The 56205-nt window shown below is 68.4% G+C and carries 50 protein-coding genes and 1 pseudogene (2 of these 51 cut by a window edge); 29 read left to right on the top strand and 22 right to left on the bottom strand.

The window, feature by feature from the left end:
- Together ACFCQI_RS09500 and ACFCQI_RS09505 are read right to left on the bottom strand one after the other, a co-directional pair.
- A protein-coding gene (locus ACFCQI_RS09500; RefSeq protein WP_395116074.1) for a hypothetical protein crosses the window boundary here: on the bottom strand, positions 1-455 show its start. The gene continues 862 nt to the left of window position 1, outside the view; 455 of the gene's 1317 nt are visible here — the first part of the coding sequence; it begins with the start codon at positions 453-455; its stop codon lies beyond the left edge, outside the window.
- Between the two features lie 25 nt (positions 456-480).
- On the bottom strand, positions 481-1395 hold the full coding sequence (locus ACFCQI_RS09505) for a RimK family alpha-L-glutamate ligase (protein WP_395116076.1): 915 nt from the start codon (positions 1393-1395) through the stop codon (positions 481-483).
- A 93-nt stretch (positions 1396-1488) separates the two neighbouring features.
- On the opposite strand from ACFCQI_RS09505, the gene ACFCQI_RS09510 reads away from it, so the two are divergent.
- The 10 genes from ACFCQI_RS09510 to ACFCQI_RS09555 all read left to right on the top strand — a co-directional run bounded on the left by ACFCQI_RS09510 (position 1489) and on the right by ACFCQI_RS09555 (position 14770).
- Positions 1489-2826 (top strand): APC family permease, encoded by a 1338-nt coding sequence (locus tag ACFCQI_RS09510; protein WP_395116078.1) that lies wholly within the window; start codon positions 1489-1491, stop codon positions 2824-2826.
- 33 nt (positions 2827-2859) lie between these two features.
- A complete protein-coding gene (locus ACFCQI_RS09515; RefSeq protein ID WP_395116080.1) occupies positions 2860-4995 on the top strand; it encodes a beta-galactosidase in 2136 nt (711 codons plus the stop codon).
- A 95-nt stretch (positions 4996-5090) separates the two neighbouring features.
- The gene (locus ACFCQI_RS09520; protein ID WP_395116082.1) at positions 5091-5717 is read left to right on the top strand and encodes an OmpH family outer membrane protein; all 627 of its coding nucleotides are present in this window, start codon (positions 5091-5093) and stop codon (positions 5715-5717) included.
- Between the two features lie 67 nt (positions 5718-5784).
- Positions 5785-6711, top strand: coding sequence for a M14 family metallocarboxypeptidase (locus tag ACFCQI_RS09525; protein ID WP_395116084.1), 927 nt, complete (start codon positions 5785-5787; stop codon positions 6709-6711).
- A 328-nt stretch (positions 6712-7039) separates the two neighbouring features.
- Positions 7040-7807 carry a TerC family protein gene (locus tag ACFCQI_RS09530; RefSeq protein WP_395116086.1) on the top strand — a complete coding sequence of 256 codons (768 nt, stop codon included), beginning with the start codon at positions 7040-7042 and terminating at the stop codon, positions 7805-7807.
- 367 nt (positions 7808-8174) lie between these two features.
- Positions 8175-8375, top strand: coding sequence for a hypothetical protein (locus ACFCQI_RS09535; RefSeq protein ID WP_395116088.1), 201 nt, complete (start codon positions 8175-8177; stop codon positions 8373-8375).
- A 73-nt stretch (positions 8376-8448) separates the two neighbouring features.
- On the top strand, positions 8449-10080 hold the full coding sequence (locus ACFCQI_RS09540; RefSeq protein WP_395116090.1) for a carboxylesterase/lipase family protein: 1632 nt from the start codon (positions 8449-8451) through the stop codon (positions 10078-10080).
- A gap of 93 nt (positions 10081-10173) precedes the next feature.
- Positions 10174-12363, top strand: coding sequence for a M3 family metallopeptidase (locus ACFCQI_RS09545; protein ID WP_395116092.1), 2190 nt, complete (start codon positions 10174-10176; stop codon positions 12361-12363).
- Between the two features lie 164 nt (positions 12364-12527).
- Positions 12528-14294 carry a diguanylate cyclase gene (locus tag ACFCQI_RS09550; RefSeq protein WP_395116094.1) on the top strand — a complete coding sequence of 589 codons (1767 nt, stop codon included), beginning with the start codon at positions 12528-12530 and terminating at the stop codon, positions 14292-14294.
- Complete coding sequence (locus ACFCQI_RS09555) at positions 14291-14770, top strand: YbaN family protein (RefSeq protein ID WP_395116096.1); 480 nt, start codon at positions 14291-14293, stop codon at positions 14768-14770. The genes ACFCQI_RS09550 and ACFCQI_RS09555 overlap by 4 nt, the downstream gene beginning before the upstream one ends.
- A 47-nt stretch (positions 14771-14817) precedes the next feature.
- Here ACFCQI_RS09555 and ACFCQI_RS09560 read toward each other — a convergent pair whose 3' ends face one another.
- Positions 14818-15507, bottom strand: a complete 690-nt coding sequence (locus ACFCQI_RS09560) for a murein L,D-transpeptidase catalytic domain family protein (RefSeq protein WP_395116098.1) — start codon at positions 15505-15507, stop codon at positions 14818-14820.
- Positions 15508-15655: 148 nt separating this feature from the next.
- On the opposite strand from ACFCQI_RS09560, the gene ACFCQI_RS09565 reads away from it, so the two are divergent.
- The gene (locus ACFCQI_RS09565; RefSeq protein WP_395116100.1) at positions 15656-17350 is read left to right on the top strand and encodes a murein L,D-transpeptidase; all 1695 of its coding nucleotides are present in this window, start codon (positions 15656-15658) and stop codon (positions 17348-17350) included.
- 318 nt (positions 17351-17668) lie between these two features.
- Complete coding sequence (locus ACFCQI_RS09570; protein WP_395116102.1) at positions 17669-17914, top strand: hypothetical protein; 246 nt, start codon at positions 17669-17671, stop codon at positions 17912-17914.
- On the opposite strand, the gene tsaA is transcribed toward ACFCQI_RS09570, so the two are convergent.
- Positions 17909-18472, bottom strand: a complete 564-nt coding sequence (gene tsaA / locus ACFCQI_RS09575) for a tRNA (N6-threonylcarbamoyladenosine(37)-N6)-methyltransferase TrmO (RefSeq protein WP_395116104.1) — start codon at positions 18470-18472, stop codon at positions 17909-17911. The genes ACFCQI_RS09570 and tsaA overlap by 6 nt on opposite strands.
- Before the next feature lie 45 nt (positions 18473-18517).
- Here tsaA and ACFCQI_RS09580 point away from each other — a divergent pair, with 45 nt between their 5' ends.
- A complete protein-coding gene (locus ACFCQI_RS09580; RefSeq protein ID WP_395116106.1) occupies positions 18518-18892 on the top strand; it encodes a YciI family protein in 375 nt (124 codons plus the stop codon).
- Positions 18892-19611, top strand: a complete 720-nt coding sequence (locus ACFCQI_RS09585; protein WP_395116108.1) for an HAD family hydrolase — start codon at positions 18892-18894, stop codon at positions 19609-19611. Before ACFCQI_RS09580 ends, ACFCQI_RS09585 begins: the two co-directional genes overlap by 1 nt.
- Before the next feature lie 46 nt (positions 19612-19657).
- Here the strand turns inward: ACFCQI_RS09585 and ACFCQI_RS09590 are convergent, their stop codons facing one another.
- Positions 19658-19912 carry a hypothetical protein gene (locus tag ACFCQI_RS09590; RefSeq protein ID WP_395116110.1) on the bottom strand — a complete coding sequence of 85 codons (255 nt, stop codon included), beginning with the start codon at positions 19910-19912 and terminating at the stop codon, positions 19658-19660.
- A 79-nt stretch (positions 19913-19991) separates the two neighbouring features.
- Positions 19992-21980, bottom strand: a complete 1989-nt coding sequence (locus ACFCQI_RS09595) for a winged helix-turn-helix domain-containing protein (protein ID WP_395116112.1) — start codon at positions 21978-21980, stop codon at positions 19992-19994.
- 286 nt (positions 21981-22266) lie between these two features.
- Between ACFCQI_RS09595 and ACFCQI_RS09600 the strand changes: the two genes are divergently transcribed.
- From ACFCQI_RS09600 to ACFCQI_RS09610, 3 genes are all read left to right on the top strand, one after another.
- Positions 22267-23316, top strand: coding sequence for a hypothetical protein (locus tag ACFCQI_RS09600; RefSeq protein WP_395116114.1), 1050 nt, complete (start codon positions 22267-22269; stop codon positions 23314-23316).
- A gap of 139 nt (positions 23317-23455) precedes the next feature.
- Positions 23456-23914, top strand: a complete 459-nt coding sequence (locus ACFCQI_RS09605) for a putative toxin-antitoxin system toxin component, PIN family (RefSeq protein WP_395121324.1) — start codon at positions 23456-23458, stop codon at positions 23912-23914.
- Between the two features lie 56 nt (positions 23915-23970).
- Positions 23971-24159, top strand: a complete 189-nt coding sequence (locus ACFCQI_RS09610; protein WP_395116116.1) for a CPXCG motif-containing cysteine-rich protein — start codon at positions 23971-23973, stop codon at positions 24157-24159.
- An 85-nt stretch (positions 24160-24244) separates the two neighbouring features.
- Here the strand turns inward: ACFCQI_RS09610 and pncA are convergent, their stop codons facing one another.
- Positions 24245-24874 (bottom strand): bifunctional nicotinamidase/pyrazinamidase, encoded by a 630-nt coding sequence (gene pncA / locus ACFCQI_RS09615; protein ID WP_395116118.1) that lies wholly within the window; start codon positions 24872-24874, stop codon positions 24245-24247.
- A gap of 108 nt (positions 24875-24982) precedes the next feature.
- Here pncA and ACFCQI_RS09620 point away from each other — a divergent pair, with 108 nt between their 5' ends.
- The 6 genes and pseudogenes from ACFCQI_RS09620 to ACFCQI_RS09645 form a co-directional block, all read left to right on the top strand.
- Entirely contained in the window at positions 24983-25354 is a 372-nt protein-coding gene (locus tag ACFCQI_RS09620) for a hypothetical protein (protein WP_395116120.1), read from the top strand.
- A gap of 337 nt (positions 25355-25691) precedes the next feature.
- Positions 25692-26597, top strand: a complete 906-nt coding sequence (locus tag ACFCQI_RS09625; protein ID WP_395116122.1) for a M9 family metallopeptidase N-terminal domain-containing protein — start codon at positions 25692-25694, stop codon at positions 26595-26597.
- Positions 26598-26692: 95 nt separating this feature from the next.
- Positions 26693-29575 (top strand): collagenase, encoded by a 2883-nt coding sequence (locus ACFCQI_RS09630; RefSeq protein WP_395116124.1) that lies wholly within the window; start codon positions 26693-26695, stop codon positions 29573-29575.
- Between the two features lie 124 nt (positions 29576-29699).
- Positions 29700-29984: a hypothetical protein gene (locus ACFCQI_RS09635; protein ID WP_395116126.1), complete on the top strand. Its 285-nt coding sequence runs from the start codon at positions 29700-29702 to the stop codon at positions 29982-29984.
- Between the two features lie 107 nt (positions 29985-30091).
- On the top strand, positions 30092-30844 hold the full coding sequence (locus tag ACFCQI_RS09640) for a helix-turn-helix domain-containing protein (protein WP_395116128.1): 753 nt from the start codon (positions 30092-30094) through the stop codon (positions 30842-30844).
- Positions 30845-30873: 29 nt separating this feature from the next.
- Positions 30874-31155, top strand: a pseudogene (locus tag ACFCQI_RS09645) (IS3 family transposase); the annotation flags it as partial.
- Positions 31156-31404: 249 nt separating this feature from the next.
- On the opposite strand, the gene ACFCQI_RS09650 reads toward ACFCQI_RS09645, so the two are convergent.
- The 9 genes from ACFCQI_RS09650 to ACFCQI_RS09690 form a co-directional block, all read right to left on the bottom strand.
- Positions 31405-32973 (bottom strand): APC family permease, encoded by a 1569-nt coding sequence (locus ACFCQI_RS09650; RefSeq protein ID WP_395116130.1) that lies wholly within the window; start codon positions 32971-32973, stop codon positions 31405-31407.
- Between the two features lie 115 nt (positions 32974-33088).
- Positions 33089-34843 carry a DUF885 domain-containing protein gene (locus ACFCQI_RS09655; protein WP_395116132.1) on the bottom strand — a complete coding sequence of 585 codons (1755 nt, stop codon included), beginning with the start codon at positions 34841-34843 and terminating at the stop codon, positions 33089-33091.
- A gap of 36 nt (positions 34844-34879) precedes the next feature.
- Complete coding sequence (locus tag ACFCQI_RS09660) at positions 34880-36097, bottom strand: M24 family metallopeptidase (protein ID WP_395116134.1); 1218 nt, start codon at positions 36095-36097, stop codon at positions 34880-34882.
- On the bottom strand, positions 36094-37689 hold the full coding sequence (locus ACFCQI_RS09665) for an aldehyde dehydrogenase (NADP(+)) (protein ID WP_395116136.1): 1596 nt from the start codon (positions 37687-37689) through the stop codon (positions 36094-36096). The genes ACFCQI_RS09660 and ACFCQI_RS09665 overlap by 4 nt, the downstream gene beginning before the upstream one ends.
- Position 37690: 1 nt before the next feature.
- On the bottom strand, positions 37691-38596 hold the full coding sequence (locus ACFCQI_RS09670) for a dihydrodipicolinate synthase family protein (RefSeq protein WP_395116138.1): 906 nt from the start codon (positions 38594-38596) through the stop codon (positions 37691-37693).
- A gap of 21 nt (positions 38597-38617) precedes the next feature.
- Positions 38618-39895 carry an FAD-dependent oxidoreductase gene (locus ACFCQI_RS09675; protein ID WP_395116140.1) on the bottom strand — a complete coding sequence of 426 codons (1278 nt, stop codon included), beginning with the start codon at positions 39893-39895 and terminating at the stop codon, positions 38618-38620.
- Positions 39888-40142 carry a (2Fe-2S)-binding protein gene (locus ACFCQI_RS09680; RefSeq protein WP_395116142.1) on the bottom strand — a complete coding sequence of 85 codons (255 nt, stop codon included), beginning with the start codon at positions 40140-40142 and terminating at the stop codon, positions 39888-39890. The genes ACFCQI_RS09675 and ACFCQI_RS09680 overlap by 8 nt, the downstream gene beginning before the upstream one ends.
- Positions 40139-41239 carry an NAD(P)/FAD-dependent oxidoreductase gene (locus ACFCQI_RS09685; protein WP_395116144.1) on the bottom strand — a complete coding sequence of 367 codons (1101 nt, stop codon included), beginning with the start codon at positions 41237-41239 and terminating at the stop codon, positions 40139-40141. The genes ACFCQI_RS09680 and ACFCQI_RS09685 overlap by 4 nt, the downstream gene beginning before the upstream one ends.
- A complete protein-coding gene (locus ACFCQI_RS09690) occupies positions 41239-42177 on the bottom strand; it encodes a proline racemase family protein (RefSeq protein ID WP_395116146.1) in 939 nt (312 codons plus the stop codon). The genes ACFCQI_RS09685 and ACFCQI_RS09690 overlap by 1 nt, the downstream gene beginning before the upstream one ends.
- A 155-nt stretch (positions 42178-42332) precedes the next feature.
- Between ACFCQI_RS09690 and ACFCQI_RS09695 the strand changes: the two genes are divergently transcribed.
- Both ACFCQI_RS09695 and ACFCQI_RS09700 read left to right on the top strand, forming a co-directional pair.
- On the top strand, positions 42333-43046 hold the full coding sequence (locus ACFCQI_RS09695; RefSeq protein WP_395121326.1) for a helix-turn-helix domain-containing protein: 714 nt from the start codon (positions 42333-42335) through the stop codon (positions 43044-43046).
- 344 nt (positions 43047-43390) lie between these two features.
- Positions 43391-46438, top strand: coding sequence for a carboxypeptidase regulatory-like domain-containing protein (locus ACFCQI_RS09700; protein WP_395116148.1), 3048 nt, complete (start codon positions 43391-43393; stop codon positions 46436-46438).
- A 223-nt stretch (positions 46439-46661) separates the two neighbouring features.
- Here the strand turns inward: ACFCQI_RS09700 and cls are convergent, their stop codons facing one another.
- From cls to ACFCQI_RS09720, 4 genes are all read right to left on the bottom strand, one after another.
- A complete protein-coding gene (gene cls / locus ACFCQI_RS09705; protein WP_395116150.1) occupies positions 46662-48053 on the bottom strand; it encodes a cardiolipin synthase in 1392 nt (463 codons plus the stop codon).
- Positions 48054-48071: 18 nt separating this feature from the next.
- Positions 48072-49439, bottom strand: a complete 1368-nt coding sequence (locus ACFCQI_RS09710) for an FAD/NAD(P)-binding protein (RefSeq protein ID WP_395116152.1) — start codon at positions 49437-49439, stop codon at positions 48072-48074.
- Positions 49440-49471: 32 nt separating this feature from the next.
- A complete protein-coding gene (locus ACFCQI_RS09715) occupies positions 49472-50050 on the bottom strand; it encodes a cysteine dioxygenase (protein ID WP_395116154.1) in 579 nt (192 codons plus the stop codon).
- 243 nt (positions 50051-50293) lie between these two features.
- The gene (locus tag ACFCQI_RS09720) at positions 50294-50950 is read right to left on the bottom strand and encodes an energy transducer TonB (protein WP_395116156.1); all 657 of its coding nucleotides are present in this window, start codon (positions 50948-50950) and stop codon (positions 50294-50296) included.
- A 239-nt stretch (positions 50951-51189) separates the two neighbouring features.
- Between ACFCQI_RS09720 and ACFCQI_RS09725 the strand changes: the two genes are divergently transcribed.
- Positions 51190-51618: a hypothetical protein gene (locus ACFCQI_RS09725; RefSeq protein ID WP_395121327.1), complete on the top strand. Its 429-nt coding sequence runs from the start codon at positions 51190-51192 to the stop codon at positions 51616-51618.
- Between the two features lie 94 nt (positions 51619-51712).
- Positions 51713-52381, top strand: a complete 669-nt coding sequence (locus tag ACFCQI_RS09730) for a hemolysin III family protein (RefSeq protein WP_395116158.1) — start codon at positions 51713-51715, stop codon at positions 52379-52381.
- 9 nt (positions 52382-52390) lie between these two features.
- On the opposite strand, the gene ACFCQI_RS09735 is transcribed toward ACFCQI_RS09730, so the two are convergent.
- Complete coding sequence (locus ACFCQI_RS09735; RefSeq protein WP_395116160.1) at positions 52391-52873, bottom strand: DUF456 domain-containing protein; 483 nt, start codon at positions 52871-52873, stop codon at positions 52391-52393.
- A gap of 198 nt (positions 52874-53071) precedes the next feature.
- Entirely contained in the window at positions 53072-53848 is a 777-nt protein-coding gene (locus ACFCQI_RS09740) for a ferredoxin--NADP reductase (RefSeq protein WP_395116162.1), read from the bottom strand.
- Positions 53849-54257: 409 nt separating this feature from the next.
- On the opposite strand from ACFCQI_RS09740, the gene ACFCQI_RS09745 reads away from it, so the two are divergent.
- Both ACFCQI_RS09745 and ACFCQI_RS09750 read left to right on the top strand, forming a co-directional pair.
- Positions 54258-55238 carry a sigma 54-interacting transcriptional regulator gene (locus ACFCQI_RS09745; RefSeq protein WP_395116164.1) on the top strand — a complete coding sequence of 327 codons (981 nt, stop codon included), beginning with the start codon at positions 54258-54260 and terminating at the stop codon, positions 55236-55238.
- A gap of 263 nt (positions 55239-55501) precedes the next feature.
- Positions 55502-56205, top strand: the 5' end (the start) of a protein-coding gene (locus ACFCQI_RS09750) for a C2 family cysteine protease (RefSeq protein WP_395116166.1). 742 nt of this gene lie beyond the right edge of the window; the window shows 704 of its 1446 coding nt (coding positions 1-704); it begins with the start codon at positions 55502-55504; the stop codon falls past the right edge of the window.

Genomic DNA, 56205 nt, shown 5'->3' on the forward strand with positions numbered 1-56205 from the left:
ATGCCAAGCATCACGCCCAGCGCGAATACCACCGTGGCGCGATTGTCCGCGCGCTCGATGCCGATGCCGGCCGGCGCCAGGCGCTGCTGTTCCAGGGCGCGTCGCACCGGGCCCATGCGCAGGCGTTCCCAGTGCACGCCTTCGGGGAACACCGAGTGCAGGCCGACCAGGGCGATCCACTGCGCGCGCAGGATCAGGTGCAGGGTGAAGGTGATCGCCAGGATCAGCGCCGCCGATTTCAGGTAGACGAACACGGTGATGAGCGCCGCCACCGTGGCCTCGTTGAAGCGCGGAATCAGCGCATACATGCGATCGTCCAGCCAGCCCGGCAGCTGCAGCATGGCGAATACCGCCACGCCGGAGATCAGCAGTTCGACCTCCCAGGTCGGCGTGGTGTGGCGAGGCAGCGCATCGGCTTCCTGCACGGACTCGGTGGACGGATCGTTGACGGTCATGCAGCAAGGTTTCCGGTGGTTGGCCTCAATGGCTGGGCGAAGATAGCGCGGCACGCCGAAGCGCAGGATGGTTGGCCAGCAGGTGCGCGAAGCGCTCGGCCGCCTGCGGTTGCCCGGCGAGGAACAGCGACGGTTCGATCAGCTCCAGTTCCATCAGCACGAAACGCCCGCCGCTGACCACGCCATCCACCCGCGCATACGCCGGCACGTCGTGGCCCGCGACAGCGAGCGCGGCCAGGGCGCGCCCGGCCGCGGCGCGCGTCGCGGCATCGGGCACCGCCGGTTCGCTGCGGCCGCCGTGTTCGTCCTGCACGCGGTAGTCGCCCGCGGCGGGGCGCTTGATGACGGCGTGGCTGTACTCGCCGCCGAAATACAGCAACGACCACTCGCCGGCGCCGGCGATTTCGGAAAGGTACGGCTGCACCAGGTAATCCAGCACCGTCGGCAACTGCGCCACGGCCGCGGCGAACGCATCGTCGCCGACCTCGCCACGCAGGGTCTGCCACGCGCCGCCGCTGATCGTCGGCTTGACCACCACCGACGCGCCGGGCATCGACGCCAGCACGCGCGCCAGTTCGCCGCCGTGCGCCAGCCGGGTCGGGATGGTCGCCACGCCCAGGCGCGCGAGTTCGAACAGGTAGCGCTTGTCGCTGTTCCAGCGCAGCAGGCGGCTGTCGTTCAACGTGGCGACGCCGAGCCGGTCGAGGCGATCCAGCCATTGCCCGAACGCCGCGGGGTGCTTGTGGTAGTCCCAGATCGTGCGGATCAGCACCAGGTCGAATGCCGACCAGTCGACCTGCGCGTCGTTCCACACGCACACCGTCGGCGGTACGCCGAGTTGCGCCAGCGTGGCGGCGAGGTGCGCGTCGTCCGGGTCGATCCAGGGGCGCGCGGCACAGGTGGCGAGGGCGAGTCGGGCGGGGTGATCGGGCAACGGCATCGGCGCAATCTAGCAGCGCTGGCCGGCGTTGCGCGCGGTCCCGTGCCAGACGGGACTGGTGAAAGCGTCCCCGACAATGGCAAGGTAGCCGGCGTGCTGACCGAACCCGCCAATGCCTACGCCCGCCGCCTGAACACCTGGGACGCCGCGATGATCGTCATCGGCGGCGTCATCGGTGCGGGCATTTTCCTCACCCCGTCGACGGTGGCGCGGCATACGTCATCGGGCGTTGAACTGCTGATCCTGTGGGCGATCGGCGGCGGACTGACCCTGGCCGGCGTGCTGTGCTACGCCGAACTGGGCGCGCGGCGGCCGCAGGCGGGCGGCATCTACGTCTACTTGCGCGAGGCGTTCGGCCTGATGCCGGCGTTCCTGTTCGGCTGGACGATGGCGCTGATCAACTATCCCGGCAGCGTGGCGGCAGTGGCGACGATGTTCGCCGAATACCTGTGCAGCGCGCTGGGGCTTGGCGGGCAGGGTTACGTGAAGCCGGTGGCGGTGGGCGCGATCGTGTTCATCGTGGGCATCAACCTGTTCGGCATTCGCGCCGGCGCCTGGCTGCAGAACGTGTTCACCGTGCTCAAGCTGCTGGCGATCGCGCTGCTGGTGATCACCGGCCTGGTGCTGGCGCACGAACACCTGGGCGTGGCGCTGATCGGCCAGCCGGCCACGCCAGCCTCGCCGTGGGCGTTCGCCGGTGCGCTGCTGCCGGTGCTGTTTTCCTATGGCGGATTCCACTACCTCAACGACCTGGCCGGGGAGGTGCGCAATCCGCAGCGCACCCTGCCGCGCGCGTTGGGCATGGGCATGACCGGCGTGGTGATCTGCTACCTGCTGGCCAACTGCGCCTATCTCTCCGGCCTGGGGCATGCCGGCCTCGCCGCCAGCGACGCGCCGGCGGCGGACCTGCTGCGCCGCCTGTTCGGCGAGCGCGGCGCCACCGTGATCGCGGTCGGCATCGCCTGCTCCACGTTCGGTTATTGCGCGATCGCGGTGGCCGGTGGTGCGCGCGTGCTGCAGACGATGGGTGCCGACGGGGTGTTCTTCCGCGCCGCGGGGCGGGTCGACCCGCGCACCCGTGCACCACAGGTGGCGCTGGCCGTGCTCGGGGCGTGGGCGGTGGTGCTGGCGCTGTCCGGCACCTTCGGCCAACTGCTCAACTACACCACGGTCGGCGAGTGGCTGGGCCACGTGTTCGGCATCGGCACGCTGTTCTGGTACCGCAAGCATTTCATCGACGAGCCGGCGCCATACCGGGTGCCGTTCTACCCGCTGCTGCCGCTGATCTTCGTCGTCACCGTGTTCGGCGTGATCGTCGCCAGCGCGATCCACGCGCCGCGCGATGCCGGCATGAGCCTGGTCATCATCGCGCTGGGCGTGCCGGTGTACTACGGCTGGCAGCGCTGGGTGCGCCGGCATCCGCTGGCGTAGGCTGGCGGCGGGTTGCTGCCGGCGGGGACGCCGATGAACGTGCGTGTGTGGATGGCTTGCTTCGGCCTGGCCCTGCTGGGCGCCGGCCATGCCGCGGGCATGGATGCGGCGCGCCGCGAGGTCGTCGGCACCCTCCAGCTGGAGCAGGTTCGACAGGTAGGCGGTGTCGAGCACGCCGCTGACGGCGTGGCCCAGCGCCGCTACACCTTCGCACCGGCGGCGCAGCCGTCGATCGTGCTCGTGCCGCGCAGCGGGACGTGGGACTGGTCGGACCAGGGCGAGCTGCACCTGCGCGTGCAGAACGCGATGCCGTGGGCGGTCACGCTCGATGTGGAGATCGACAGCGCCGGCCGGCGCCTGCAGGCGCGCGTGGGCTTGCCGCCGGGACCGGCGCAGACGCTGGTGGTGCCGCTGCGCGCCAGCTCGCCGCGCGCGCAGGGCATGCAGGTCGGCCCGCCGATGCCGTTCGATGATGGTGGTCACAAGGTGTTGCTGGCGACCACCGTGCGTGGCGCGCTGGACCGGCGCCGCGTGCAAGCCATCCGCCTCGGCATCCCCTCGCCGCAAGCGGAACAGACACTGCTGCTCGGCGGCATCAGCACGCGGCCGGGTGAGCCGACCGTGCACGCGGCCTACGCCGGCATCGTCGATCGTTACGGGCAATCCACCCGCGCGCAGTGGCCGGAGAAGATCGGCTCCGATGCCGCCTTGCGCGCGGCGGTGCACGCGGATGCGGGCAGCGCGGCCCCGGCCGCCGATGCCTACGGTGGACAGCCAGGCCAGGCGCTGGATCGCACGGGCTGGTTCCACGTGCAAAAGCGGGGCGGTCGCTGGTGGCTGGTGACGCCCGACGGCCACGCGTTCTTCTCGCTGGGCGTCAATGCGGTCAACGCCGGCGGCGGGCGCAGCTACGTGGAGAGTCGCGAGTTCATGTTCGACGACCTGCCGCCCGATCGCGGCGAATGGGCGGCCTTTTACGGACGCAGCGACAGCCGGCGCCCGGGCGAGGGCGCCAGCCAGGGCATCGCGTACAACCACGGCCGCTGGTTCGATTTCTACGCAGCCAATCTCCACCGGATCGACGGCAGCGACTGGCTGGCCGCCTGGCGCAAGCGCACGCTGGATCGGTTGCAGGCCTGGGGCTTCAACACCCTCGGCAACTGGAGCGATGCCGCGCTGGGTGCCGCGCATCGCCTGCCGTATACGCGTTCGATCAACATCGCCGGCGACTATGCCGACGTCGCCAGCGGCTACGACTACTGGGGCCGCATGCCCGATCCGTTCGATCCGCGCTTTGCCGTCGCCACCGAGGCGGCGGTGACGAAGGCCAGCGCGGGGGTGACCGACGATCCGTGGCTGCTCGGCTACTTCGCCGACAACGAGCTGGCGTGGGCCGGCGAAGGACCGCAAGGGCGTTGGGGATTGGCGCGGGGCACGCTCGCCGGCGACGCGCGCAGCCCGGCCAAGCAGGCTTTCGTCGCGATGCTGCGCCAGCAGTACGCCACGCCGCAGGCGCTGGGTGAAGCCTGGGGCATCGAGCTGCGTTCATGGGATGCGCTGCAGGCCACCGGCTATGCGGCGCCGGCGCCGAACGAGGCGCATCCGGCACTCGCCCGCGACTACAGCCACTGGCTGCGCCGCTACGCCGACGCCTATTTCCGCATCGTGGCCGCGGCGCTCCGCCGCCACGATCCGCATCACCTGTTTCTGGGCGGACGCTTCGCGGTGTACACGCCCGAGGCCGTCGCCGCCTGCGCGCGGTATTGCGACGTGGTCAGCTTCAACGCCTATGCCGACCTGCCGCAGCATCACGTCGACATGGCGTTGATGCGGACGCTGGATCGGCCGGTGCTGCTCGGCGAATTCCATTTCGGATCGAACGACCGCGGCCCGTTCGGTGCGGGCGTGGTGCCGGTGGCCGACGAGGCCGCACGCGGCGCGGCCTACGCGCGCTATCTAGCCGCCGCCACGACGAACCCGCTGGTGGTTGGCGCGCACTGGTTCGAGTACGCCGATCAGCCGCTCGCCGGTCGTCTGCTCGACGGCGAGAACAGCCACATCGGCCTGGTCGGCATCACCGACATTCCGTTCGGCGGCTTCGTGCAGGCGGTGCGTGCAGCCAACCGGAGCGTGGCGGCGCCGCCGCGGGGTGCCCCGAACGGGCGCTGAATCGCGACGCGCGCGCGATCGGCTATGCTGGGGAACCACGCAGCCGGCATGTGGTCGGCTGAACTCGTGACCTCAATTCATCCGGAACCGCCACCATGAACCTGCCTCGTCTCACGCTCGCTGCCGCGCTCGCCCTCGCCACCGGTTTGTCCGTCGTTCCCGTCCAGGGGGCGCACGCCCAGAGCGCGCAAGCCGCCGACGAGCTCGGCGGCAACGCGGTGGCCGGCGTGTGCATGCTCTCGCGCGAGGCCGTGTTCGCGCAGTCCAAGGTCGGCAAGGCCGCCAGCGAGCGGCTGGGCCAGTTGGCCGAGCAGGCGAACAGCCAGTTGTCGAACCAGCGCAAGCCGCTGGATGCGGACATCCAGGCCTTCCAGCAAAAGGCCGCCTCGCTCACCGAGGACCAGCGCAAGCAGCAGGGCGCGGCGCTGCAGCAGCGCATGCAGACCTTCCAGTCGCAGGCCGGCGAGCAGAACGAGCGCATCCAGCTCACCCGCGCCAAGGTGATGCAGCGGATCGGCCAGGAAGCGCAGCCGGTGGTTGCCGCCAGCTACAAGAAGCACCAGTGCGGCCTGTTGCTCAACCGCGACGCGGTGCTCGGCGGCAACACCAGCAACGACCTGACCAGCGACGTCGTGCAGGGTCTGGACGCCAAGCTCACCACGATCAGCTTCAACCTCGAACCGCTGCCGGCCAAGGGTGCCGCGAACGGCGGCGCGAAGTAAGCGTCCCCAGGTCATCGGGACCGGCGGCGCGGCCGCCGGCTTCCCGTCGCCCACGCACGGAACCACGATGAACCAGTCCAGCTTCTATCCCGTAGGCACGGCGCTCCAGCCCTGGGGCGAGGCCGAACGCGAGGCATGGCGCTCGCGCCAGCGTGTGCAGCGCAGCTACGCGGATGACGTGTTGCGCCGGATCGACGCGCTGCGCGCGCACTGGGCGGTGGCACCGTACGGTGAGCTGGCCTATCCCGACGCACGCCATCCGCTGTACGCCCTGCGCAGTGCATCCTGGCGCGACGAGCTGCCGGTAATGCTGGTCACCGGCGGCGTCCACGGCTACGAAACCAGTGGCGTGCACGGTGCGCTGCAATTCGCCGAGCAGCACGCGGCAGACCTCGCCGGCCGGGCCAACCTGCTGGTGGTGCCGTGCGTGAGCCCGTGGGGCTACGAACGCATCCAGCGCTGGAATGCTGCTGCGCTCGATCCCAACCGCTCGTTCCATGCGCACAGCCCGGCACAGGAATCGGCTGCGCTGATGGCGCTGGTGGCGCCGCTGCGCGAGCGCGTGCTGATGCACATCGATCTGCACGAAACCACCGACAGCGACGAGGCCGAGTTCCGCCCGGCCCTGGCGGCCCGCGACGGCAAGCCGTTCGAACCCGGCACGATTCCCGATGGCTTCTACCTGTGCGCCGACAGCGCGCAGCCGCAGCCCGCGTTCCAGCAGGCGATCATTGCCGCGGTGGCCAAGGTCACCCATATCGCGCCGGCCGACCCCGACGGCACCATCATCGGCTCGCCGGTGGTGGCGCATGGCGTGATCGAATACGACTACGGCCGGCTCGGCCTGTGCGCCGGCATCACCGCCGCGCCGTTCAAGACCACCACCGAGGTCTACCCCGACAGCCCGCGCGCCACGCCCGCGCAATGCAACGACGCCCAGGTGGCGGCGGTGGTGGCAGCGATCGACTTTGCGCTGGCGCATCCGGCCGGCTGACGCCGACCGCCCGGCGTGGTCACGCGCCGAGGCTGTGCTAGCATCGACCGCTGAAGGGGAGTAGCTCCCGATCGCTGTCGCCGTCATGACGGGCCTTGCGCCCCGGTGCAGCAGCAAATGGCACAGCCATTTGCGAGCAAGACCTTCGCCGTCCCACGGCGAAGGTGCGTCCTGCAAAGATGCCTTTCCGCCGTGGCCCCAAAGCCTCACCGGAGCATCAACCCGCCCTTTGGCGTCCAGAACCCATCGTGAAGCGCGCTTGCGCGCCTTCGCCGTTTCCGCGGGCCAGGATGCTTTCCGGCCGGCGCCCCTTCGATAGAGACCACCCATGGAACAACTGGCCAACCCCGAAATCTGGATCGCCCTCGCCACGCTGACCGCGCTCGAGCTGGTGCTGGGCATCGACAACATCATTTTCATCTCGATCCTGGCCGGCAAGCTGCCGCCGGAACGACGCGACAAGGCGCGGCGCCTGGGCATCATGCTGGCGGCCGTGTCGCGGCTGGGCCTGTTGCTGGCGATTGCCTGGATCGTCGGACTCACCGCGCCGCTGTTCGAGCTGTTCGGCCACGCTTTCTCGTGGCGCGACCTGATCCTGATCGGCGGCGGCCTGTTCCTGATCGGCAAGGCGACCCACGAGATCCACCAGAAGCTGGAGGGCGCCACCGAGCACGTCAGCATCGGCGGCGCGGCCGCGGCGACGGCCACCTTCGGCGGCGTGATCGTGCAGATCATGCTGCTGGACATCGTGTTCTCGCTGGACTCGATCATCACCGCCGTGGGCATGGTCGATCAGCGCTGGGTGATGGTCACCGCGATCCTGGCCTCGATCGTGTTCATGCTGATGTTCGCCAGGCCGCTGGGCGAGTTCGTCGAGCGCCACCCCACGGTCAAGGTGCTGGCGTTGAGCTTCCTGATCATGATCGGCCTGGTGCTGATGGCGGACGGCTTCGGCCAGCACATCCCGAAGGGCTACGTGTACGCGGCGATGGCGTTCTCGGTGTTCGTGGAGCTGATCAACCTGGCGATCCGCCGGCGCACGCAGCGCCCGGTGGCGCCGGTGGCGCTGCACGAAAAGTACGCACCGGGCGAGTAGCGGCACAGGCACGAAAAAAAACCCGCAGAGGGGAGTCTGCGGGTTGGGGGTCCATCTGTGTCGGGTGCGGAGGAGGAGGGGGAGCCTCGCCGCACGGTGGGAAGCGTGTCTCACGACATGGGGATAATGTACTAAGCGGTATGTTAATGGAGTGTGACTGGCCGGTGCGCCCGTGTGCAACCTCGCGGACGCAGCGGGCTGAACCGTTGTCCGGCCGCACGGGCGACGCTGTCCGCGGACAGCCGTCCGCAGCGGCAATCGACATCAAACATAAAGTAAATCAAAAGCTTGGAACAAATTTTCGGGTTGGCACGGCGATTGCTCCATGGACAGCACAGGGACTTTCTGTTCAATCGGAGAACGCGTCATGAAATTCGAATCCATCTTTCTGACCATGCTGTTCGTTGCCTGCTCCAGCGTCTGCGTGCTGGTGATGGGGGCAATGCTGGCCGCCAGCCCGTCGTCGTCGCAGCAGGCCAGCGCGCGCCGTGCCGCACCCGCGGTCGCCGTGCAGGCCGATTGCGCCAAGCCGGTTGCGATGGATGTGTGCGGCGCGGACGAGGTCTGAGGCGCTGCGCCCAGGGATGACATCGACCAGGCCGGCGCCTAGGCTGCAAGGCAGGTATTCACGGGCCGCCACGATGTTCGATCCGACTGCATCACCCGCGCCGCGGAAGGCGCGCCTGCTCGCCAGCATCCTCGCCGGGGTGATCGGCCTCGCCGCCTTCGCGGCTCACGCCGCTGCCCCGCTGCCTCCGCCTCGCGTGTCACTGGCCGATGGCAGGATCGAAGGCAAGCTTGCGAAGGCGAACGGCATGGCGCTGGAAGAGTTCCAGGGTATTCCGTACGCCGCGCCGCCGATCGGTGCGCTGCGCTGGAAACCGCCGCAACCCGCTCCGGCCTGGAGCGGCGTGCGCCAGGCGACGCGCTTCGGCCCGCGCTGCATGCAGCTGCCGCTGTTCGGCGACATGCGGTTCCGCTCCGCCGGGATGGGCGAGGACTGTCTCTACCTCAACGTGTGGAAGCCTGCAGGCGCAACCGCCAGGTTGCCGGTGCTGGTGTATTTCTTCGGCGGCGGGTTCGTTGCCGGCGACGGCTCGGAGCCGCGCTACGACGGCGCCAGCCTGGCCAGCCGCGGCATCGTCACGGTGACGGTGAACTATCGCCTGGGCGTATTCGGCTTCTTCGCCACGCCGGCCCTCGCTGCCGAATCGCCGCAGCACGCGGCGGGCAACTACGGCTTGCTCGACCAGGTCGCCGCGCTGCGCTGGGTGCGCGACAACATCGCCGCTTTCGGCGGCGACCCGGCGCAGGTGACGATCGCCGGCGAGTCGGCCGGTTCGATCGCGGTGAGCGCGCTGATGACCTCGCCGCTGTCGCGCGGGCTGTTTGCCCGCGCGATCGGCGAAAGCGGCGCCCTGATCGCGCCGATCGCGCCGGTGCCGCTGGCGACGATGGAGCGCCGCGGCGAGGCGTTCGCGCAGCGTCTCGGCGCCGACTCGCTGACCGCGCTGCGTGCGTTGCCGGCCGATCGCCTGCTGCAGGCCACGCGCGAGCAGCACGGCGACGCCGACGCGAATCTCGACGGCTGGTTCCTGCGCGAGCCGCCCGCGGCCACCATGGCCCGCGGCGGGCAGGCGCCGGTGCCGCTGCTGCTGGGGAGCAATTCGCAGGAGGACCATTACACCGCGATCCTGAAAGATCAGCCGCCGACCCCTGCCAATTACCGCGCAGCGCTGAGGCGGCTGTTCGGCACGCAGGCGGCGCACGCACTGGCGCTGTACCCCGGCGACGACGCGACGCAGGTGAAATCCTCCGCCACCGCGCTGGCCGGCGACATGTTCATCGCGCACACCACCTGGCGCTGGATGGACCTGCAGCGCCGCCACGGCGGCGCGCCGGTGTATTTCTATTATTTCGACCAGCCGCGCCCGGCCAAGCTGGCGCCGGCGCCGGGTGAAACGCCCGATCCCGGCGCCGTGCACAGCGGCGAGATCGAGTACGCGCTGGGCAACCTGGCGGGCAATCCGGTCTACGCGTGGACGGCTGCCGACCGCGCCGCGTCCGCCACGATGGAAGGCTACTTTGCACAGTTCATCAAGACCGGCGATCCCAACGGCGCGGACCTGCCGCCCTGGCCCGCGGTGCGCGAATCCGCTGGCGGACTGCTGCGCCAGGTGATTGCGGCGCATTGCCGTACCGAGGTCGACCACGGGGCGGCGCGGCAAGCGTTCCTGCAGGCTTTCTTCGCCACGCATGCGGACCCGTTGTAGCGGATCTCGCGGTGTTCACCCATGGCTTTAGTCATGGGTGCGTGGCACAGGCTTTGGGTAGGATCGGGGTTCCCCCACGTCGAGCAGACCTTGATGAAGCCCACCCTTTCCCTGGCGATGACGATCGCGTTGACCAGCTCCATGGCGGCCTATGCCGACACCGCGGCGGACAAGCAGCACGCCGGCGCACACGCCTCCCACGCGGCGGCTGCCGACGTCCGCGCCAATCCGTTCTTCGCCGAAAGCACGCTGCCGCTGCACTACCCCGCGTTCGACAGGATCAAGGACAGCGACTACGCGCCCGCGTTCGACCGCGGCATGGCTGAGCAGCTGCGTGAAGTGGCGGCGATCAGCGCCAACCCCGCTGCGCCGACCTTCGACAACACCATCATCGCGCTGGAGAAATCCGGCGACGTGCTGCAGCGCACCTCGACCGTGTTCTTCAGCCTGTCCGGGGTCGAGAACAACGATGCGCTGAAGAAGCTGCAGGCCGAGTACGCGCCGAAGCTGGCCGCGCACCGCGACGCGATCACGCTGGACCCGGCGCTCTTCGCGCGTATCCAGAAGCTGTACGACGCGCGCGCCAGCCTGGGCCTGGATGCGCAGGGCGTGCGGCTGATCGAGCGCTACCACACCGATTTCGTGCGGGCCGGCGCCAGGCTGTCCGACGCCGACAAGGCGCACCTGAAGCAGATCAACGGCGAGCTGGCCAGGCTCGGCACCAAGTTCACCCAGAACGTGCTGGCCGAGGTCAACGACTCGGCGCTGGTGGTGGACAGCCGCGCCGAACTGGCCGGCCTCACCGACGCCCAGATCGACGCCGCGGCCGCCGCCGCCAAGGCGAAGGGGCTCGATGGCAAGTACGTGATCGCCCTGCTCAACACCACCGGCCAGCCGCCGCTGGCGCAGTTGGAGAACCGCGCGCTGCGCGAGCGCCTGTACAAGGCCTCGATTACCCGCGGCAGCCGCGGCAACGCGTACGACAACACCGCGATCGTGTCGCAGGTGATGAAGCTGCGTGCGGAGAAGGCGGGCATGCTCGGCTACCCGACCTGGGCTGCCTACGTGCTGGCCGACCAGACCGCGAAAACGCCGGAAGCGGTCAACGCCATGCTCGGCAAGCTGGCGCCGGCGGCAGTCGCCAACGCCAGGCGCGAAGGCGTCGCGTTGCAGGCGATGATCGACAAGGAACAGGCGGCGAAGGGCCAGCCCACGTTCGCGCTGCAGCCGTGGGATTGGGCCTACTACACGGAGAAGGTCCGCGCCGACAAATACAATTTCGACGAGAGCCAGCTCAAGCCCTACTTCGAGATGAAGAACGTGCTGGAGAACGGCGTGTTCTACGCCGCCGGCCAGCTCTACGGACTCAAGTTCAAGCAGCGCACCGACCTGCCGGTCTACAACCCCGACGTGCTGGTGTACGACGTCTACAATGAAGACGGCAGCCAGCTGGCGATCTTCCTGGCCGACATGTACGCGCGCCCGTCCAAGCGCGGCGGTGCCTGGATGAACTCCTACGTGGACCAGTCCGGGCTCACCGGCAACCTGCCGGTGGTGGCCAACCACCTCAACATCACCAAGCCGACCAGCGGCCCGACCCTGCTGACCTGGGACGAGGTGACCACGGCGTTCCACGAGTTCGGCCACGCATTGCACGGCATGTTCTCCAACGTGAAGTACCCGCGCTTCAGCGGTACCAGCGTGCCGCGCGACTTCGTCGAGTTCCCCTCGCAGGTGAACGAGATGTGGGCCGACTGGTCCAGCGTGCTGGCCAACTACGCCAGGCACTACCAGACCGGCGCGCCGATGCCCAAGGCGCTGCTGGACAAGGTGCTGGCCACCTCGAAGTTCAACCAGGGCTTTGCCACCACCGAGTATCTGGGCGCGGCGATGCTCGACCAGAGCTGGCACCAGCTCGGCGCGGACAAGATCCCCGACGCCGGCGGCGTGATGGCGTTCGAGGCGGCCGCGCTGAAGGCCAACGGCACCGATTACGCGCCGGTGCCGCCGCGCTACCGCACGCCGTACTTCAGCCACATCATGGGCGGCTATGCGGCCGGCTACTACGCCTACATCTGGTCCGAGGTGCTGGATGCGAACACGGTCGAGTGGATCAAGAGCCACGGCGGCCTGACCCGGGCCAACGGCGACCGCTTCCGCGCGACCCTGCTGTCGCAGGGCGGCAGCAAGGATGCACTGCAGCTGTTCCGCGATTTCGCCGGCCACGAGCCGCGGATCGAACCGCTGCTGGAGCGTCGCGGACTGGACGGCAGCGCCGAGTGACCCGCGTCGCCTGAGGGCGGCATGACGAAGCCGCCCGGAGCGATCCGGGCGGCTTTTTCGTGGCGGCAGCCGCCGAAACTGCGGTCGCGTGCGTGGCCGATTCAGATGCGGACTGCTACGGTGGCCACACGATGTGCCGACCCGCGAGCCGATTGCCGCCCCGTATGTCCGCTGCCTCCCACCACGCTGACGAAACGCTGCGCCTGGCGACGCTGCGCGCCATGGGTGCGCTGGATACTCGCGCCGAGCCGCTGTTCGATGCGCTCGTACGCAGCGCCGCGGCGGCGAGCGGGCGGGCGCTGGCGCTGATCGTGCTGGTCGATGCCGACGGCCGCGGGCTCGCCGTGCATGGGCCGGCGGCGGATATCGACGAGCCGAGCGTGCTGCGGGTGCTGGCCAAGGCGAGTTCCGGCGTGCTGGCGATTCCCGACGCACGGCTCGATCCGCGCTGTGCCGACGATCCTCTGGTTGCCGGCGCGGCGGGCATCCGTTGCTTCGTCGCCGTGCCGATCAGACCGGGCGAGAGCGCGAAGGCGGGCGCATTGTGCGTGCTCGATCGCGTGCCGGGTACGCTCGACGAGCGGCAACACGAGACGCTGCGGCAACTGGCCCGCGCGGTGGCACAGGTGCTGGAAACGCGTCCGGTCGCGCACCGGAACAAGCCCGCACCGGTCGGCGCGGCACCGTCGCTGCGGCAGCCGCCGGAGTCGGCCCGCGAGACGGAACCGAAGCGGCGCACCCACGCAGCGCTGCTCGAACGCACCGGATGCCTGCTCGGCGCCGGCGGCTGGGAGCTGGACCTGGCCACCAAGGCGATCACCTGGTCGGACCAGACCTGCCGCCTGCACGACGTGCCGCCGGGTTTCCACCCGAGCCTGGAAGAAGCGGTGAGCTTCTACGATGCGGGGGCGCGGCCGGTGATCGACGCGGCCGTGCGCAAGAGCATCGACACCGGCGAGGGATGGGATCTGCAACTGCCACTGACCACCGCCACTGGCCGGAGGATCTGGGTGCGCGCGGTCGGCATCGTGGAACGCGCCGAGGATGGCACCCCGCTGCGGCTGGCCGGCGCTTTCCAGGACATCACCCTGCAGCGGCGCGCGATCGCGGCGTTGGAGGCCAGCGACCGCCGCTACCGCAAGCTGTTCCAGTACAGCCCCGGCCTGATCTGCACGCACGACCACGAGGGCGTGCTGCTGTCGGTGAACCCGGCGGCGGCCAAGTCGCTGGGCTATTCGGTGGGCGAGATGATCGGCCGCCCGCTGACCGATTTCATGCGCGCCGAACAGCGCCCGCGGTTCGCCGAATATCTGCTGCGCATCATGCGCAAGGACAGCGACACGGGCATGCTGCAGGTGATCGCCAAGGACGGCAGCGAACACGTGTGGCAGTACCACAACGTGCTGGACGACGACGTCGAAGGCGACGATCCCTACGTGCTGGGCCATGCGCTGGACGTCACCGAGCGCTTCCGCCAGGAGAGCCAGTTGCGCGAGTGGTCGATCCACGACGCACTGACCGGTTGCTTCAATCGCCGCTACCTGGCCGAGCTGACGGCCGGCCCGGCCGCGGGCTGGGGCTGCATCGTGTTCGACCTGGACCATTTCAAGCAGGTCAACGACACCCATGGCCACGCGCGCGGCGATGAGGTGCTGGTGGCCATGGCGACGTTCCTGCGCAACCATGTGCGGCCGCAGGATGCAGTGATCCGCCTCGGCGGCGACGAGTTCCTGGTGTTGCTGCGCGGTGCCGGCGAGGAGCTGACGCAAGGCGTGGTCGACCGGCTCGATGCCGATCGCGCCGCTGCGCCGATCGGCTTCACCATGGGCGCGACCACGGTGGTGCCGGGCGCCTCGCTGGAAGCCGCGCTGGGCGAAGCCGACCGGCGTCTGTACAAGGCCCGCGAAGGCCGGCCGAAGCGCGCAACGTGAAGTCGTCCGATCGCGGGCAGCCGGCGGAACAGGGCGGTGGACACGACCCGCACCCCGCGCATCCCCGCCACACCGGTCTGGTGCGCTGGCTGCTGCTCATCGCCGGCGGAGTGGCGTTGTTGCTGGGGCTGATCGGCCTGATGCTGCCGGTGATGCCGACCGTGCCGTTCCTGCTGCTGACGGCCGCGTGCTGGTCGCGCGCCTCGCCGCGCTGGCATCGCTGGCTGCTCTCGCTGCCCCGGTTGGGTCCGGCGATCGCGCGGTGGGAGCGCGATCGCAGCATTTCGCGGCGCGCGCGCTGGATGGCGCTGGGCCTGGTCACGCTGTCGATGGCCGGCACGATCTGGTGGTTCCGCGGGCACGCCTGGTTGCCGTGGCTGCTGGCCGCGCTGGTGGTGCTGCTGTGGCTGCTGATCCTGCGCCTGCCGGTGACGCCGGACGAGGGTGGCGCGAGCCTGCGGCAGACTCGCGAGTGAGAGTTTCCCGCCGCGCGCTCCGCGGGGAGGGCAATCGTGCGGATGGATCAAGGCGCGCCGAGCGCGGGCGTCATCGCCAGTCCGCCGCTGCACTTGAGGTAGGGCGAGGCGCCCAGCCACCTGGCATCGGGATAATAGGAGAACACGTACTGGCCGCCCTTGAGCGCGTCGATCAGCGGTCGCGCGATCGCGCTGCGCACCGCCGGGCAACCGTAGCTGCGACCGATGCGGCCTTGCTCGCGGGCCAGTGCCGGGTTGACGTAAGCCGCACCGTGGATCACCAGCGCGCGCGCCAGTGCGCGGTCGTTGGTACCCGGCTCCAGCCCTTGCAGGCGCAGCGAGTAGCCGTTGCGGCCGGCGTAGGTGTCCAGCGTGCGGAACAGGCCCAGGCTGGATTGCCGGCTTTCCGGCGCGTTGGAGAACCTGCTCGCCAGGTTCTCGCCGGTGTTGCGCCCGTGCGCCACCAGTTCCTGATACAGCAGCTTGCGCCGGGCCAGGTCGAACACCCACAGCCGCGGCTCGGTGGATGGCCGGGAATAGTCGATCACCGCCAGTCGCGCGGGCGGCGGCTGGCCTTGCGCCGCGGCGCAGTCGGTGGCCGCCAGCGCCAGCGCGATCACCTGCGGATTCGCCTGCGGCGCGAGTTTGCTGAGCGTGTCGCGCAGTGTCGGCGCGGTCGCGTGCGCCGTACCACAGAGCGGCAGCAGCAGGATGGCAAGGAGGCGCAGTCGACTCATCGGGACGGCTTGGGCTTGGGGCGCGAACAGGCGTCGATGCTAGCAGTCGATCGTTAAGAACCTGTCCCGTGCGACCGGTCGCCGCGCCCGCCTGCGCCGGCCGGCGGTTGTGCTATGACTGGTCGCATCCTCCCGCACAGGACTTTCCATGTCGTCCGGCTTTTCCCGCGCCGTTTGCGCTGCCGCCTTGCTGGGCTGGCTGGCGGTCGCCGCGGCGCCTGCACAGCCGGCCGCAGTCGAGTCGGTCGGCATGGAACAAGCCGTGGCCCCGCTGCCGGGCCCGGTGGCCGAGCAGATCCGCGAACGGATCGAGCAATGGCGCGTCGCGCAGGCCGATGGCGCGACGGCCGCGGCGCCGGTCGCCGCGGTGGCGGCGTTCTACGAGCAGAACCGGTTCGCGCCGGCATGGACGCGACCGGACGACCTCGACCAGTTGCTGGCCGCGCTGCGCGGCATGGCCGCCGACGGCCTCGACCCGCAGGACTACGCGCTGGACGAACTGCAACGTCGGCGCCACGTGCTGGACGACCCGCAGGCCACCGCGCAGCAACGCGCGCAGTTCGACCTGCTGGCCACCGACGCCTGTTTCACCGCGTTGCTGCACCTGTATCGCGGCAAGGTCGATCCGGCCACGCTGGACACGCACTGGAACTTCGACCCGCGCCAGCTCGATCGGGCGCGGGGCCTGCAGGCGGTGCGCGAGGCGCTGGCGCAGGGCACGATCGGCGAGCTGTTCGCGCGGGCGCGGCCGCAGCACCCGTACTACGCCCAGCTGCGTGCGGCGCTGGCGAAGTTGCGCGGGGTGGCGGCGCAGGGCGGCTGGCCCGTGATCGCCGACGGCCCCACGCTGAAACCGGGCAGCCACGATCCGCGCGTGCCGACGCTGCGCGAGCGCCTGCAACGGGTCGGCTTTGCGGTGGGCGAGGGCATGGATGACCTGTACGCCCCGGCGCTGGAAGCTGCGCTGAAACAATTCCAGCGCGAACATTACCTCGCCGCGGACGGCCACCTGGGCAAGGCCACCCTGGCCGCGTTGAACGTGCCGGTCACCACGCGCATCGAGCAGCTGCGCGCGAACCTGGAGCGCGCGCGCTGGCTGCTGCACCAGCTGCAGGGCGAGTTCGTGGTGGTCGACATCGCCGGCTACCAGGTCGCCTACTACAAGGACGGCAAGCCGGTATGGCGTTCGCGCGTGCAGGTGGGCAAGCCGTATCGCAGCACGCCGGTGTTCAAGTCGAAGATCACCTACCTCACGCTCAACCCGACCTGGACGGTGCCGCCGACCATCCTGAAGAACGACATCCTGCCGAAGCTGCGCAGGAACCCGGGCTACCTCGCCGCCAACCGCATCCGCGTGCTGGACAGCCAGGGCCGCGAGCTGTCGCCGGCCAGCGTGAACTGGGCCAACCCGCGCGGCATCGTGCTGCGCCAGGACGCCGGTCCGGGCAATTCGCTGGGCCGGCTGGTGATCCGCTTCCCCAACGACTACGCGGTGTACATGCACGACACGCCGCACCAGGAACTGTTCGCCAGCGAGCAGCGCACGTACAGCTCCGGCTGCATCCGGGTGGAACATCCGCGCGAACTGGCCGAGCTGCTGCTGGACGATCCGGTGCAGTGGAATCGCGCGGGCATCGACCGCGCGATCGACACGCTGAAGACGCAGACCGTGATGCTGCCCAGGCCGGTGCCGCTGCTGCTGGCGTACTGGACGGTGGACCTGCGCGAGGACGGCCGGGTCGGCTTCCGCCCCGACGTGTACCGGCGCGACCCGCCACTGCTCGCCGCGCTGGCGCGCCCGCGCGTGTCGCCGTGGTTGCCGGCGGCCGCGACGCCGCCTTGAGGCACCTCGAGATCCCTCGAACGTCCGTCATCCCGGCTTTCGCTGGAGTGACGGGCAAAAGCCGAGCTGTTCGAGGCTCCCCGGAACGAAAAAAAAGCCGCGCCGACGGGGGTGCCGGGCGCGGCCAAGGTCTGAACCGATCCACTGCCAATGCATCGGGCGCCGGCGACGGAGCGAGCCGCGCCGGCCCGGGCAGTTTGCCGGGCGCAGGTCTCACCGGCTGGGATTGCCCTGATCCCGGTCAGGGCGCCGGGCCGTGCCGGCCGCCATCATCGCCACCGGCGGATGTGCCGCCTCTCAACCCTGGAGACCGTACCGATGCTGTTTCAAGTGAAGGATCTTGCCGGTGATACCGGCGCCATCGCCGCCATCCTGCGTGCCCATGACGCCAACGCACAGGTCACCGGCGATCCCGTCGCGGGACAGATCGATGTGGCGGCGCAGTTGACCTCCGGTCAGGTCATCACCGCCCTGCAGGAGGCCGGTTACGAGGCCAGCCGCGTGTCCGAGCCGCGGCAGATCCACGTCAGCGGCGGCAGCACCTGCTGCGGCAGCTGCTCATGAGCCGCTGACGTCCCCGCCGCGCGGCCGCGTGCGCGGCTTGCGCGGCCCCGGCGCAGAATGCCGGCCCTGCGCCGCGTCGATCGCGTCGATCCAGCCCGCGCGTGAACCCGGAAACGCATCCGCGTACGGCACGTACGGCTTGATGTCGAGGATCGGCGTGCCGTCCAGCAGGTCGACGCCGCGCACGCGCAACCCGCCTTCCTCCACCGCCACCAGCTCCACTGCCGACAGCCCGATCGCATTCGGTCGGTGTGGCGAGCGCGTGGCCAGCACGCTGCGCTTGCCGCCGCCGCGCGGCGGGCGCACCTCGGCCTTCCAGCCCTCGCTGCGGTGGAACGCGAACAGCAGCCAGATCCGCTCGAAGCCGGCCAGGTCGCGCCAGGCCGCCGCCGGAAAATCCGCCACGAACGCGATCACCGCGTCGACTGCGGCCCCGCTTTCGGTACCGGCCACCACGGTGGGCTGGTGCGGCGCGTCGATGCGCTGCGCGTAGGGCGAACGCACGAAGGCGATCGGCCGGCAGGACAATTCGCTGAAGGTATCGGCGCGGGTGTTCATTGCGGCATTATCCCTCTTCGCCCCGCCTTCCCCGCCGAGGACGCCATGAAATATCTCGTGATGATCTATTGCGACGACCAGCTGCTGGACGCGCTGCCCGAGGGCGAGTTCGACAGCCGCATGAAAAGCTGTTTCGGCAAGGCCGACGCGTTGCGCGCGCAGGGGCAGTTGCTCGATTCGCAGCAGCTGGAAGCGCCGGGGACCGCGCGCACCGTGCGCGTGCGCGACGGTCGCACCAGCGTGGTCGATGGTCCGTATGCGGAGACCAAGGAATACCTGGGCGGCTTCAACCTGATCGAGGCGGCCGACATGGACGAGGCGGTGCGCATCGCGCAGTCGTTCCCGTGGTCGCAAACCGGCGCCATCGAGATCCGCCCGGTGCGCGACATGGATGCGGTACGCGCACGGGTGGGCGCCTGATGCTGCAACTGGTCGGCTTCGACGGCGACGACACGCTGTGGCACAGCGAGGGCTACTACCACCAGGCTGGCGAGGCGTTCGCGGCGATCATGGCGCGCTACGTGGACGTGGCCGATCGCGATGTGCACGAGCGCATGCTGGCTACCGAGCAGCGCAACCTCAAGCTGTTCGGCTACGGCGCCAAGGGCATGGCGCTGTCGATGGTGGAAACCGCCATTGCGGTCTCGGACGGGCGCATCGGCGCGGCCGACATCCACGCCTTGATCGAGCTGGGCAAGACCGTGCTGCAGCATCCGGTGGAACTGCTGCCGGGCATCCGCGCCGCGGTCGAGGCGGTGGCGCAGCAGTACGAGGTGGTGCTGATCACCAAGGGCGACCTGTTCCACCAGGAGAAGAAGGTGGCGCAATCGGGCCTGGCCGACCTGTTTCGCCGCATCGAGATCGTCTCGGAGAAGGACGCCGCCGCCTACCGCCGCGTGCTCGGCGAGTTCGACCTGCAGCCGGCGCAGTTCGCGATGGTCGGCAACTCGCTGCGCTCGGACATCGAGCCGGTATTGCGCCTGGGCGGCTGGGGCGTGCACATGCCCTACCACGTGACCTGGGCGCACGAACTGGAAAACGGCCTGGCTGCCGACGAGCCGCGCATGCTCACCGTCGATGCGCCCGCGGCCATCCCCGCCGCGGTGGAACGGCTGCGCGCCCTGGCCGCCGCGGCGTAGGGCGGGCACCACCCGCCGTCCATCGCCACGAGCCGGTCCGGCCCGCCTAATCGTCGAAGCCGGTGTAGTCCTCGGGAAAGATCGGCGTGCCGTCCGCCTCCAGCCCGGTCATGTCGGCCAGCGCCTTCGCCGCGGCGGCTTCGGCCACGTCCTTGTCGCGGAAGCTGCGGTTCTCGCAGATCGCGTAATACACCGGAAAGCCGTGGCGGCGCGGCGTGATCGCCAGCCACGCCGCGTAGCGCGAGCCTTCCAGGGTGGCGCCGGAGCGGGCCAGGTAGTCGTCGAACGCGCGCTCGGCCATGGTCGTCGGTTCCGCTCGGAAAGCCCGCATTGTATCGGCTGGGTCCGGGTTTGCCGCCGATCCCGGCGCTTCCCGCGCCTCAGCGGTTGCGCGTGCCGTTCGCGGCGCGGATCTGGTCGATGCTCAACGCTTCGCTTTCGCCCGGGGGCGGCAGGCCGATCCTTTCGCAGAAGGCGATGAAGCGCGGATCGTCGCGCAGGTTCAGGATGAACGGATCGGTCGGCAGGAACAGCAGATCGGCGGCCGAAGCATGCTGCAACCATTCCACGGCGTGGCCGGCATCGCCGCGCAAGGCGTAGATCTGCGCGATCAGATGCGGATCGGCGTTCGCCTCGGCCTTGCCGGCGAGGGCGTTCGCCAGCGCGGTGTCCGCGGCGGCGCGATCCGGCCCGATCTGGGCCGCCAGCGCCGTGTACGGGTCGCGGTACTTCGCGGGCATTTGCAGCGCGCTGCCCATGGCCTTGACCGCGTCGCCACGCGCCAGGGCAACCGCCATGCGCAGGAACAAGGATGAGTAGCGCCAGTGCGCGTTCGTCTGCGGCAGGCTTTCGGCGGTGCCAAGGTATTTCTCCGCTTCGTCCAGCCGGCCGGACGCCAGCAACAGCTTCGCGTACTGCTGGTAATTGATGATGTACAGCGGCTCGATTGAAAGCAGATGCTGCCTCGACCGGATTGCCTCGCGCAGTTTCCCGACCTGGGCAAACACATAACCGCAGCCATTGAGGACGGTCCCGTCCTCCGGCGCCAGTTGCACGGCGCGACGGCATTCGGCCAGGGCGCCGCGATGGTCGAAGCTGTAGACCATCAGGTAGGCGCGGGCCGCGTGGGCCGCCCCCAGCCCGGGCGCCAATTGCAACGCCTGGTCCGCTGCGCGCCTTGCCTCGTTCATGTGCTGGCGGGTGGCCTCGGCGGGCTCGTTCGAGAACGTGGCGACGGTGCTCAGCGATCCCGACAGGTGTGCCCATGCCATCGCATAGCCGGGGTCGAGTTGCACGGCCTTGGCCATGTATTCGGATGCCCGGCGGAAATCCTCGTCGTGCCAATGCTTCAGGCCCTGCAGATAGGCGTTGTAGGCATCGATGCTGCCGCTGGGCGGCCGGTCGTCATGCCTGACGGATTCGCCGGGCGACAGCAGCTTCACCTGCAACGCACCGATGACCGCGGACGCGATTTCGTCCTGCAGGGCAAACAGGTTCCGGTACGGGCGATCGTAGTGCTCGGCCCACAGCGTGCTGCCGTCGGCGGCCCTGGTCAGCGCGGCGTTGATGCGCACGACGTCGCCCACGTGCTGCACGCTGCCGCTGAGCAGGTAGGACACACCCAGCTTGCGGCCGATGGTGCGGCTGTCGTCCCTGCTGCCGCGGAACTGGAAAGCGGAATCGCGACCGATCACTTTCAGCCCGCTGAAGCGGGAAAGGGAGTTGATCAGGCTTTCCGACAAGCCGTCGGAAAAGAACTGCTGTCCCTTGTCGTTGCTCGCGTTGACCAGCGGCAGCACCGCGATACTGCGCTCCGGCGCCGGCTTCGGCGCGCTCGGCGCATGCGGCCACCACTGCCAGCCGGCCACCGCGAGCAGCGCCAGCAGCGGCAGCAGCCACCACATGGCGCGCGCCATGCCGTGCCGGTCGCCGGCGCGCCGCCGGGCCATCGGAGGATGTGACGCGGCAGGCTGCACCGGCACCGGCACCGGCATCGTCGGCGCTTGCGACGCGGGGACCGGGACGGCCCGTGACGGCGCGTCGGGCGTGGCTTCCGGAAGGTCGAAGCGGTAGCCCACGCCATGCACGGTGTGCAGGTAGCGCGCCACTTTCGCGTCCTCGCCAAGCGCATGCCGCAGCAGGGTCATCAGCCGGTTCAGCACCCCGGGGGTGACGTGGCGGTGGCCCCAGACCGCGTCGAGTATCTCGTCGCGGGTGAAGACGCGGCCGGGCGTGCCGGCGAGCAGCGCGAGCACGGCGAAGGCCTTCGGTTCCAGCGGCTGTCCGATGCCCCCGCGCAACAGACGCCGGCCGGCGAAGTCGATCGTGCAGTCGTCGAAGGCGAGCGGGGCGGGCGTTGACGGGTCCATGGCGTCCTGTGGCGGGTAGCGCACGAGAGTGGACGAAAACCGGTGCTGCGGGCGACCCCAATGTTTTCCCAAGGAATCCAAGCAAAGTCCAGTCTTTCCCGAGCGGCCGCCTCAAGACCCGCCGCGCCACACCCCCGAAGCTGGGCGCGCCGGCCCTCGCCGGCACGCTCGCGTGCAGTCGCGATGCCCGCGCCTGCACAGGGTGAGCGACGCGTCGCCATGGCGCAACCAGTCCGCGGGGAAGGGTTTTCTCCGCGGTCGTCCACACCCATGCAAGGAGAGACCCATGAACCGCAAGTACCCACAGTGCGCACTGGCCATCGCCGCCATCCTGTCCGCCAATGTCTACGCGCAGCACTACGGCGCGTGGAGCAACGCGCAGCTTGCGCCCGGCGTCAACACCGCGGCCGCCGAAGGCTGTCCGATCGAGTCGCCGGACGGGGACAACCTGTACTTCATGTCCACCCGCAATGGCGGCCTGGACAACTGGCGCGCCACGCGGAATGTCGCGATGCGCAGCTGGGACCACGTCACCAACCTCGGCGCACCGGCGAATTCGCCCACGGCCGCCGACTACTGTCCCACGCCGTTGCCCGGCAAGTGGCTGCTGTTCGTCAGCTCGCGGCAGAACGCCGAGGATTGCACCGGCTGCAAGGCGATGCCGCCGCCGCCGCCCGGCAGCCCGCCGGCCGGCGACATCTTTCTGACCCGCGAGAATCCCGCGCACGGCTGGGCGACGCCGGTGGATCTGGGCGGCTATGCGGACGGTGGCCCGAACACCAAGGGTTCGGAATACAGCCCGTCGGTAGTGAAAACCGCCCAGGGTACCTTCCTGTACTTCTCCAGCGATGGTTATCCGGACAGCAAGGGCCATGACATCTACATGAGCCGCCAGCGTGCCGACGGCAGCTTCGGGCCCGGCGTGCGCGTGGCCGAGCTGAGTACCGATGCCGCCGACCTGATGCCCAACGTGCGCAGGGACGGGCTGGAAATCGTGTTCAGCAGCAACCGGGCCAGCGCCGATCCGCGCAACCAGGACATCTGGTACGCCACGCGCCCGAACACCGCTTCGCCATGGACGGTGCGCGGCCGGATCGAGAATCCCGCGGTCAACACGGCGGACGGCGCGGAAACCCGCGCCACGCTGTCCAGCGACGGCACCCGCCTGTACTTCGGCCGCAAGCACTTCGCCCAGGTGCCGGCCGACCCGGGCGATGTCTACGTCAGCACGCGCGTCAGGTTGACGTGGGGACGCGGCCACGACGAGCACCACGGGCACGACGATCGCCACGGGCGCGGCCGGTCCCACGATCACCACGGACACGGCACGCACTGAACCCTGCGTCGGCGGGACGGAACATGCGGTCGCGGCGGTGGTCGTCGCCGCGACCGCATGCGCAGCCGGAGCCCGCTCGTCCGTGCCGCGGGGGAGGCATCACGTGCATCGCGTGACCCGCTTGCCGCATCATGTGCCGATGATCGCCGCATTCCCGAATGTGCCCCGTGTGGTGCTCGACACCAACGTGTGCCTGGACATCTTCCTGTTCCACGATGCGCAGTCCGCCGCGCTGCACGTGGCGATGCACGAGGGCCGCATCCAGGCGGTGACGCGCGCCGACTGCCGCGCCGAATGGCTGCGCGTGCTGCACTATCCGCAGGTGCCGCTCACCGCCGAAGCACGGCCCGGCGTCGAGGCCGCGTTCGATGCCCTGGTGCACTGCCTGCCCGACGATCAGGCCACGGCGTCGCCCGAGATGCCGCTTCCGCGCTGCGGGGATCCGGACGATCAGAAATTCCTGGAACTGGCACAGGCCGCGGGTGCGCGCTGGCTGGTCAGCAAGGACAACGAGTTGCTGAAGCTGGCCCCGCGCTGCAAGCGCGACGCGCTGTTCTGGATCGGCCTGCCGCAGGCGTGGTCGTTGCGCCACGCTTGACGATCGCGTCACCCGGAGCCGTGCTTCACTGGCCCGGCCATCCGCGGAGACACGCCATGCTCACGCCCCACACCATCGACTGCCCGTACTGCGGCGAACCCGTCGAAATCCTGCTCGACGCATCGATCCCCAGCCAGCAATACATCGAGGACTGCCAGGTATGCTGCCGCCCGATCACGCTGACAGTGGACGTGGACGACGACGGCGCGATCGCGGTGCGTGCCCGCGGCGAGAACGACGCCTGAGCGAACTTCATGCCAGCGCGCTCCGCGCGCGATGCTCTTGCGAATCCCGAATCCGTGGGCAGAGCATCGCGCACAGGGTGCGCTCCTACAGGGCGTCGATGTCCTGCGCGAGCAACGCGGCGCGGGTGGCTTCGTCGCTGGCCGGGGTGACCGGGCGGGTGAGCTCCCACAGCATGCGCGCGCGAAAGCCCAGCGCCACGGCGTCCTGCGCGGTCCACAGCACGCACACGTCGCGCGCCAGTCCGCACACCACCACCTCGTCCACGCCGCGCTCGCGCAGCCAGCCGGCCAGGCCGGTGCCGGGGCGCGTGCCTTGCGGGCCGTGGTTTTCGCGAAAGCCGCTGTAGGAATCCACGCCCGGGTCGCTGCCCTTGCGGATCACTGCGTCCAGCGCCGACCAGTCCACCTGCGGATGCAGCGCGGCGCCCGCCGTGCCCTGCACGCAGTGATCCGGCCACAGGGTCTGCGGCTGGCCATGCAGGGTGATCTCGTCGAACGGCGCACGGCCCGGATGCGAGCTGGCGAACGACGCGTGGCCGCGCGGATGCCAGTCCTGCGTGGCCACCACATGGCGAAAGCGGCGCGCGCGCAGCAGCGCGTCGATGCCGTCGATGATCGCGTCGCCGTCGTGGCAGGCCAGCGCTCCGCCGGGCATGAAGTCGGGCTGCACGTCGACCACGATCAGGGCCGTCGTGGCGGAAACGGCGTGAGTCATGCAGACTGCTCCGGACAGGTGGAGCGGCAGTCTAGCGTGCGCGCGCGGCAGGCGGACACGCGCGCGGCATCCCGAAGGGGCAGAGCAGTGCATTACGACCAATCATGGATGGGCAGTGGCATCGTCGGCGGCCTGCAGGCCGGCGCGATCTCGGCAGCGGCCGGGCTACTGCTGTTCCTGGCGCTGCACTGGCTGGGCCGACGCCGCGGCTGGAGCGCCGCGCGCAAGATCGGCTGGGCGTTCCTGCTGGCCTGCGTGCTCACCGTCAGCGGCGACCTGTGGGACATGTTCTATCTCAACTACGCCAACCTGCAGTCGATCGCCCTGCTGCAAGCGGTGCTGGCCGGCATGCACGATCCGGAGCACCTCGGCCTGCGCGTGCTGTGCGAGTTGCTCGGCGTGTCGCTGGGCATCGGCGTGGGGTACGCATCGTGCGGTGGGGATCGACGCAGCCGTGGCGGCAGCGACGCACGGACGTGATGGCGAGTTGACCGTCCATCTCCGGATGGCGAGCCTCGCTCTCGCGCAGTGAACTCAAGCCGTCGGCTGCACCCGATTTGCAAGTGATCGACGCGCCGATGGCACTCGTCATCCGGGAGTCGCCTCCGTGCGCCGGTGCGCGACGCCAGCGCCATCGCATCGCCGTCCGGGAGAATTTCATGCCGACTTCAGCGCCAGTCCTGGCCAGGATCGCCTAGAGCGACAGCATGGTTGGCCCGTAGCATGGCGCTCGGTTCGTCGATGCGTCGGGAGCGCACTCCATGCGCATCCAATGCGTGATGAACCAGGCCACGGGGGGCCTTTGCTGGAGGGGAACATGAATACTTGCGCACGCAAATCGCGTCCGCGATGCGCCAGCCTGTCGCTGTTGACGCCCGGATGCAGTTTGCCGCGCTATGCGGCACCGACAAAGGCCCGGAAAAAGGCACCGGCACCCGCCGCGACTGCCTTGCGCACCACCAGCTTGTTGCCAACGGTACGGCATCGGCAGGCCCGCCTACCCAAGCCGAGCGGGCGCCCGCCGCAATCGTCGTCGAAGGCTCACCTGTACGCCGACTACGGTCGCCCGGAGCGCAATCCGTCGGCTTCGCTGCGCATGAGCGTGGCGGCCGCCGCCACCCATGATGTCAACGCGTTTGCGTCGGCCGGCGGCAGCAGCCTGGTCACCTTGGTACGCAACTCGTCGGTGGACGCTTGCATCGACACCTTGTTCAGCGTGACTGGTGCCAGCGCCGGCCAGGTGTTCAACCAGGCGAAGATGGTCACCATCGCCAACGCACTGCAATCCGGTGCACCCGGTCACACGAAATGCGGACGCGCTTCGCCGGCTTTTTTGGCGTATTCGCTACTCGACGCGGGCGTTTCCGCCTATCTCCGCACACCCGACCGGTTCAATCTTTCGCAGGTCCAGAGCCGCTGGGGGTGGGCGCGGCGAAGTCGGAGATCGCCGGGAACAGGCCCTGGACAGTTTGATCTGCATGCAGGATCGGCACTCGAGATCCTGTGCTGGAGCGCGAGCGTCACCGTCTCTTGGGGAGGTGGCGTGAAGCACATCCGTTCACGCCGGCAAATTCGCAGGAGTGACCGAATCCCCGCGAAATCCATCCCGGTGGCGCGCAGCAACACCAGAAGGATCAGATTTTCGTCAGTCGCCGTTGTTTGTTCCCTCACAGAGCTGGAGCAGGCTCCGAATGTCTGCTCCTCCAAGGAGATTTCAGCATGAACCGTACGCGACCCCCGACTTTCAAGACGACGTTAAAGACATCGTCACTTGCCCTTCTCTTGGTCTTGTTCTCGCAAAGTGTCTTGGCATCGGGCGTGAGCCAGCACAAGCGTTCGATGCGACCCGCTCCGGCGGCAAATGCCAATGCGGTGAAGGCGATCGTGCACGCCAAGTCCGGTACTCCCGACTTCCGCCCCAGGCCGCCTGTCGGCGCTCGGCTCCCTGAACGCTATCTGGACTACGACCACAGCCCACAGACCTCATCTGCACGGTTCATCGTCGACAACTCGACCCAGGCAAAGCATTTCGCGCAGCTCGACACCAGGAGCCATACCGCTGCAGTTGCCGCTGCAGTTGCCAGTTGCGACACGAATGCCTTCGCCAGTGCCTCGAGCAGCACGATGGGCGAGTTGGTCCGGACCTCTACACTCGATTGCCTCAATACGCTCTTCAGCGTTTCGGGAAGTACCGGCGCCTCGGTGTTCTCGGCGAGCAAGATGAGCGCGGTGGCGAACTACGCCGCCGCGTATGCCGCGTCGTATCCGGGCGATGACACCACCGGCGTGCAGCAATTCGCGTTGTATCTCCGCGCTGGATATTACGTCCAGTATTACAACTCGAGCTCGATCCCCACGTACCCGTCCAGTGTCACTTCAGGCGTGACTGCGTATCTGGATGCCTTCTTTGCCAGCTCGCACAGTTACGACGTGAATGACGCCCACGGCGCGGTGTTGAATGAGGTCATTACCCTGACGGCCAGCTCAAATCAGGAAGCCCGCTACGCAAGCAGGTACAAGGCGCTGTTGAACGATTACAACAGCAGCTACAACGCCTATTACAACATGCAGGCGGCGATGGATTCGGTTCTGACTGCATATTTCCAGGGTGCCTGGCAGCCGGACTGGGTCAGCACGGTGAACTCCGATACTTCGATGGTCACCACGTTGTACGACTTCGTCACCCATAGCAGCTTCAACGCCAACACTTCCAACGAATGGTTGACGCGTGACGCTGCCGGCGAACTGGCGCACTTCCTCGACAACACCGTCTACGCGGCCAATGTCGTCAGTACGGCCAAGCCCTTGGTGGCCGGCGTCATCTCCAGCTACAACTACACCAACAACGGTCCGTCGATCTTCATTGCCGCGGTGTCCGGTCAGGATTACTACGACAGCGCGAACTGCAGCTATTACGGGACCTGCAACACCAAGGCGGACGTCAAGGCGTATGTGCAAGGGCAGACGTATCAGTGCCCCGGCGATGCGATCAAGATCGTTTCACAGGGCATGACGGCACAACAGTTCAGCGATTCCTGCGCCACGCTCCACAATGAGGTCGCCTATATTCATGGCCTCATGCAAGACTCCGGCGCGGTTGCCGGCGACAACACGATCGGCCTCGAAATCGACGAGTTCAACTCTTCAGCTGATTACGCGACCTACGCCGGCTACCTGTATGGCATCAGCACCAACAATGGCGGCTTGAGCATGGAGGGTGACCCCTCGCAGCCCGGCAATGTCGCTCATTTCTACTGCTATCACGCCGATTGGATCACGGCCGACTGGGAGATCTGGAATCTCTGGCACGAGTTCACGCACTACATGGATGCCAAGTACGACCTGGCGGGGGATTTTTCCGCTGCACCGACGTCGAATGCCGACCTTCCTTATTCGACCGTGTGGTGGATCGAAGGCTTCGCGGAGTACGTCAGTTATTCGTATCGCAATCTGGTTGATTCGGGGGCCGTCAGCACCGCCACGAATCACTCCTACACTCTCCCGACGCTGTTCGACAATACGTACGACATGTCCAACTATGAGGACAGGACGTATCCGGGCGGCTATCTCGCTGTCAACTTCATGATCAACAACCATCGTGCGGACATCGACACGATGTTGGGGATCTTCCGCGCGGGTGCATACGGCACCAGCTACCACACGTTCATGGACGGTATTCGCAACAGCTACAGCTCGGAGTTCGAAGCGTTCGAAACCTGCTTCGCGAACAACGGTGGTACCGGCGGCTGTGGCGGCGGTGGCGGTGGCGGTGGCCCGACGGCATCGCTCAGCTCGGGCAGCCTGACCTTTGGCAGCACGAATGTGGGGTCCACGAGTGCGGCCCAGAACGTGTCGTTGATCAACAACGGTCCTGGCACGCTTTCGGTCAGCTCGGTGTCGATATCGGGCGACTACTTGCAAACCAACAATTGCAACTCCGCGCTGCCGAGCGGATCAAGCTGCACCGTTTCCGTGACTTTCAAGCCGACAGCAAGCGGAACGCGGACGGGCAGCTTGACCGTCAGCGACAACGCAACCAACGGTCCGCAGACGGCCAGTCTCACGGGCACCGGGGCCAGCAGCTCCGGCAGCGTGCTGACGAATGGTGTGGGCGTGGCGATTTCAGATGCGTCAGCCAATCATCCGCAGAACTGGACGATGGTGGTGCCTGCAGGAGCCACGAACCTGGTGTTCTCGATATCGGGAGGCACGGGTGATGCAGACCTGTACGTGAAGTTCGGTTCTGCGGCAACCACGAGCAGTTACGATTGCCGCCCGTATATCGGTGGCAACAACGAAACCTGCACGATTGCCAATGTGCAAGCGGGTACCTACTCCGTGATGGTGAATGGGTATTCGGCGTACTCGGGCGTGACGCTGAAGGGTAGCTATGCCGGCGGCGGTACCGGGGGCGGTGGCAACATCAGCTTCGCGGGAACTGTCGCTACGCAGGGCGGTTACGCCTATACCCCTCAATTCACGAGTGGGGCGGGGAACGCGACGGCGACGCTCAGTGTTCCGTCGGGTACCCAATGGAGATTCGATGTGATCGACAACAGCGCCAACCAGGTGCTGAAGGAAAAGAGCGGTAGCGGCCCACTGAATCTCACGTTCACGGCGACCGCGGGGCATAGTTACAGCTTCTTCGTGGAATCCACCTTGGGATCGGGCGCTTGGTCGATTACGGGATCGCATCCTTAATCTTCGAAAGCGTATCGCTCTAAGCTCTCAAATGGATGACAGGGCCGGCCCCGCAGCGGGGCCGGCCCCCTCGGCCAGCGGAAGACGCAGGTGTACTGGAGTTGACGCAACGAGCAGCGCGTCGATGACGCGCGCCCGGGGTAGCCAGTTCACCGATCGCTTCACCCGCAAGGCCAAAGCACGGACCGGCCAGCACGCGTTCGATCGCGAGTGCGCCTTGTTCGGCATCCAGCGCCGCCTGATCATCGCCCGCCATCCGCAGACCAACGGCATGGTCGAGCACTTCAGCGAGCGCATCAGCGACATACTGGCGACCACGCGCTTTCGCTCGCGTGAGAATCTCCACGCCACGATCGAGCGCCACCAGACGCTTTATAACGACCGCCTGCCGCGGCCTGACGTGACGTAACGTCTTCGGCTTCCATACATGTCGGTTCACTACAATTTGTGTGGGGTCGTACACGGTTTTTGCTATTTCCGACGGTTACCGTCGAATCGGGCAAATCGGGGTGGGGAATGCGGGACAGATGGGAGTGGCAGGCGACCTTTCTGGGTCGCATTGCATCGCAGGGTTATGTCGAGGGCCTGTTCGATCGCCTTGCCGACATCGTGTATTCGATCAAGGATCGCCAGGGACGCTACGTATTGATGAGCGCCGCAGCGGTCGCGCGTTGCCATTTGCCGAGCAAGGCGCATGCGGTCGGCCTGACTGCTTTCGACCTGTTTCCGGCACCCATGGCCGAGCGCTACGCACGACAGGACGAGCAGGTTTTCCGCACGGGCAAACCAGTGCTGGACAGCCTCGACCTTACGCTGTATCCGGATCACGCCACTGGCTGGTGCATTTCCACCAAGATGCCGTTGCACGACAGTGCCGGCCAAGTGGTCGGCCTCGCATGCGTCTCGCGCGATCTGCACGAACCGGGACGTTCGGCGATGATCGATAGCGCCTTCGCCGATGCCGTCGAGTACATGCACGCGCACCTGTGCGAGCCGTTGCGCGAGATGCAGTTGGAGCGTCTGAGCGGATTGACTGCCGCCCAGTTCGAGCGGCGCATGCGCAAGCTGTTCCAGCTTTCGCCAGCGCGCTATTTGCTCAAGTTGCGCATTGATTCGGCCGCCCAGTGGCTGGTTCGCACCGACAAACCCATCGGCGAGATCGCCCAGCTCACTGGCTTCTGCGACCAGAGCGGCTTGTCGCGGCACTTCCGCAATCTTACCGGCCTCACTCCTCGCCAATACCGCCAGCTTAACCGCCCCGGGATTTGAGGGGCTCCAACTCCTGAGAGGATGGAGCCATGAGCAAGTCCACGAAGTATTCCCCCGAACTTCGCGAGCGCGCGGCCCGCATGGCGCAGGAGCACCGCGGAGATTACCCATCGCTGTGAACCGCGGTGGAGTCGATGGCGCCGAAGATCGGCTGTGTGCCGGCAACCTTGCTGGGCTAGGCGCAGCGGCATGAGGTCGACACCCGTGTCCGCGGCGTCGTAACCGCGGCTGAGGCGCAGCGAGTGAAAGAACTCGAGCGTGAGGTCAAGCAGCTGCGTCGGGCCAACGAGATCCTGAAGTTGGCGACATCCCTGTGTTCTGCCGCTGAATTCAACGCACGCCATGCACCAAGCGATTGATGAGCGGCGGAATCAGCAGCAGGATACCCGCGCCGGCAAGAAGCCGGAAACTGATCGGTGCCCGTGGCGAGCTGATTCCCAAGTGTCTGATAGTCCGGTTGCCGGTTCCAAGGTCTTGGCGTCAATGCTCATGCGCGCCCTCGGCAGCGCTGGAGGCCGTCGTGCAGCAAACGCCGGACAGGTGCGCCATGTGGCGGGCGCTCAGTCGTCATCGCGGCCCAGGTCGAGCAAGTGGGCCGGCAGTCCGCTGCGCGCGCCCCAGTGGTAGATGAGCAGCGCCACGACGGTGGCGGCCAGCGAATCCCAGGGATGGCCGAGGAGGTTGCTGCCGCCGAAGCTGCCCAGGCAGGACAATGCGATGAGCAGCGCGTAGTAGGCGACCAGCCACCACGACGAATACACCTCCTGGCGCAGTTTGGAGCGGCCTTCGGGCGACGGCAGCCTGCACAGGACATGGATCGCGAACAGCACGATCTGCAGGCCCAGCAGCCATGACACGGTTTGCCAGCTCGACCAGTACACGATCAGGGTAGCCACCATGAAGGAGAGCGGCCCGAGCAGGCCGAAGCCACGTACCAGGAACGGTCGCGGCAGTTCCGGTGCGGTGCGGCGCAGGGCGGCCACGGTGATCGGCGCCACGGCATAGCTCAGCACCAGGGCCGCCGACACCACGCTGATCAGGGCTTCCCACGAAGGGAACGGCAAGGTCCAGAACACCGACAGCGCAAAGCTCAGCCACAGCGCGGGGCGCGGGATGCCGGAGTCGGCATCGACGCGCGCGAACAGCTTGAAGAACGAGCCACTGCGTGCCCAGCCGTAGACCACGCGAGGCGTGGCGTTCATGTAGATGTTGCCGGTGCCGCTGGGCGAGATCGCCGCATCGCATACCACCAGCGCAGCCAGCCAGCCGATGCCCAGGGTGATGGCGATATCGTGGTAGGGCAGCGAGAACATCGCACCGATCCCGCCCCAGCCCTGCGCCAGCATGTGCGTGGGGATACTGCCCAGAAAGGCCACCTGCAGCAGCAGGTAGATCGCCGTGGACAGGAGCACCGAGAGGATCAGCGCGATCGGGATCGTGCGCTGCGGGTCGCGCACCTCGCTGGCCACCGAGATGATCGGGGTCAGTCCCAGGTAGGCGAAGATGACGCCGCCGGCGGAGACCGCTCCCTCCACGCCACTGAAGCCGTAAGGTGCAAAACCGTGCAGGCTCATGTTCTGTGGCTGGAAGTGGGACAGCAGCACCACGATGACCAGCAGGGGCACCAGGAATTTGAAGATGCTGACGAGGTTGTTGGCCCGGGCAAAGGTCTTCACGCTGAAATAGTTGAGCGCAAAGAACAGCGTCAGCAGCGCCAGCTGCACCAGCCAGCCCAGCAGGGCGGGGGCGCCGCTTGCGTCGCGATTCAAGGCGGGAAACCAGGCGGCCGCATATTGGCGGCAGGCCACGGTCTCGATGGCGATGAGGCTGGAGAACGCGATGAGGGTGATGAAGCCCATCAGCGAACCCAGCAACCGGCCGTGCGAGTATTCCGGATAGCGCACCACGCCCCCGGCACGCGGCAACGCCGCACCCAGCTCGCAGTACACCAGGCCCAGCAGCAGCACCGCCGCACCGCCGATCAGCCAGGACAATATCCCGGCTGGTCCGGCGATGGCCGAGACATGGCTGGCCGCGAACAACCAGCCTGAGCCGAAGATGGCACCCAGGCCGATAAAGGTGAGGTCGGTGAGGCTCAGCTGTCGATGAAACTTTCCGGTCGAGGACATGGGGCGTGATCCGGCAACGGCTTGGAGGGGGCCTGCGACCGCAACGCACGGGTACAGGGAAGTGAGTGCGGGCGTGGGCGCTGCGTTGGCCTGCGGCCGCGCAGCACCGCGGTGGTCAGGGCGACTTGCAGGGCTTTTCGTCGGCGTAGGGCGACTTGCCGCCTTCGGCGATGAAATGGTCGACCTGCTGCTGCAACACCGGCAGCGGCACCGAACCGAGCGCCAGGACGGTGTCGTGGAAGGCGCGCAGGTCGAAGCGCTCGCCCAGCGCCTTTTCGGCGCGCGCACGTGCATCCACGATGGCCATTTCGCCAAGGTAGTAAGCCAGCGCCTGGCCCGGCCACGCGATGTAGCGATCCACTTCTGTTTCGATCTCGTGTTCGCCCAGCGCGGTGTACTCGCGCAGGTAGTCGAGTGCCTGTTCGCGACTCCATTGCAGATGGTGGATGCCGGTATCGACCACCAGCCGGCAGGCGCGCCACATCTGGTAGCCGAGGTAGCCGAAGCGCTCCCAGGGCGTGTCGTACAAACCCATTTCCACGCCGAGCCGTTCCGAGTACAGCGCCCAGCCTTCGGTATAGGCGGAGAGGTGGTTGCTGCGGCGGAATGCCGGCAAATCCTCCTGCTCGGCCGCCAGCGGCATCTGCAGGGCATGGCCGGGAGAGGATTCGTGCAGGGTCAGTGCGGTGAGGGCATACAGCGGGCGCGATGGAAGGTCGCCGGTGTTGACCATGTAGTAGCCGGCGCCCCCGCGGCCGCCGGTATAGAACGGCGCCAGATCCGCCGGCACCGGCTCGATCACGAAGCGCTGGCGTGGCAGCCGGCCGATGTACTGGCCGATTTTTCCATTGACCCGGTTGGCGATCCAGGCGGCCTGCCTGAGCAGTTCGTCGGCGCTCTTCGGGTAGAACTTCGGATCGGTGCGCAGGTCATGCAGGAACGCAGCGAAGCTCCCCTGGAAGCCGGTCTCGCGGATGGCCTGTTCCATCTCCGCGTGCAGGCGCGCCACCTCGCGCAGACCCAGCGCATGGATCGCATCGGGGCTCATGTCCAGCGTGGTGAACTTGCGGACCTGCGCGCGGTAGAACGCCTCGCCGTCCGGCATCGCCTCGGCGGCGAGGCTGTCGCGCGCCTGCTTCATGTACACGTTGCGCATGAAGTCGAGCAGCCGCGCGTGGGCCGGCGCCACGGCATCATGGATGGCCGCCAGGCCGGCGGCGCGCAGGCGCGCCTGTTCGTCCGCCGGCATGTTTGCGGGCATCTGCCGGAACGGCGTGTAGAACAGGCTGTCCACGCCGCGTGCATCGACCACCGCGGCGATCGCCTGATCGCGTCCGGCCAGGGCCACCCGCGGCACGCTGAAGCCGCGCGCAAGGCCGGCACGCATGTTCGCGATCTGCTCGTCGAAGTAGCGTGGGATGTCACGCAGCAGTCCGATGTAGCGGCGGTAGTCGGCGACGTTGCGCAGCGGCCGACGCGCGGTGAAGCCGAGGTTGGCCCAGAACGAGGTGTCGCTGTTGAACGGCATCTGCCAGGTGCGGAAGTGCTGGTCGGCCAGCAGGGTTTCGACCTGGTTGCGGTAGACCAGGTAACTGACCTGCTCGTCGCGGTGCAATGCATCGACGGGGATGGCGTCGAGCTGGTTCAGCACATCGGTCCAACAGCGTTCGCGCAGGGACTGGGTGGCGGCGTCGACGCGCGGCAGGTGATCGGCCAGTTGCGCCTGGACGTCTTCTTCGTCGGCGCCGGCGAACTGGGCCTGCCGCCACGTCCATTCCTGAGAGGAGAGCGCGCGGAAGCGTCCGGCGTGATCGTCGCTCGCCGCCGTGGCGATGGAGGCGATGCCGGGGCGGTCGGTCAAGTCGAACATGGCGGCGCTCCGATGGCGTGGATCAGGGCATGCGGGTCAGGCAAACGGCTGGTCGATGGCGGGCGACGGTTCGGTGAACCAGGCGGCGCCGTCGGCGGTGACGTGGAAATGGTCTTCCAGGCGGATGCCGAAGCGGTCGGGCAGCACGATCATCGGTTCGTTGCTGCAGCACATGCCCGGCTCCAGCGCGGTGGTGTCGCCGCGCACCAGGTAGGGCGTCTCGTGGATGCTGAGGCCGCAGCCGTGGCCGGTGCGGTGGGGGATGCCGGGTAACCGGTAATCCGGCCCAAGGCCGGCACGCTCCGCCACCGCGCGCGCGGCGGCGTCCACTGCCTCGCACGGCACGCCGGGGCGTACCGCGTCGAACGCGGCGCGTTGTGCGGCCTGTTCCAGCGACCAGATCCGCGCCTGCTCGGCGGTCGGGCGGCCGTACACGTAGCAGCGGGTGATGTCGGAGTTGTAGCCCTGCACTGCGCAGCCGGTATCGATCAGCACCAGCTCGTTCGCGGTCAGCCGCTGCTCGCCGGGAATACCGTGCGGGTAGGCGGTGGCCTGGCCGAACTGCACGATGCAGAAGGTGGAGCCGTTGTCGGCGCCCAGTGCACGATGCGCCTCGTCGATGAAGCGCACCAGCTCATGGTTGCTGATGCCTTCGTGCAGCACGCCCGCCGCCAGTCGCTGCACCTGCAGCGTCATCGCGGTGGCTTGCTGCATCAGGGCCAGCTCGGCGGCGGACTTGCGCATGCGGCAGCCGTCGATGATCGGGCTGGCGTCGGCGAGGCGATGCTCGCCCAGTACGGCCTGCAGGCGCGTGGCGACGGTGTACGCCGCGGCCGGGTCGAGCGCCAGATTGCCGGCGCCGCGCTCGCGCAGCGCTGCCGCCACCAGGGCATGCGGGTTTTCGTGTTCCTCCCACGCGCGCAGTTCGGCGTCGATTTGCAGCACGTGCTCGAGCGAGCCGGTCTCGAACCCGGGGCAGACCAGAATGGGCTTGCCGCGCGTCGTCAGCAGCAAACCGACCAGTCGCTCGCTGGCGCCCCAGGCGATCCCCGTGAAGTAGCGCAGCGATGCGCCGGCGGTGACCAGCAGCGCATCGGCGCCATGCTCGCGCATCAGCAGGCGCGCGTGCAGAAGGCGCTGCTGGTACTCGTCGCGACCGATCGAAGCGGCGACGACCGGCCAGCGCGTCAGGCCGGCGCGTGCCCGGGCGAGGTCGAGGCCGCCGATCTGTCGATGGGTGTGCGCATTCGTCATGGTGCAGGACTCCGTTCGGGCTCAAGGTCGTCGTTGCGCCAGCAGCCATCCACCTGTCGCGCGACGCCGCCGGGGTTGCGATCACGCAGCTCCGGCGGCAGCAGCGCATCGGCGACGTTGTCGTAGCAGTGCAGCGCGGCGAAGCGGCGGATCGCGGCCGGCATGCCCACCGCGGTGAAGCCCGGGTGGCTGGTGCTCGGGTATGGCCCGCCGTGGTTCATCGCGGCGCTCACGGCGACGCCCGTAGGCATGCGATTGGCGATCAGGCGGCCGACGCGCGGGCGCAGGACTCGCGCCAGCGGTGCCATGTCGTCGCTGCCATCGGTGGCGCCGTAAAGCGTGCCGGTAAGGTTGCCTTCGAGGCTTGCCGCCAAGGCCAGCATCTCGTCGGCATCGCGTGTGCGCACCAGCAGGCTGGCCGGACCGAACGCCTCGCGCTGGAACTCGGCGGGATGCTTGAGGAACGAGCGCGCGCTGATCTGCAGCAAGGTGGGTCGGTAGCGGTAGCCCGGCCCGGCCGAAGCGCCGCCGACGAGGCAAGTGGCGCCCCAGTCGCGCAGCGCGCCCACTGCCTGGTCGAGTTGCTCCAGCACGCCACGGGAGAACAGCACGCCCGGCGGTGCGGCATGGAACAGCGCGAGGGCGGTGCTGACGAAAGCGTCGCCGGCGGCATCCTCCGGCACCACGACGAGCCCCGGGTTGGTGCAGAACTGCCCGCTGCCTGTCGTGCACGAGGCGAAAAATTCCTGCGCCAGCGCGGCACCGCGTTCGGCCAGCGCGCCTGGCAACAGGAACACCGGATTGATGCTGGACATTTCCATGTATGCCGGAATGCCCGCCTGGTCGGCGGCGGCCTTCAGGGCAAGGCCTCCCTTGCGGCTGCCGGTGAAGCCGATCGCGCCGAGCCGTGCGTCGCCAGCCAGGCGCCGGCCCAGGCACTGGTCGAAGTGGTAAAGCATCTGCACCGACGCGGCGGGCAGGCCAGCCTGCAGCAAGGCCCGATGGGCGAGCTCGGCCAGTCGCTGGCTGGTCGCCGGATGCGACGGGTGTGCCTTGGCGATCACCGGGTTGCGCGCCGCGATGGCCGAGGCAAAGTCGCTGCCGGCGACGGCGTTGAACGCCAGCGGGAAGTTGTTGGGGCCGAAGATCAGCACCGGTTTGTGCAGGGGAGCGTAATGCGCGCGCAGGCCGGCGGCGGTATCGATCACCGGCTGTGTCCAGGCGAAGCTGCGCACCGCCCGTGCCGCCAGCCGCAGCTGCCGGCTGGTGCGCGGCAGTTCCACCTTGGCCAGCCGGGTGTCCGCCGGCAGCGCCGTCTCCGCATGCGCCAGCGCAACCAATGTCGCCGCGTCGTCGTCAATGGCCTGGGCGTAGCCGTCGAGAAAATCCGCGATGCCCGACGGCGGCGCCCCGGCGAGCTCGTCGGCCACCGCGCAGGCGCTGGTCAACGCTGCTTGCAGATCGCTTTCGCCACTGACCGGGAAGGCCGGCCCGATCGCTTCCCCGCTGGATGGGTCGACGGCGCGGAAGCTTTCGGCTGATTCGCGTGCGGCGCGCCATTCGCCGGCGATCAGCAACGGCTGGACATCCATCTCAGCGCCCCGCGCGGTTGGCGACGGCGGCACGGATCTCGCGCAACGCGGCTTCGCGCTCGGCGCCTTCCAGCACCAGGCGCGGCGCGCGCACGCGCTCGCTGCCCAGGCCCACCACTTCCTGCGCGAGTTTGATCAGCTGCACGAACTTGGGCACGGTGTCCATGCGCAGCGTCGGCAGGAACCAGGCGTAGAGGTCGGCGGTGTTTTCCACACCGCCCGGCTGGCTGGCGCGCTCGAACAGCTGCACCGATTCCCGCGGGAACGCGTTGACCATGCCGGCGATCCAGCCGGTTGCACCCATCTGCAGGCTCTCCACGATGATGTCGTCGACGCCGACCAGGATCTCCAGGCGATCGCCGAGCAGCGCCTTGAGGCCGGCGATGCGACGCACGTCGCCGGAGGATTCCTTCACCGCCTGCACGTTGGGGTGGTCGGCCGCCAGCGCCGCCAGCTGCGCGGGCGAGAAGTCGGTCTTGTAGGCCAGCGGATTGTTGTAGATCATGCACGGCAGATCGGTGGCCGCGATCACCGCCGAGACGTGCGCGCCCATTTCACGCCAGTCGGTGGAATACACGTACGGCGGCAGCACCATCAGCCCGGCGCAGCCGGCCGCCTTGGCCGCGCGCGCCAGTTGCACGGCCTCGCCGGTGGACAGCGCGGCGATGCCGGGGACAACCGGCGCGCCGTCCGATGCCTCGACCAGGGTGCGCATGATCGCGACCTTCTCGTCGAAACTCAGCGTGGCGCCTTCGCCCAGCGAGCCCAGCGGCACAATGCCGGTGCAGCCGGCGTCAAGCATGATGCGAGCGTGCTTGGCGAGGAAGGCGTGGTCGACCTTGCCATCGACCGCGAAAGGCGTGGTGATGGCAGGAATGACGCCACGCCAGATGGACTGCTTGCTCATGCGGAAAAGCCTCGTTGGTAGTCAGGGGGTAGACGGATCGCCGGTGGCCAGCGTGGCCAGCCGTGCGGGAAACAGCGGCGGACGGGTGCCGCCGTGCGGGAAACGGTCGAGTTCGGCCAATGTCGTGCCGCAGATGCGGCCCTGGCATGCGCCCATGCCGCAGCGCGTGGCGAGCCTGGCGGCGCGAGCGTCGGTGAAGCCGTCCAGCGCCGCGAGCGTCACGTCTTCGCAGCGGCAGATGATGGTGTCGGCGCCGGCCAGCGTGCGCGTGCGCGCGTCGAGCGCGAAGTGCTGCGCCAGCAGGTCCGCAAAGCGGCGTGCGCGTTGGCGCGAAGGGAGCAGGGCAGTCGCCGCTGCCGGGAATCCAGCAGCGGCATGGCCGGCCATGCTGCCCTCGATGCGTGCAGCGGCAAGCCCGGCGATGCCGCACGACTCACCCGCTGCGTACACATTCGCGGTACTGGTGCGCAGCAAGGTGTCCACCCGCACGCAGGGGTGGACCCGGGTGTGATCCAGCGCGCAGCCGAGCATGCTGGCCAGCTCGACGTTGGGTACCAGGCCGTAGCCGACGGCGAGCAAGTCGCAGGGGATGTGCAATGGACCGTGTGGATCATCGACGTCGACGCCGCATAGCGCGTCGCGGCCATGCGCCATGCGGACAAACGAGCCGCAGCGATAGGGAATGCCGGCCAGTCGCGTGTGCAGAACCGCGGCCTGCACCGCGCGCGCCGGCCAGCGCCACAGCTGCATCGCAAATGCGGCTACCGCCGCCGCCGGAGCCTGCTCGCAGATGCCAAGCACGCGAGCGCCATGCCGACGCAACGTGGCGGCGGCGGCCAGCAGCAGCGGACCGCTTCCCGCCACCACGACGCGCTTGCCGCGGACAGGCCAGCCCTGCTTGGCCAGCGCCTGGATGCCTCCGGCACCCGTCACGCCAGGCAGGGTCCAGCCCGGAAACGGCAAGAGCAGTTCGCGCGCGCCGGTCGCCAGCACCATCGAACCGCAGGACAGTCGCACCGCTGCGCGCGGCGTTTCCACCAGCAGCGTTCGATGGTCGGCGGATATCACCTGATGCTGTGGCAGCCATTCCACGTGTCCGCGGGTACGGGCAAGCAGGTCGAAGGCTTTCCGTGCAGGCCGTGGCGTGCCGTGGAGCACGTCGTGGCGCCAGACCTGGCCGCCATGGCGGGCCTGCGCGTCGAGCAGGCCGACCCGTGCACCATGACTGGCGGCGGCCCGCGCTGCCGCCAGCCCCGCCGGGCCGGCGCCGACGACCAGCACGTCGTAGCGCTCAGTCATCGGTGCTGACCTGCATGCCTTCCCGCGCCGGCGTCATGCACGCGCGCTGATGGGGCGTGTCGTCGATCCGCACGCGACATTCGAAGCACACGCCCATGCCGCACACCGCCGCGCGCGGCTCGCCGCGCACCGAACGCCGGAAGCGGGCCGCGGCGACGCTGGCCACCGCGGCAGCCACGCTGCTGCCGGCCGGTACGGCGACCGGCTCGCCATCCACGCTGAGCCGCACGGTGCCGGCCGCGCTCATGCGAGCGCCCTCGCCGGCGCGTAGGGCGCCGGGTCGATGGCCGGTGGACGTCCCTGCAACAGGTCGAGCATCAACCGGGCGCTGCCCAGCGCGGTGGTGACGCCCAGTCCCTCGTGGCCGGCGGCGACCCACAGGTCGGTGCTGTCCGGAACGGCGCCGAGATAGGGACGTCCATCCGGCGTGGCGGGGCGGAACCCGGTCCAGGCGCGGATCGCCTGCAGCCCGCGCAGGGCCGGCATGAAGTCGAAAGCGCGCTGCAGCATGCGCTGCAGCATCGGTCCGGAGACGGCCGGATCGGTCACGTCGAATTCGCGCGAGGAGCCGATCAGGATCTGCCCGGTTGGACGCGGCTGCACGTTGAAGGCGACGCTGCTGCCGGCCGTGCCGTGCGCGCTGCTGGCGTAGCCCAGTTCGAGCACCTGGTGATGCAGCAGCCCTGGATAGCGGTCGGTGATGAGCAGGTGTCCCTTGCGCGGGCGCAGCGGCAGTTGCGGCAGCAGTTCGGGCAGCGCGCAACCGGTGGCGACCAGGGTCGGGCCGGCCAGCACGGTGCCGTCGTCCAGCGTCACCGTGGCCCTGCCCAACCGGCGCACGGCGCGGCCGGCATACAGACTTGCGCCGCGTTGCCGGGCGCGACGCACCAGGTGCAGCGCCACCCGCGGCGGATACACCACGGCCTCGCGCGGCGCCAGCATGCCGCCGCACAGGCCGGGCGCCAGTGCCGGTTCGAGCCGATACAGTGCCTGCGCGTCGACGGCCTCCGCTTCGCCGCCGGAGGCTTCGAGCCGTGCGACGCGCTGCGCGATGCCTGCGGCTTCGGTTTCGTTGCGGGCAACCCACAAGGTGCCGCAGCGGCTGAATTCGGCTTCGGCGAGGTCGGCATGATCCTCCCAGCGGCGCAGCGAATATCGCGCCAGCGCGAGTTCGGCGGGATCGTCGTCCATCGCCACGAGATGGCCCATTCCGCATGCCGTGGCACCGCCGCCGATGGGGCCAGGTTCCACGATGGCGACACGAAGGCCGGCTGCCGTTGCCTCATCGGCGCAGCTGGCGCCGACGATGCCGGCGCCGACAACGATGAGGTCGTAGTGGCTCATTACGCACTGCTGCCCCAGGCAAACGGGTCGTTGTCGTCGATCAGCAGCGTCGACCGCGCCGTGACGTGCGCCGTCCCGGTGATCTGCGGCAGCACGCCTCGCCCGTCCGTCGTGTAGCGCGCTTCGAACACGCTCCCGAGGATGCTTTCCTGTCGCCAGAGTTGCCCGGGCGCCAGCTTGCCGTCGGCGGCAAGGCAGGCCAGCTTGGCACTGGTGCCGGTGCCGCAGGGCGAACGGTCGTACTCCATGCCGGGGCAGAGCACGAAGTTGCGCGCGTCGACGCCCGGGGTGGCGGATGGAGCATTGATCTCGATATGGTCGATCTCGTCGCCGTTTGCGCCGCGGATGGCTGCGGCCTCCAGCGTGTGGCGGATGGCTTCGGCGTAGGCCGTCAGCGCGCGTTGATGGCGAAGCTCCAGCGGCAAGGGCGTATCGCGGGTGATGAAGAACCAGTTGCCGCCCCAGGCGACATCGCCACGCACCGTGCCATAGCCCGGCACGTCGATGCGCAAGTCGGCCGCGTGCCGGTGGCTTCTGACATTGTCCAGGGAAACACGCCCGTCCTCGTGCAGCTCCACCCCGACCTTGCCCACGGGAGTGTCCAGGTAGTGCCTGCCGGGGGCGATTTGGCCCAGATGCGCCAACGTGCGGACGACCCCGATGGTGCCGTGCCCGCACATGCCGAGGTAGCCGACGTTGTTGAAGAAGATCACGCCGGTGCATGCGTCGGCGCTCTGCGCGGGGCGCAGCAGGGCGCCCACCATGGCGCTCGAGCCGCGCGGCTCGCAGGTCACTGCGCGTCGCCACGCGTCGTGGTTGTCGCGAAAACGCTGGCGTTGTTCGCTCAGGCTGCCCTCGCCCAGGCAGGGCAGTCCGCCGAGGACGACGCGGGTCGGCTCGCCGCCGGTGTGCGAATCGATGACGTGGATGGTGTGCATGTGCTCATGTTCGCGGCACCCCATCGGAGCGTCTAGGCAAGTCCAGCGCCACGCCATGCGGAATTGAGCACAATTGATGCGTGGCGAACAACTGCTTGCTACTGTCCAGAGCGTCATCGCACAACCTCTCGATCACGACTCGGGGAGTACGACGTATGGACGTTAAGATTCCTGCGGGCGAACTGCAGACACTGTTCGATGTCCTTCCGGATGCGGTGTTCTTCGTGAAAGATCGTCTCGGCCGTTATACGCACGCCAACATGACCTTGGTGCGGCGGCTGGGCCTCAAGCGACGCGACGAGGTGATCGGCCACGCCGTGACCGAGCTATTTCCGCGCGTGCTGGGGGCGTCCTATGCATCGCAGGACAGCCGCGTTCTGGCCGGCGAGGCGATCGAGAACCAGCTGGAAGTGCACATACTCCCCAATCGCGTGCCGGGATGGTGCCTCACCTGCAAGTATCCGTTCCGTTCGCGCGGCGAAGTGTGTGGCGTGATCGGCATATCGCGGGATCTGCGCAAGCCTGACGGGCGGCACCCGACCTACGCACGCCTCATCCATGTGATGGAGTACATGCAGGCCCACTATGCGGAGAATGTGCGCGTGGCCACCCTGGCCGAGCTCGCGCAGGTTTCGGTGGCCCAGCTCGAGCGGCATTTCCGACGGGTGTTCCAGATCACGCCGCAGCAGGCCATGACCAAGCTGCGCATCGAAGCGGCGATGCAGATGCTGCCTGGCAAGGACAGTGTGGCAACCGTGGGGCTGGCGTGCGGCTTCACCGACCAGAGCGCTTTCGCGCGACAGTTCAAGGCGACTGTGGGCATGACCCCGCGCGCGTACCGCGCCCTGCGCGGCGGCGATCGCGCGTAGGCAGATCGGCACCGGCCGGTTTCGAGCGGCGGCATGCCGCATTGGCAGTTGTGCCGAACTCAGCGTGCGGACGACCGAAACCGATCAAGACGTGCCCACGCGACGTCTACATCATGAGGCCGGGTTCTTGGTGCGGCCATCGCTTTCGATCAATCGCCGTTGCGATGAACGGCGTCGAGGTGGGGCCCGTCCGGCAGCGGTCGGATGGGGGGAGGGCGACAGGGGGAGCAAGTCGCCATAAGCCGAATCGAAGGGCTCCAGAAACGGCAACCGCCGCCGGGCCGGCGCGTCCGTCCATGACGAATGCGGGGGCACGGCATTGGAATGATCTGGAGAAACTACTGATGAGCAAGCATGTGACGCGAGCGGCGTTGTGCCGTCGCAACGTCCTGGCCTTGGCCCTGTTCGCGGGGCTGGCCGTTTCCACCGGTGCGATCGGCCAAGCCACGACCGGCAGCATCTTCGGCCAGGCGCCGGTGGCGTCCGGCGAGACGGTTTCCGTGAGCAATGCCGCAGGCCTGACCCGCAGCGTGACGGTCGGCGCGCAGGGCCGCTACACCTTCGACAACCTGCCGCTGGGCACCTATACCGTCACCTTGATGAAGGATGGCGCGACGGTGGACTCGCGCTCGAACGTCACCCTGCGCGTGGGCGGCGGAACGGAAGTTTCCTTCGTGGCGCCAGGCGTGAAGAATCTCGATGTGGTCACCGTGAGCGCCAACTCGCTGCCTGCCATCGACGTTACCGGCGTCGACTCGCGCACGGTGATCACCGCCGAGCAACTGGCCAGGCTGCCGTTGGCGCGCAGTGCCGAGGCCATTGCGCTGCTCGCACCGGGCGTGGTCGAAGGCAGCGGCTATTTTGACGGCCCTACCGGCGGCTCGGTGATTTCCTTCGGCGGCTCCTCGGTCACCGAGAACGCCTATTACATCAATGGATTCAACACGACCGACCCCTTGAGCAACTTCGGCGGCTTTGCGTTGCCCTACGGATCAATCGACCAGCAGGAAATTCTCAGTGGTGGCTACGGCGCCGCCTACGGACGCTCCGATGGCGGCGTGATCAGTCAGGTCGGCAAGCGAGGCACCAACGCCTGGCACTTCGGTGGCCAGGTGTTGTGGACGCCCGCATTCGCCCGCGGCGACCAGAAGGACATCTATTTCGTCAGCGGCTCAGACAAGGGCAAGTTGTATGACCGCAACGCCCAGGACAAGTCGTGGACCACGGTGGCCAGTGCCTACGCCGGTGGCCCGCTGATCGAGGACAAGCTGTTCCTGTTTGCCTCGGTGGAGGCCGAGCGGCGACAAGGCAACAGCATCGGCAGCACCGATTCGCCGTATGACACCAGGTACCGCAATGATTACCCCAAGTGGTACGCCAAGCTCGACTGGAACATCAACGACAGCAATATCCTGGAGCTGACGGGTGCTTCCACCAAGCGCTCCTATTCGGCGGACCGCCTCGCATACGACTACGACACCGGCAAGACGGGCGCCCTTGCCAACCGCGCCATCCCGACCAAGACCGGCGCGGATCTCTATGTCGCAAAGTTCACCAGCTACCTCACCGACGACCTGACCTTGTCGGCCATGTACGGGCGCATGGACGGTACCTACTTCAACCAGGTGACCAATCTGTACCCGGACATCGCACGCCTCTACAGCGCCAGCAAGCAGAACCCGGCGCTGAACGGCGGCACGACCATCATCAGCCCGCAGACTCTGGGCGCGGTTGACGATCCGACCCATACATCGCGCAATACCAACCTGCGTCTCGATCTGAGCTATCGACTCGGCAGCCATACCCTTTCGGCTGGTATCGACAACCAGACCATCGAGGACAACAACGACGGCAACAGGATGGCCGATCCGGGCTATGCCTGGGAGTACAACAAGGGCGCCGCGGGCACCCCGATCATCGGTGTGCCCGGCGCTGATCCGTACGTTGCTGCACCGGGTACCTACCCGGGTGGCGCAACCGGCTACTACGTGGCGAAGTACCGCCGCTACGGCGGTGGTTCGGTACGCGTGGAACAGCGTGCGCAATACATCGAAGACAGCTGGCAGGTCAGCGACCGCTGGTTGCTCAAGCTGGGCCTGCGCAACGATCAGTTCACCAACTACAACCCGGGTGGCGAAGCCTACCTGCGCCTGACCAAGCCCCAGTGGGCGCCGCGCGTGGGCTTCAGTTGGGACGTCAATGGCGACTCCAGCTTCAAGGTCTACGGCAATGCCGGCCGCTATTTCCTCGCGCTGCCCGCTACCGTGGCGATGCGCCAGGCCGGCGCCCCGCTGTTCACGCGCGAGTATTTCACTTACACCGGCATCGATTCCAACGGCCAGCCGACCGGGCTCACGCCGATCGATACCAGTCGTGGCCCCGGGGCACCGATCTCGGCCAATCGCGAGTATGGTCAGCCGCACGATCCCAAGATGGTGACGGCCACCAACCTGAAGTCGGAGTACCAGGACGAGTTCATCCTGGGATTCGACAAGAAACTCGGAGATACCTGGGTCTACGGTGCCAAGGCCAGCTACCGGAACCTGCGCACCGCCATCGACGATTACAGCGACTCCGGCGCCATCGCGGCCAAGATGGATCGCATGGGCATCGACCCCGGCACCTATGACGCCAACGCGATTTCCGGTGCCTATCTGTTCAACCCCGGGCGCACCAATATTCTCAAGGTACAGAAGTACGATGGCAGCTACTACTCGGTGCCGATGACCACGGCGGATTTCGGTTTCTCGTCCGGAATCAAGCGTCATTACTACGGACTGGAGTTGTTCCTCGAGCATCCGTTTGACGGCAAGTGGTTCGGCAAGGTCGACTACCTGTTCTCGCGCAACTACGGCAACAGCGAGGGCCAGGTGCGTTCGGATATCGGTCAGGTGGACGTATCCGCCACGGTGGACTGGGATTACGCGCAGGTCATGGAGTACGCCAACGGCGAACTCTCCAACAGTCGCCGCCATCAGATCAAGGCGTATGGCTCCTACCAGCTGACGCCTGAGTGGATGTTGTCCGGCAACCTGGCCATCATTTCCGGTGCGCCGCGCAGTTGTCTTGGCATGTACGGCCTGGACGAGACCAACCCGGGACTTGGCTACGGTGCCTATTACCACTGGTGTGCCGGCAAGGTGTCGCGACCGGGCGACGCCGGCCACAACCCGTGGCAGTACACCGTCAGCCTGAGCGCCGAATACCGACCCTTGTGGGCCGACAAGAAGCTCGGCTTCAACGTGATGGTCTACAACGTGCTCAACAACCGGGTAACCACGCAGACCGATCCGTTCTACGGCTCGACCGGGGGCGAGTACACCACCTATCGCATGGCGGTATATCAGTCCCAGCCCCGTTACGTGCGCCTTGGCGTCAGTTACGACTTCTGACGGCGCGCGGCGCCGGCGGCATGGCTTGGCGGTATCGACAGGCCGGGCGCGTCGGCCACCCCTCGGGAGCCCATGGAAAGGCGCTCCCGACACTCACGGTACGAAATGCACGTCAAGCGCGGGTTGCCGCGACAGGCCACCCGGCCCGGAGACTTTCCCCGAGGCAAAGCCGGCACAGGATGTGCCGGCTTCTTTTTCCGGTCGCGCGACGCTGCAGCCGCTCCTACAGCAACGGATCGAACAGCCGCGCCACGTGCATCGCGACGCGGCGAAGATACGACGCGTCGCGATACTCGCGCTCGTCGATCGCCACGGCACGGCTGAAGTCCGTGCGCAGCATCGCTTCGACTTCGCCGGCGAACGCCCGGTCGACGACCAGCGCGCCGACTTCGAAGTTGAGTCGAAACGAGCGGCTGTCCAGATTCAGGCTGCCGATCGCGGCGGCATCGTCATCGATCAGCAGCGCCTTCTGGTGCAGGAAGCCCGGCTGGTAGCGGAACATGCCGATGCCGGCGCGCACCGCGTGGTAGGCGTGCAGGGTGGAGGCGAGGAACACGGTGTGGTGATCCGGTCGCGACGGGATCAGCACGCGCACATCGACCCCGCGCAGCACCGCCAGCTGCAATGCCGCGCGCACCGCGTGGTCGGGCACGAAGTACGGCGTGCTCAGCCACAGTCGCCGGTGTGCGGCGTGGATCGCCGCGGTGAAGAACAGCGAGCCGGTTTCCAGGCGGTCGGCGGGCCCGGCCGCGACCACCAGCGCGCTGGCGCGGCCTTCGTCCTGCGGTGCGTCCAGCAGCGGCGGCAGTTGCCCGGTGATCCATTGCCAGTCGTCGGCGAACACTTGTTGCAGGTCGGCCACCGCCGGCCCGCACAGTTCCAGCATGGTGTCGCGCCACGGCGACAGCGGCGGCTTGCGACCCAGGTATTCATCGCCGGCGTTGAGGCCGCCGACGAAGCCGCGTGCGCCGTCGACCACCACGATCTTGCGATGGTTGCGGAAGTTGAGCTGGAAGCGGTTGCGCAGGCGATGCGTGGCGAAGCGGTGGATCGCCACGCCGCCCTCGCGCAGCGCCTGCACGTAGCGGCGCGGCAGCGCATGGCTGCCGACGCCGTCGAACAGCACGCACACTTGCACGCCGGCGGCCGCGCGCTGCAGCAGCACCTGCTGCAGGCGCCGGCCCAGCGCGTCGTCGTGGATCACGAAAAACTGCACCAGCAGACAATGCTCGGCCGTTGCCATCGCGGCCAGCATCGCCGCGAAGGTACCTTCGCCGTCGATCAGCAGGCGCAGGCGATGGCCGCTGCGGAACGGCCGCCGCTGCAGCGCGCTGATCGCGGCGAAGCGTGCGCAGGCCGGCTCGACGGTCGCGGCTTCCGTGTTCGCCGTCACCGGCTGCGATGTCGGCGCGCCGTGGCCGGCGTGGTAGCCGAAGAACCTGCTGGAGCCCAGGTAGAGATAGGGCAGCAAGGTCACGTACGGCAGCAGCAACAGGCCCAGCATCCAGCCGATCGCACCCTGCGGCGTGCGTGCGTGGCGGATCGCGTGCAAGGCCGACAGCGCGCCGAGCAGATGCAGTGCGACGATGCAGGCGGTGAGGACGCTGGCAGTCATGGTGACGGCCGCGCCGGTTCAGCCGGCCAGGATCTGGTCGGCCAGGTTGCGGGCCTGCTGGCGGATTTCCGGCATCGCGGTGGATTCCCACAAGGTGCCGCGCAGCAGGCTGCCGATGGCGAACAGGTGCGGCCACGGCTGGCCGTCATGATGCAGGCGGCCATCGCGGCTGGCCACCAGGCCGAGGCCGAGCGGATCGCCGGTGACGTGGGCATTGGTGAGCAACTGGCGCACCAGTCGATGACGGCTGTGCCGCACGTCGGTGGCTAGCCCGGTGGTCTGGATCGCCAGGTCGGCGTGCTGTACCTCGCTGTGCCCGGCGTGCCGGAACTGCAACTGCAGGCCCTGACCGCTCGGCTCAGCGGCCTGCAGGCGGCCGCGTCGGCGCTGCAGGCGACCTTGCTGTTCGAGCGCGACGATGGCCTCGTGCACCTGCGGCGGCATGCGGTGGCGCGCACGTTCCCACGCCCAGCGGGCATGCCGCATGAAGCGCGCGCGCTGCTCGGGCGGCAGCTCGCCCCACAGGTCCGGCAGGTGTGGGCGCAGACTGTCGACGACAGTGCGCCACTCGATGCCATGCGGCGCGATCGCCTCCCGCAGCAGATGCATCCAGCGGCGGATCTCCGGTCCGTCGCGCATGGCATCCACCAGCTCGGCGCTGTCGCCGGCAGGCGTGCCGGCATGGGCCAGGTGCGCTTCGGGCAGCAGGCCATGGCGCGAGGTGGCGACGAAGGCGGTGTGTGGCCAGCGCGCGGAGAGTTCCAGCAACACGTCGACCGCGGTGAGCCCCAGGCCGATCACCGCCACGGTACGCGGTGGCGGCACCGCGTCGAGCTGCGCCAGCCAGGGCCACGGGTCGACGATGTAGCGACCGCTGTCCAGCGCGGCCGCGCTCACGCCCTTCAGCGGCTGCGGCGGCAGTGCACCCAGCGCCAGCACGGCGGCATCGGCGCGATGGCTGCGTTCGCCGTGGATCACGGTGACGCCGTCGCGTTCGGGCACCAGCGCATCGACCTCGAACGGCACCACGTTGACGTGATGATGGCCGCGCGCCATGCCCTGCTGCAGTGCGCGGGCCACCTCGGCCTCCAGGTAGTCGCCGTAGCGCCGGCGCGGCAGGAAATCGGTGCCGCCGATCGCCGGGTCGTCGCGCTGCACGAAATCCAGGAAGCCCTGCGGCTTGCCGGCGAACATGCCCATCGACGCGGCGCGCACGTTCAGCAGGTGGCGCTCCGAGCCGGTGCCGTAGGCCACGCCGCGCACCGATTCGCCGGCGCCGGTGAACCAGTCCAGTTGCAGCGGCTGCGGCGGCTCGCGCTCCAGCAGCTCACTGAGCAGGCTGGCGGCCGCGGCGCCGCCGCCGATGATGGCGACCCGTCGAAACATGCGGTTTTCCTGTTCCCCTGGCGTGGCGTCGGTCAGGCCGGCCAGTGCCCGGCCACGGCGCAGTCGGTGGCCCGCGCGGTCCACGGCCCGGCGGGTGCGGTCTGCTCGTACGCCTGATAGTGGTTCAGTTCGCCGCCGTAGACGTGCAGGGTGAGCGCGGTCTCGTGCTGGGACAGATTGCGGCAGCGGTGCACGTGATTGGGGTCGCCCTCGAACCAGATGCCGTCGCCGGGGCCGAGCCAGTCGCGGCCCAGCGCGCGCAAGGTGCCCGAGCCCGGGTCGCGGCGCCACGACTGCACTTCCAGCGCACCGACCAGGGCCAGCTCCAGCCCCCACAGGCCGGCATGATCGTGCACCGGCGTGCAATGGTTTGCCGGCCACGCCATCACCAGCATGCTGACCGGCGGCTGGTTGCGCTGCGCCAGCTGCCAGCGACCGAGGCCTTGCCCGCGCCGCGGCAGGCGCGCCAGCCGCGCAGCGATCGCCGCGTTGTCGCGGTGCACCAGCTGCCCCAGCTCGCGTGCCATCGAAGCCAGGTCCGGGTGCGCCACGCTTGCGTGCTCCAGCGCGATCTCGCGCAACAGCTTCAAGGTTCGCCGTGGTCTGCCCATGCGGGCCTCCCAGCAGGATAAAGGGGCGCCAGTGGATCATGCGCCCGGTTAAAGTGGCGTAAGCCGGCCGGGGCGACAGGTGGCTCCCGGGCTTCCCCGCCGTCCTGCCGGCCAATCCGGCTGAGCGTGGCCGCGCAGCGGCGAAGTCGGAGCCCTCGCCACAGACGATCTTCGACTCCGCCGCTGCGCGGCTGCGCCCAGCGTGATCGGTGCGTACCGGGCGGGCGGGTCCGGCCGCCGCGGTCAGCCGCGCAGGGTGAACGTGACCGGCACGCTGGCCCAGGCGCGCGTCGCGTGCCCGTTGACGATGGCCGGCTGGAAGCGCCAGTGCGCCAGGACCTGCTCGCGGGCGCTGCGGTCGAGTTCCGCGTGGCCGCTGCTGCGCAGCACGCCGACTTCGAGCGGCTTGCCGGTCTCGTCCACCAGGACGCGCAGCACCACCGTACCCTCCAGATGCCCGCGCAAGGCATGCGCCGGGTAAGTGATGGGGTGGGCCAGGTAGGCGAGGCTGGCTTCGACCGCGGCGACGGGTGCCGGGGTGCCGCTGTCCGTTGCCGCAGCCGGCGCCGCGTCTTGCACGGGCGCGGCGAGCTGGCCGTCGGCGACCGGCATCGACGGTACACGGGCCACCACCGGATGCGGCATCACCTGCGGCGTGGGCAGCGCCTGGGGCAGCGGCTTGAGTTCCACCGGCGGCGGTGCCGGCGGCTGCGGGGACGGCGATATCAGGCGCACCAGCGCCGGCGGCGGGACGAGTCGGGGCAGGGTCGGCAGCGACACCGGCAGCGGCCGTGCGGCGATCAGGATCACGGCAAGGTTCAGTGCGATGGCCGCACTGAGCGCGGCGATGCGGGCGGGTTCCGGGCGGGCTTGGGCAAGCGGCAGGCTGATGGAAGACATGACGACCTCCTGGCTGCATGGCGGGAGCGGCAGCCACGCGGCTCGCGCCGGGGGATCGTGCTGTCGCGCCTGCAGCCTATGCCTGTTGCGCCGACGCGCGCAAGTGGACGGCTGGACGTCCATCTGCCGCCAGGCCTCGCGTACGGCGATCGGCGAACGACGCAGGTGGCATCGGGCGCAACCTCTGCGACAATCGTCCCGCGGCGACGGGCCGATTCCACGGGAGCCAAGGCATGCGCATGAACATCTGGTGGGCCGCGGGTCTGCTGGCGGCGGCGTCGATGCTGTCGGTATCGACGGCGCGGGCGGGCGACATCTCGTGCAAGATGACGTTCCAGCTGTCCGGCTGGTCGGTGTTCTACAAGACTGCCAAGGGCACCGGCACGGTCCGTTGCAGCAACGGCCAGAGCCTGCAGGTGAAGCTGCGCGCCAAGGGCGGCGGGCTGACCTTCGGCAAGACGAAGATCACCGACGGCATCGGCAAGTTCACTGGCGTCAGCAACGTGCGCGACGTGCTGGGCCACTATGCCGAAGCGGTGGCGCACGCAGGCGCGGAGAAGTCGGCGGCGGCGCAGGTGCTGACCAAGGGCAATGTCTCGCTGGCGCTCAGCGGCAAGGGCGAGGGCTGGAACCTCGGCGTGGCGTTCGGCGCGTTCATCATCGAATAGCGACACCGCGCGTGCGACCCTGTGCCAAGGCATGCAGGGGCGCACGTGCGCGATCAAGGTGTGTCGGCGCACCCCGCGCCACCGGAGGTTTCCGATGTCCGCCACGTCCGGCGCAGTCATTCCCAGCTACAGCTTCGGCGACGAGCTGGCCAGCAGCATCATCCACGGGCTGGGCATCGTGCTCAGCATCGCCGGGCTGGCCACCCTGGTCGCGTTCGCGGCGCTGCACGGCAATGCAGTGGCGGTGGTCGCCTGCGCGGTGTTCGGCGCATCGCTGGTGCTGCTGTACACCGCCTCCACGCTCTACCACTCGATCCCCGCGGCGGGTGCCAAGCCCACCCTGCGCGCACTCGACCACATCGCGATCTACGTGCTGATCGCCGGCACCTACACGCCGTTTACCCTGATCGCCCTGCCGGCCACATGGGGCTGGAGCCTGTTCGCGGCGGTATGGGCGCTGGCGCTGGCCGGCAGCGCGCTGGAGCTGGGCCTGCTCAAGCGCTACCACAAGCTGGCGGTGCTGCTGTACGTGGGCATGGGCTGGATCGGGATGGTCGCGTTCAAGCCGCTCAGCGAACACCTGCAGGCCGGCGGCACCGCGCTGCTGCTGGCCGGCGGGCTGGCCTACACGCTGGGCGTGCCGTTCTACCTGTGGCGGCGGCTGCCGTTCCACCACGCGCTCTGGCACCTGTTCGTGCTGACCGGCAGCGTGCTGCATTTCCTTGCAGTGTTGCTGTACGTGATCCCCGGCCCGCAGCGCTGAGAGGCGTGTTCAGCCCAGCAGCATGGCCAGGCCGAACAGGCCGACCATCAGGAACGACAGCACCAGCTTGAGCAGCGTGCCGAACAGGAGCCCGAGCCAGGTACCCACGCCCACGTGGGTCGCGCGCAGCACGCTGTTGCCCGAGGACAACTCGCCCAGCAGCGCCCCCGCGAACGGCCCCAGGACCAGGCCGGGGATGCCGAAGAACATGCCCACCACGGTGCCGATGCCGGCGCCCCACAACGCGCGCCGGCTGGCGCCGACGCGCTTGGCGCCCAGCGCGCTGGCGACGAAATCGACGACCACCCCGACCGCGCCGATCGCGCCGATGGCCAGCAGCCACCACAGCCCGAGATGGCGGTAGCCATCCACCGCCGCCGCCAGCCAGATCCCGCCGAACACCATCGGAATGCCCGGCAGCACCGGCAACACCGAGCCGGCCAGACCGCCGAGCATCAGCAGGGCGGCGAGGATGTAGAGGGCAATGTCCATCGCGGAGTTCCGTTGGCGCGGTCACGCGGGAGTCACGGCCGCACGGCCATGGGGGTGGGGACACTATGGCATGCAACCGCGCGTCATTCGCGCCATTCGCGGCCGTGGCCGGTCATCGGCGAACTGCAGGAACGCACCGTGTGCGCGATGCTTGCTTTTACGTGACGACCAGGTTGCGCACAGGGTGCGTTCCCGCAGCTATTTCTCGACGAAGGCGCGTTCGACCACGTAATCGCCCGGCTCGCGCGTGCGCGGCGAAGCTTCGAAACCACGGCCGTCGAGCAGGGTGCTGAGGTCGTCGAGCATGGCCGGGCTGCCGCACAGCATCACGCGGTCGGTTTCCGGGTTGAGCGGCGGCAGCCCGGTGGCCGCGCTCAGCGCGCCGTCGACGATCGCATCGGTGATGCGGCCGTGGTGGCGGAACGGCTCGCGCGTGACGGTGGGGTAGTAGATCAGCTTCTCGCGTACCAGCTCGCCCAGGTATTCGTGCTGCGGCAGCTCGTGCTCCAGGTAGTGCGCGTAGGCGAGATCGTCGATGCGGCGCACGCCGTGGGCCAGCACGATCCGTTCGAAGCGCTCGTAGGTGTGCGGGTCGCGAATGATGCTGAGGAACGGCGCCAGGCCGGTGCCGGTGCCGAGCAGGTACAGGTTGCGGCCGGGCTTGAGGTCGCCGAGCACCAGCGTGCCGGTGGGCTTGCGCGTGACGATCAGCGGGTCGCCGGGCTTGAGGTGCTGCAGGCGCGAGGTCAGCGGGCCGTCGGCGACCTTGATCGAGAAGAACTCCAGGTGTTCCTCCCAGCTGGCGCTGGCGATGGAATAGGCGCGCATCAGCGGGCGGGTTTCCGCCTCCAGGCCGATCATCACGAACTGGCCGCTGTCGAAGCGGAAGCCGGGGTCGCGGGTGGTGCGGAAGCTGAACAGCGTGTCGTTCCAGTGCTGCACGTCGATCACGTGCTCGGTTGCCATGGCCACCATCAGGGGGTTTCTCGTCCGGGTGATCGGCGGCGCAGGGCGCCGGCCGTCGGGTTGCAGGAGGTCGTGGCCGCGGCCATGCAGCGGGGCGCGAAGCGCGCGGCGGTCAACCTGCAAGGATACGCCAGCACCCCGGTGATCGCCGAATCGGATTCCGTGACGGGTTGCCGCATCCCCCGTGCGGGCATCGTGTATCAGGTGATCGTAGGTCGCCGCCTACATCCTTGGCCTCCCGCGGATGGCAGCAGACGCGTTCTTGAACTACAGCCGCCGGCTGCGCATACTGCGACCGTTGCTCCGATCCGGCGGCGCCAGGCCGGACGGGAAGGAAGCCAGGGGGATTCCTAGGCACGCCGATCACGGCGCGGCGGGGTTTTCTTGAGGTCGACTTCGGGAGCTGATGATGCCGATCATGATCGGCCAATCCCAGGCAATCGTCGCGGTGCGCGCGCAGTTGCAGCGCTTTGCCGCCTGCGACGTGCAGGTGCTGATCGAGGGCGAAACCGGCACCGGCAAGGAAGTCGCCGCGCGCGAAATCCACTACGCCAGCGCTCGCCGGGATTTTCCCTTCGTGCCGGTCAATTGCGGCGCCATCCCGGACAGCCTGATCGAGAGCGAACTGTTCGGCCATGGCCGCGGCGCCTTCACCGACGCCAAGGTGGCCCAGCCCGGCCTGGTCGACCATGCGCGCGGCGGCACCCTGTTCCTGGATGAGGTCGATGCGCTCTCGGCCAAGGGTCAGGTGACCTTGCTGCGGTTCCTGCAGGACAGCGAGTACCGCCCGGTCGGCGGCGGTGCCATGCGCACTTCGGATGCGCGCATCATCGCCGCCACCAACAGCTGCCTGGCGCGGCAGGTGGAGGCCGGCCGCTTCCGGCGGGATCTGCAGTACCGGCTCAATGCGCTGTACCTGCAGTTGCCGCCGCTGCGCGAGCGAGAGGGAGACGTTGCCCTGTTGGCGCAGCATTTCCTGCACGCGGTGGCGATTCGCCTGCACGGCCCCTTCAAGCACTGGAGCGAGCCGGCGATGGCGGCGCTGCAGGCACATGCCTGGCCGGGCAACGTGCGCGAGCTGGACAACGTCGCGCTGCGTGCCTACATGTGCAGCGACGACGCCATCGTCGGCCTGACCGCGCTGGCCGCAGCCGATCCGGCCTTCATCGGTCCGCGACCGCAGCCGCGGCGGCGGGCGAACGAACCGGAGCTCGGCTTCCGCGTGGCCAAGACCCGTGCGATCCACCAGTTCGAGCACGACTACCTGGTGCAGCTGATGCAACGTGCCAGCGGCAACATCAGCGCCGCCGCGCGGCTGTCCGGCACCGAGCGTCGCCAGCTCGGCAAGCTGCTGGTCAAGCACGGCATCGGCATCAAGGCTTTCCGCACCCGCCAGTGAATTTCCGAGGCCGCCGCGGCCGCGGGTGCGCCGTTACCCATGGCGCGCGCGGAACGGGTCAGCACTGCCCCGGCATCGAGCCGCGGAATCGTTCGCGCCCACCTGCCGCGCCATTTTTCGTCCTCCGTTCCATGGCATGCCTGTTGCCAGTCCAGCGATGGACTGGCGCCGCGGGGAGGTGACGAATCCCGCCGAGCCGGCCCCGCGTCGCGATCGTGGCTTCCGGGCCGCGCAAGGCGCGCCACCTGGCCGGGGAGAACGAGATGGCAACGTCGAAAACCAGCAAGTCGAAAACCGCATCCAGCCGACCCCCTGCGCGGTCGGCATCGGCCCGTGCGCGCACCGCCGCGGCCAGCGGGGGACAAGGGCAGAACTGCGCGGTGATCAACCCCTACGCACTGGCCGAGCTGGTCGCCGGCCAGCCGATTCCGTGGAACGAGGTTCCCGATGTGCCCCGCGTGCTGGAACAGGTGCTGGCCACGCCCTACGAGGAGCTGTTCGATCCCAAGTTCGGCGGCCCGCTCTACATCGGCATGGCACTGGACGCGAACCTCAAGCTGGTGCCGCAGCGCTCGCCGCTGCTCGACCTGCCACCGCGCGGCGAAGGCAACGACGCCACCGGCGGTGGCCTGGAGAGCGTCGACCAGTACGCCACGCTGGCCGCGCTGGCCAGGGCGGGCGCGCTGAAATCCATCCTGGACTGGCCGATCCTGTGCGCCGACCTGTCGCGCTTCGCGCGACTGCAAGTGGTGCTGCGATTGCCGCCGGCGCTGCGCGACTCGCAGCTGGGCAACGCGCTGTCCGCCGACGTGGTGCGTGCGATCACCGTCGACACCCACCTCGTCAAGCAACTGGCCGTCACTGGCTGGACGCCGCCGGGCGCGCACTGGGCCGCATCGGGCGACTTCTTCAACGAGACTGCCGAGTTCTTCGATCCGGTGCAGGGCGCCGTGGCCAATTGCTATTA

Origin of the sequence: Rhodanobacter sp. FW102-FHT14D06 (assembly GCF_043950705.1) — a bacterium.
In the GTDB taxonomy this organism is placed as follows: Bacteria; Pseudomonadota; Gammaproteobacteria; order Xanthomonadales; family Rhodanobacteraceae; genus Rhodanobacter.

What these genes read in the sequence shown, in the direction of transcription:
- ACFCQI_RS09505 (WP_395116076.1), bottom strand. Translation starts at nt 1,395, where the DNA reads ATGCCGTTGCCCGATCACCCCGCCCGACTCGCCCTCGCCACCTGTGCC.
- ACFCQI_RS09515 (WP_395116080.1), top strand. Translation starts at nt 2,860, where the DNA reads ATGAACGTGCGTGTGTGGATGGCTTGCTTCGGCCTGGCCCTGCTGGGC.
- ACFCQI_RS09520 (WP_395116082.1), top strand. Translation starts at nt 5,091, where the DNA reads ATGAACCTGCCTCGTCTCACGCTCGCTGCCGCGCTCGCCCTCGCCACC.
- ACFCQI_RS09525 (WP_395116084.1), top strand. Translation starts at nt 5,785, where the DNA reads ATGAACCAGTCCAGCTTCTATCCCGTAGGCACGGCGCTCCAGCCCTGG.
- ACFCQI_RS09530 (WP_395116086.1), top strand. Translation starts at nt 7,040, where the DNA reads ATGGAACAACTGGCCAACCCCGAAATCTGGATCGCCCTCGCCACGCTG.
- ACFCQI_RS09535 (WP_395116088.1), top strand. Translation starts at nt 8,175, where the DNA reads ATGAAATTCGAATCCATCTTTCTGACCATGCTGTTCGTTGCCTGCTCC.
- ACFCQI_RS09540 (WP_395116090.1), top strand. Translation starts at nt 8,449, where the DNA reads ATGTTCGATCCGACTGCATCACCCGCGCCGCGGAAGGCGCGCCTGCTC.
- ACFCQI_RS09545 (WP_395116092.1), top strand. Translation starts at nt 10,174, where the DNA reads ATGAAGCCCACCCTTTCCCTGGCGATGACGATCGCGTTGACCAGCTCC.
- ACFCQI_RS09550 (WP_395116094.1), top strand. Translation starts at nt 12,528, where the DNA reads ATGTCCGCTGCCTCCCACCACGCTGACGAAACGCTGCGCCTGGCGACG.
- ACFCQI_RS09560 (WP_395116098.1), bottom strand. Translation starts at nt 15,507, where the DNA reads ATGAGTCGACTGCGCCTCCTTGCCATCCTGCTGCTGCCGCTCTGTGGT.
- ACFCQI_RS09565 (WP_395116100.1), top strand. Translation starts at nt 15,656, where the DNA reads ATGTCGTCCGGCTTTTCCCGCGCCGTTTGCGCTGCCGCCTTGCTGGGC.
- ACFCQI_RS09570 (WP_395116102.1), top strand. Translation starts at nt 17,669, where the DNA reads ATGCTGTTTCAAGTGAAGGATCTTGCCGGTGATACCGGCGCCATCGCC.
- tsaA (WP_395116104.1), bottom strand. Translation starts at nt 18,472, where the DNA reads ATGAACACCCGCGCCGATACCTTCAGCGAATTGTCCTGCCGGCCGATC.
- ACFCQI_RS09580 (WP_395116106.1), top strand. Translation starts at nt 18,518, where the DNA reads ATGAAATATCTCGTGATGATCTATTGCGACGACCAGCTGCTGGACGCG.
- ACFCQI_RS09585 (WP_395116108.1), top strand. Translation starts at nt 18,892, where the DNA reads ATGCTGCAACTGGTCGGCTTCGACGGCGACGACACGCTGTGGCACAGC.
- ACFCQI_RS09590 (WP_395116110.1), bottom strand. Translation starts at nt 19,912, where the DNA reads ATGGCCGAGCGCGCGTTCGACGACTACCTGGCCCGCTCCGGCGCCACC.
- ACFCQI_RS09595 (WP_395116112.1), bottom strand. Translation starts at nt 21,980, where the DNA reads ATGGACCCGTCAACGCCCGCCCCGCTCGCCTTCGACGACTGCACGATC.
- ACFCQI_RS09600 (WP_395116114.1), top strand. Translation starts at nt 22,267, where the DNA reads ATGAACCGCAAGTACCCACAGTGCGCACTGGCCATCGCCGCCATCCTG.
- ACFCQI_RS09605 (WP_395121324.1), top strand. Translation starts at nt 23,456, where the DNA reads ATGATCGCCGCATTCCCGAATGTGCCCCGTGTGGTGCTCGACACCAAC.
- ACFCQI_RS09610 (WP_395116116.1), top strand. Translation starts at nt 23,971, where the DNA reads ATGCTCACGCCCCACACCATCGACTGCCCGTACTGCGGCGAACCCGTC.
- pncA (WP_395116118.1), bottom strand. Translation starts at nt 24,874, where the DNA reads ATGACTCACGCCGTTTCCGCCACGACGGCCCTGATCGTGGTCGACGTG.
- ACFCQI_RS09620 (WP_395116120.1), top strand. Translation starts at nt 24,983, where the DNA reads ATGGGCAGTGGCATCGTCGGCGGCCTGCAGGCCGGCGCGATCTCGGCA.
- ACFCQI_RS09625 (WP_395116122.1), top strand. Translation starts at nt 25,692, where the DNA reads ATGAATACTTGCGCACGCAAATCGCGTCCGCGATGCGCCAGCCTGTCG.
- ACFCQI_RS09635 (WP_395116126.1), top strand. Translation starts at nt 29,700, where the DNA reads ATGACGCGCGCCCGGGGTAGCCAGTTCACCGATCGCTTCACCCGCAAG.
- ACFCQI_RS09640 (WP_395116128.1), top strand. Translation starts at nt 30,092, where the DNA reads ATGCGGGACAGATGGGAGTGGCAGGCGACCTTTCTGGGTCGCATTGCA.
- ACFCQI_RS09650 (WP_395116130.1), bottom strand. Translation starts at nt 32,973, where the DNA reads ATGTCCTCGACCGGAAAGTTTCATCGACAGCTGAGCCTCACCGACCTC.
- ACFCQI_RS09655 (WP_395116132.1), bottom strand. Translation starts at nt 34,843, where the DNA reads ATGTTCGACTTGACCGACCGCCCCGGCATCGCCTCCATCGCCACGGCG.
- ACFCQI_RS09660 (WP_395116134.1), bottom strand. Translation starts at nt 36,097, where the DNA reads ATGACGAATGCGCACACCCATCGACAGATCGGCGGCCTCGACCTCGCC.
- ACFCQI_RS09665 (WP_395116136.1), bottom strand. Translation starts at nt 37,689, where the DNA reads ATGGATGTCCAGCCGTTGCTGATCGCCGGCGAATGGCGCGCCGCACGC.
- ACFCQI_RS09670 (WP_395116138.1), bottom strand. Translation starts at nt 38,596, where the DNA reads ATGAGCAAGCAGTCCATCTGGCGTGGCGTCATTCCTGCCATCACCACG.
- ACFCQI_RS09675 (WP_395116140.1), bottom strand. Translation starts at nt 39,895, where the DNA reads ATGACTGAGCGCTACGACGTGCTGGTCGTCGGCGCCGGCCCGGCGGGG.
- ACFCQI_RS09680 (WP_395116142.1), bottom strand. Translation starts at nt 40,142, where the DNA reads ATGAGCGCGGCCGGCACCGTGCGGCTCAGCGTGGATGGCGAGCCGGTC.
- ACFCQI_RS09685 (WP_395116144.1), bottom strand. Translation starts at nt 41,239, where the DNA reads ATGAGCCACTACGACCTCATCGTTGTCGGCGCCGGCATCGTCGGCGCC.
- ACFCQI_RS09690 (WP_395116146.1), bottom strand. Translation starts at nt 42,177, where the DNA reads ATGCACACCATCCACGTCATCGATTCGCACACCGGCGGCGAGCCGACC.
- ACFCQI_RS09695 (WP_395121326.1), top strand. Translation starts at nt 42,333, where the DNA reads ATGGACGTTAAGATTCCTGCGGGCGAACTGCAGACACTGTTCGATGTC.
- ACFCQI_RS09700 (WP_395116148.1), top strand. Translation starts at nt 43,391, where the DNA reads ATGAGCAAGCATGTGACGCGAGCGGCGTTGTGCCGTCGCAACGTCCTG.
- cls (WP_395116150.1), bottom strand. Translation starts at nt 48,053, where the DNA reads ATGACTGCCAGCGTCCTCACCGCCTGCATCGTCGCACTGCATCTGCTC.
- ACFCQI_RS09710 (WP_395116152.1), bottom strand. Translation starts at nt 49,439, where the DNA reads ATGTTTCGACGGGTCGCCATCATCGGCGGCGGCGCCGCGGCCGCCAGC.
- ACFCQI_RS09715 (WP_395116154.1), bottom strand. Translation starts at nt 50,050, where the DNA reads ATGGGCAGACCACGGCGAACCTTGAAGCTGTTGCGCGAGATCGCGCTG.
- ACFCQI_RS09720 (WP_395116156.1), bottom strand. Translation starts at nt 50,950, where the DNA reads ATGTCTTCCATCAGCCTGCCGCTTGCCCAAGCCCGCCCGGAACCCGCC.
- ACFCQI_RS09725 (WP_395121327.1), top strand. Translation starts at nt 51,190, where the DNA reads ATGAACATCTGGTGGGCCGCGGGTCTGCTGGCGGCGGCGTCGATGCTG.
- ACFCQI_RS09730 (WP_395116158.1), top strand. Translation starts at nt 51,713, where the DNA reads ATGTCCGCCACGTCCGGCGCAGTCATTCCCAGCTACAGCTTCGGCGAC.
- ACFCQI_RS09735 (WP_395116160.1), bottom strand. Translation starts at nt 52,873, where the DNA reads ATGGACATTGCCCTCTACATCCTCGCCGCCCTGCTGATGCTCGGCGGT.
- ACFCQI_RS09740 (WP_395116162.1), bottom strand. Translation starts at nt 53,848, where the DNA reads ATGGTGGCCATGGCAACCGAGCACGTGATCGACGTGCAGCACTGGAAC.
- ACFCQI_RS09745 (WP_395116164.1), top strand. Translation starts at nt 54,258, where the DNA reads ATGATCGGCCAATCCCAGGCAATCGTCGCGGTGCGCGCGCAGTTGCAG.